Annotated in this window: 36 protein-coding genes and 1 pseudogene; 20 read left to right on the top strand and 17 right to left on the bottom strand. The window is 47.8% G+C overall.

Annotation, left to right across the window (positions count from 1 at the left end; translation table 11 throughout):
* Positions 1-614 precede the first annotated feature (614 nt).
* The 9 genes from RDP42_RS08285 (at position 615) to rpiB (ending at position 12293) form a co-directional block, all read left to right on the top strand.
* A complete protein-coding gene (locus tag RDP42_RS08285) occupies positions 615-1457 on the top strand; it encodes an OmpA family protein (RefSeq protein ID WP_308763300.1) in 843 nt (280 codons plus the stop codon).
* Positions 1458-1923: 466 nt separating this feature from the next.
* Positions 1924-3669: a sodium:solute symporter gene (locus RDP42_RS08280; protein WP_308763299.1), complete on the top strand. Its 1746-nt coding sequence runs from the start codon at positions 1924-1926 to the stop codon at positions 3667-3669.
* Positions 3670-3848: 179 nt separating this feature from the next.
* Positions 3849-5003, top strand: a complete 1155-nt coding sequence (locus RDP42_RS08275) for an aldose epimerase family protein (RefSeq protein WP_308763298.1) — start codon at positions 3849-3851, stop codon at positions 5001-5003.
* 50 nt (positions 5004-5053) lie between these two features.
* Positions 5054-5731 (top strand): NUDIX domain-containing protein, encoded by a 678-nt coding sequence (locus RDP42_RS08270; RefSeq protein ID WP_308763297.1) that lies wholly within the window; start codon positions 5054-5056, stop codon positions 5729-5731.
* Between the two features lie 4 nt (positions 5732-5735).
* On the top strand, positions 5736-6428 hold the full coding sequence (locus tag RDP42_RS08265; protein WP_204475865.1) for an L-ribulose-5-phosphate 4-epimerase: 693 nt from the start codon (positions 5736-5738) through the stop codon (positions 6426-6428).
* Between the two features lie 46 nt (positions 6429-6474).
* Positions 6475-8001, top strand: a complete 1527-nt coding sequence (gene araA, locus RDP42_RS08260; RefSeq protein WP_308763296.1) for an L-arabinose isomerase — start codon at positions 6475-6477, stop codon at positions 7999-8001.
* 107 nt (positions 8002-8108) lie between these two features.
* The gene (locus tag RDP42_RS08255) at positions 8109-9707 is read left to right on the top strand and encodes an FGGY-family carbohydrate kinase (RefSeq protein ID WP_308763295.1); all 1599 of its coding nucleotides are present in this window, start codon (positions 8109-8111) and stop codon (positions 9705-9707) included.
* A 136-nt stretch (positions 9708-9843) separates the two neighbouring features.
* A complete protein-coding gene (locus tag RDP42_RS08250) occupies positions 9844-11859 on the top strand; it encodes a transketolase (protein ID WP_308763294.1) in 2016 nt (671 codons plus the stop codon).
* The gene (gene rpiB / locus RDP42_RS08245; protein WP_204475869.1) at positions 11859-12293 is read left to right on the top strand and encodes a ribose 5-phosphate isomerase B; all 435 of its coding nucleotides are present in this window, start codon (positions 11859-11861) and stop codon (positions 12291-12293) included. The genes RDP42_RS08250 and rpiB overlap by 1 nt, the downstream gene beginning before the upstream one ends.
* Positions 12294-12361: 68 nt before the next feature.
* Here rpiB and RDP42_RS08240 read toward each other — a convergent pair whose 3' ends face one another.
* The gene (locus RDP42_RS08240; RefSeq protein ID WP_308763293.1) at positions 12362-13135 is read right to left on the bottom strand and encodes an arginase family protein; all 774 of its coding nucleotides are present in this window, start codon (positions 13133-13135) and stop codon (positions 12362-12364) included.
* Positions 13136-13363: 228 nt separating this feature from the next.
* Between RDP42_RS08240 and RDP42_RS08235 the strand changes: the two genes are divergently transcribed.
* Positions 13364-14404, top strand: coding sequence for a DUF4468 domain-containing protein (locus RDP42_RS08235; protein ID WP_308763292.1), 1041 nt, complete (start codon positions 13364-13366; stop codon positions 14402-14404).
* A gap of 162 nt (positions 14405-14566) precedes the next feature.
* On the opposite strand, the gene RDP42_RS08230 is transcribed toward RDP42_RS08235, so the two are convergent.
* Entirely contained in the window at positions 14567-16861 is a 2295-nt protein-coding gene (locus tag RDP42_RS08230) for a bifunctional dihydroorotate dehydrogenase B NAD binding subunit/NADPH-dependent glutamate synthase (RefSeq protein WP_308763291.1), read from the bottom strand.
* A 342-nt stretch (positions 16862-17203) separates the two neighbouring features.
* On the opposite strand from RDP42_RS08230, the gene RDP42_RS08225 reads away from it, so the two are divergent.
* The 10 genes from RDP42_RS08225 to RDP42_RS08180 all read left to right on the top strand — a co-directional run bounded on the left by RDP42_RS08225 (position 17204) and on the right by RDP42_RS08180 (position 25629).
* The gene (locus RDP42_RS08225) at positions 17204-17482 is read left to right on the top strand and encodes a tol-pal system YbgF family protein (protein ID WP_303914868.1); all 279 of its coding nucleotides are present in this window, start codon (positions 17204-17206) and stop codon (positions 17480-17482) included.
* Between the two features lie 13 nt (positions 17483-17495).
* Positions 17496-17726 carry a 4Fe-4S binding protein gene (locus tag RDP42_RS08220; protein WP_022354230.1) on the top strand — a complete coding sequence of 77 codons (231 nt, stop codon included), beginning with the start codon at positions 17496-17498 and terminating at the stop codon, positions 17724-17726.
* 32 nt (positions 17727-17758) lie between these two features.
* The gene (locus RDP42_RS08215; protein WP_204475874.1) at positions 17759-18841 is read left to right on the top strand and encodes a 3-methyl-2-oxobutanoate dehydrogenase subunit VorB; all 1083 of its coding nucleotides are present in this window, start codon (positions 17759-17761) and stop codon (positions 18839-18841) included.
* 45 nt (positions 18842-18886) lie between these two features.
* Entirely contained in the window at positions 18887-19015 is a 129-nt protein-coding gene (locus RDP42_RS08210) for a hypothetical protein (RefSeq protein WP_262483167.1), read from the top strand.
* Between the two features lie 21 nt (positions 19016-19036).
* Positions 19037-19810 carry a thiamine pyrophosphate-dependent enzyme gene (locus RDP42_RS08205; RefSeq protein ID WP_303914873.1) on the top strand — a complete coding sequence of 258 codons (774 nt, stop codon included), beginning with the start codon at positions 19037-19039 and terminating at the stop codon, positions 19808-19810.
* A gap of 14 nt (positions 19811-19824) precedes the next feature.
* Positions 19825-20367: a 2-oxoacid:acceptor oxidoreductase family protein gene (locus RDP42_RS08200; RefSeq protein ID WP_204475876.1), complete on the top strand. Its 543-nt coding sequence runs from the start codon at positions 19825-19827 to the stop codon at positions 20365-20367.
* 173 nt (positions 20368-20540) lie between these two features.
* On the top strand, positions 20541-22628 hold the full coding sequence (locus RDP42_RS08195) for a putative porin (RefSeq protein ID WP_308763290.1): 2088 nt from the start codon (positions 20541-20543) through the stop codon (positions 22626-22628).
* Positions 22629-22633: 5 nt separating this feature from the next.
* Positions 22634-23452 carry a transporter substrate-binding domain-containing protein gene (locus tag RDP42_RS08190; RefSeq protein WP_308763289.1) on the top strand — a complete coding sequence of 273 codons (819 nt, stop codon included), beginning with the start codon at positions 22634-22636 and terminating at the stop codon, positions 23450-23452.
* 12 nt (positions 23453-23464) lie between these two features.
* Positions 23465-24454, top strand: a complete 990-nt coding sequence (locus tag RDP42_RS08185; RefSeq protein ID WP_303914881.1) for a Gfo/Idh/MocA family protein — start codon at positions 23465-23467, stop codon at positions 24452-24454.
* Positions 24455-24483: 29 nt separating this feature from the next.
* The gene (locus RDP42_RS08180) at positions 24484-25629 is read left to right on the top strand and encodes a DUF4421 domain-containing protein (protein ID WP_308763288.1); all 1146 of its coding nucleotides are present in this window, start codon (positions 24484-24486) and stop codon (positions 25627-25629) included.
* A gap of 64 nt (positions 25630-25693) precedes the next feature.
* On the opposite strand, the gene RDP42_RS08175 is transcribed toward RDP42_RS08180, so the two are convergent.
* The 15 genes and pseudogenes from RDP42_RS08175 to RDP42_RS08105 form a co-directional block, all read right to left on the bottom strand.
* Entirely contained in the window at positions 25694-27307 is a 1614-nt protein-coding gene (locus tag RDP42_RS08175) for a hypothetical protein (protein WP_308763287.1), read from the bottom strand.
* A gap of 25 nt (positions 27308-27332) precedes the next feature.
* Positions 27333-28559 carry a hypothetical protein gene (locus RDP42_RS08170; RefSeq protein WP_308763286.1) on the bottom strand — a complete coding sequence of 409 codons (1227 nt, stop codon included), beginning with the start codon at positions 28557-28559 and terminating at the stop codon, positions 27333-27335.
* A 125-nt stretch (positions 28560-28684) separates the two neighbouring features.
* Entirely contained in the window at positions 28685-29560 is an 876-nt protein-coding gene (locus RDP42_RS08165) for a DMT family transporter (RefSeq protein ID WP_308763285.1), read from the bottom strand.
* 13 nt (positions 29561-29573) lie between these two features.
* Complete coding sequence (gene bioD / locus RDP42_RS08160; RefSeq protein WP_303914894.1) at positions 29574-30221, bottom strand: dethiobiotin synthase; 648 nt, start codon at positions 30219-30221, stop codon at positions 29574-29576.
* A 20-nt stretch (positions 30222-30241) separates the two neighbouring features.
* Positions 30242-30991 carry a malonyl-ACP O-methyltransferase BioC gene (bioC, locus tag RDP42_RS08155; protein WP_308763284.1) on the bottom strand — a complete coding sequence of 250 codons (750 nt, stop codon included), beginning with the start codon at positions 30989-30991 and terminating at the stop codon, positions 30242-30244.
* A complete protein-coding gene (locus tag RDP42_RS08150) occupies positions 30976-31644 on the bottom strand; it encodes a pimeloyl-ACP methyl esterase BioG family protein (protein ID WP_308763283.1) in 669 nt (222 codons plus the stop codon). The genes bioC and RDP42_RS08150 overlap by 16 nt, the downstream gene beginning before the upstream one ends.
* A gap of 19 nt (positions 31645-31663) precedes the next feature.
* Positions 31664-32839, bottom strand: coding sequence for an 8-amino-7-oxononanoate synthase (locus RDP42_RS08145; RefSeq protein ID WP_308763282.1), 1176 nt, complete (start codon positions 32837-32839; stop codon positions 31664-31666).
* An 18-nt stretch (positions 32840-32857) separates the two neighbouring features.
* Positions 32858-34147, bottom strand: a complete 1290-nt coding sequence (gene bioA / locus RDP42_RS08140; RefSeq protein WP_308763281.1) for an adenosylmethionine--8-amino-7-oxononanoate transaminase — start codon at positions 34145-34147, stop codon at positions 32858-32860.
* The gene (gene bioB, locus RDP42_RS08135) at positions 34137-35099 is read right to left on the bottom strand and encodes a biotin synthase BioB (RefSeq protein ID WP_308763280.1); all 963 of its coding nucleotides are present in this window, start codon (positions 35097-35099) and stop codon (positions 34137-34139) included. Before bioB ends, bioA begins: the two co-directional genes overlap by 11 nt.
* Positions 35100-35155: 56 nt before the next feature.
* A complete protein-coding gene (locus RDP42_RS08130) occupies positions 35156-35539 on the bottom strand; it encodes a hypothetical protein (RefSeq protein ID WP_303914911.1) in 384 nt (127 codons plus the stop codon).
* Between the two features lie 206 nt (positions 35540-35745).
* A pseudogene (locus RDP42_RS08125) lies at positions 35746-37637 on the bottom strand (prolyl oligopeptidase family serine peptidase).
* A gap of 96 nt (positions 37638-37733) precedes the next feature.
* The gene (locus RDP42_RS08120) at positions 37734-38942 is read right to left on the bottom strand and encodes a TlpA disulfide reductase family protein (RefSeq protein WP_308763279.1); all 1209 of its coding nucleotides are present in this window, start codon (positions 38940-38942) and stop codon (positions 37734-37736) included.
* A gap of 118 nt (positions 38943-39060) precedes the next feature.
* Entirely contained in the window at positions 39061-40329 is a 1269-nt protein-coding gene (locus RDP42_RS08115; protein ID WP_308763278.1) for a M56 family metallopeptidase, read from the bottom strand.
* Between the two features lie 39 nt (positions 40330-40368).
* The gene (locus RDP42_RS08110; protein ID WP_204475892.1) at positions 40369-40734 is read right to left on the bottom strand and encodes a BlaI/MecI/CopY family transcriptional regulator; all 366 of its coding nucleotides are present in this window, start codon (positions 40732-40734) and stop codon (positions 40369-40371) included.
* A 254-nt stretch (positions 40735-40988) separates the two neighbouring features.
* Positions 40989-42122 carry a hypothetical protein gene (locus RDP42_RS08105; RefSeq protein ID WP_308763277.1) on the bottom strand — a complete coding sequence of 378 codons (1134 nt, stop codon included), beginning with the start codon at positions 42120-42122 and terminating at the stop codon, positions 40989-40991.
* Positions 42123-42320 lie beyond the last annotated feature (198 nt).

Genomic DNA, 42320 nt, shown 5'->3' with positions numbered 1-42320 from the left:
CATTCTCAGCGGCTCTCCCTCTCGAAAGCGGTTGCAAAGGTACGCACTTTTTCCGCTTCTGCAACTTTTATGCAATACTTTTTTGCAGATTTTTTGAAGATTTTCTGTAAACAGCTGTGAACAAGACAGTTGCAGGTGAACATTTTTGACGTTCCAATAAACGGACGGAAACAGCATTACATTATGTATTTCGCGCGGGCGTGTGTACGCGCATGTATAAAACTCACACCGCAGGCACATTTTTTCCAGAGACTCCCGACATTTTCTATGTTTTCCTCTCGGGAAACGTATGTTTCCGCCCTGGAAAACGTACGTTTCCCGAGAGGAAAACATACGTCTCTCATATCGGAAACATAGAAAACTTAAAGGCAACAAAGGATTATCTCACCGACAAATCATTCATATCTTTATTCATCATAAAATGCCTCCAACACTTTTATTTCACAAATGACATGGAGGCACCAACAAATTAGATTTTTCTATTTTCCTCACTCAAATCTACAATAAAGAGAGAAACCACCTTCATATAAATATACATGTCCCCACAAATTTATACCTACCTCTCTCCCAACATAGCACAAAGTAACTTATCTTTGCAGAAAAAGACACAAGCCATGAAAAAATCTCTCTTACTTCCACTCGCAGGATTACTAATGATGAGCAGTACATCCTGCGTGACAAAGAAAAAATTTCTGATTGCTGAAAATGGTAGAATCGAAGCTCTTTCCAGAGGAGACAATCTTCAAGGACAGCTGAACGAATGCCATAACGAAATGGGAAAAATGCGCGAACAAATAAGCCAGCTGGAGCAAGATACAAACCGACAAGGAAATTCCATCCGACATTACCAGCAGCTATTGTCCAGCAACATGAGCGAACAGGAAAAACTGAACACGCTACTAGGAGAAAAACTGAAAGAACTAGACGAACGTGAGAAAACCATTCAGGAGCTTCAAGGAATGATTGACCAGCAGAATGCCAAAGTACAAAATCTGCTTAACAGCGTAAAGGATGCATTGCTCGGCTTTAGTAGCGACGAATTGACCGTACGCGAGCAAAACGGAAAAGTATATGTAGCTATGTCAGATAAGCTGCTGTTTCAATCCGGAAGCGCCAAACTTGACAAACGTGGCGAAGAAGCCTTGGGGAAACTGGCAGAGGTACTGAATAAACAAAACGAAATAGATGTATATATCGAGGGACATACAGACAACAAACCCATCCATACTGCACAATTCAAAGACAACTGGGATTTAAGTGTCATCAGAGCAACCTCCGTGGTCCGCATCCTGATTGAAAAATATCAAGTCAATCCCCTCCAGATACAGCCCTGCGGCCGTGGAGAATTTATGCCAGTTGCCGATAATGAAAGTGCTGAAGGACGGGCCAAAAACCGCCGGACTGAAATCATTATGGCACCGAAACTGGACAAGCTGTTTCAAATGTTACAAAAATAAAAACTAATCATCCTTTATATGGTAAGGATATGTAATAAGAAAGCCGACTTCTCTGTAGCATACAGGAAAACGGCTTTTTTATTACACATTTATATACCAACGCATAGGTCTGTCAACTTCCTTTCCCCCTCTATCAGTCCGACCACCTCCTACTCTCTCCTTTCCGCTCTGCCCAAACAGTCCATGACTACTATATCAAGTTCCACAGGCATCAGATTCCCTTTCTAACCCAATTCAAAACAACATATTTCTCATTTTTCCGATTTCTCAAATGTTAAAAGCAAAAGAAAGGCTAAAAAAACAGGAAAACATGCTCTAAAACATGGACTTTTATTAGTGTATTTTTACACTTATCCGTAATATTGCAGTCGAATTAGTGTTATTCATACACTTTGAAAAGAAAACACAGAAAAACATATTTTGATAACCATGAAATCAATACACAATAATTAAAGTACAAACAATTATGAATTGGAATTCAACTGAATTTATTTGGCTCGATTGGCTGGTCCTCGCCATCGGAGTCGTAGCGATTGTATGGGCTGTTTACCGTGCAATTAAAAAGGATAAAGAAAAAATGAAAGGTGCAGACAGTCAGGACTACCTTTTCGGTAAAGGGGAACCTTGGTACATCATCGGTGCTGCCATCTTTGCAGCCAATATTGGTTCTGAGCACCTTGTAGGATTGGCCGGTACAGGTGCCAAAGACGGTGTGGGTATGGCACACTGGGAAATGCAAGGCTGGATGATTCTTATTCTGGGATGGTTGTTCGTTCCGTTCTACCAGCTACTGAATAACAAGATGGGGAAAATCATCACCATGCCGGACTTCCTGAAATTCCGTTACACACAACGCACCGGCTCATGGCTGTCTATTATTACCCTGATTGCCTATGTGCTGACTAAAGTATCTGTAACCGCATTCACTGGTGGTATCTTCTTTGAATATCTACTTGGACTTCCTTTCTGGTGGGGAGCTCTTGGCCTTATTTTTATTACAGCTATTTTCACTGTTTTTGGTGGTATGAAAGGAGTCATGACACTCTCTGCCATCCAGACACCGATTCTTATTATCGGATCATTCCTTGTTCTGTTTCTTGGATTGAATATCCTGGGCGATGGCAGCATTTCGGAAGGATGGTCGCAGATGATGGCCGCATGTAATGCCGCACACGACGGTTTCGGTACGACCCACATGTTCCATACAGATCCTGCCGACCCGATGTATCCGCAATTCCCTGGTTATGTGGTATTCCTCGGAGCATCCATTATCGGTTTCTGGTACTGGTGTACTGACCAACACATCGTACAACGTGTACTTGGCCAGACCAAAGGAGAAGACAACCGTAAAGTCATGGCACGCGCACGCCGCGGTACAATTGCAGCCGGCTATTTCAAGTTGCTCCCCGTTTTCATGTTCCTGATTCCAGGTATGGTAGCTTTCGCTTTGTCACAGAAGACTGGCAGCAACATCGTGATGGACATCACTAACACACATGACACAGACGGTGCGTTCGCGATGATGGTAAAAGACATCCTGCCTGCAGGTGTGAAAGGTATTGTAACCGTAGGCTTTATCTGCGCCCTGGTAGCTTCCTTGGCTGCCTTCTTCAATAGTTGCGCGACATTGTTTACCGAAGACTTCTATAAACCGATGAAGAAAGGCATGAGCGAAAGCCATTATGTAATGGTAGGACGTATTGCCACTATCGTAGTCGTAATCTTGGGATTGGCTTGGATGCCTATCATGATGAACATGGGCAACCTGTATTCTTATCTCCAAGATATCCAGTCTCTGATTGCCCCTGCTATGGTAGCTGTATTTACCCTCGGTATCTTCTCCAAACGTATCACTCCGAAAGCTGGTGAATGGGGTCTGATTGGAGGATTCCTCATCGGTATGCTCAGATTGTTGACCAACGTACTCACCGAATCAGGTAAAGCCACTATGGAAGGTGCATTTTGGGAACATACCACTTGGTTCTGGCAGACCAACTGGCTGATTTTCGAAGTTTGGTTACTCGTCTTCATCATTATTATGATGTACGTGGTATCCATGTTCACGGCAAAACCGACAGCTGACCAAATTGCAGCCATCACCTTCACGAGTGACTACAAGAAAGCCATCCGTGAAAGCTGGAATGCATGGGATGTGGTTGCCACACTGGGCGTGGTGGTTCTGTGTGGATTGTTCTATGCATATTTCTGGTAATCCGTAAAAACAAACATCATATAAAGGAAGAGGATATACAGGAAATTTGTATATCCTCTTTTTTTAGAAAAACCATCGAAAAGCATCGATTCTATGTTGAAAAACATTGGAAAAAAATGAACAAGTAATCATTTTAAGTGTTACTTTTACACCACAAATAAAAACATCAATAATTTCATATGAAAAGCATGAATAAATCTATTTTAGGGGCAAGTATCATTCTTGCAGTATTGAGCGGTTGCGCTTCCAAGCAAGCCCAGCAACCTGAACTGACATTATCAGGCTTGAACCCTGCTAACTTTGAAACTACAGTGGGAGGGAAACCTGTCAAACTCTATACGTTGAAAAATCATCAAGGCATGGAAGTCTGCGTCACCAACTTTGGAGGACGTCTGGTCTCTATCATGGTCCCGGACAAAACCGGCAAGATGACAGATGTAGTCCTTGGCTTCGACAGCATTGCTGATTATCAGAACATCCCCAGTGATTTCGGCGCTGCCATCGGACGATATGCCAATCGAATCAACAAAGGGAAAATGACCATTGACGGACAGGAAATCCAACTTCCGACAAACAACTTCGGCCATTGCCTGCACGGAGGTCCTACCGGATGGCAATATCAGGTATATGATGCCAATCAAACCAATGACAGTACCATTGTGCTGACTATGAAATCACCGGATGGAGACAACAACTTTCCAGGTAACGTCACAGCGCATGTTACCTACTCTCTGACTGCTGACAATGCCATCGACATCCAGTATGATGCAACGACTGACAAAACAACCGTCATCAACATGACGAACCACTCTTACTTCAACCTGAGCGGCGATCCGTCAAAACCGGCCACCGACCATATTCTGTATGTCGCTTCCGACAGCATCACTCCGGTAGACAGCACCTTCATGACTACAGGCGAAATGATGGCTGTAAAAGATACTCCATTCGACTTCAACACGCCGAAAACTATCAGCCCATCAGTGACCGACTTCAGCAACGAACAAGTGAAATTCGGCAACGGATTCGACCACAACTGGGTATTGAAAACAAAAGGCGATATCAGCCAGGTGGCAGCCAAACTGACCTGCCCAACCAACGGTATCAGCCTGGAAGTATACACTAACGAACCGGGTATCCAAGTATATACCGGAAACTTCCTCGACGGCACAGTAAAAGGAAAGAAAGGCATTGCCTATCCGCAGCGGGCTTCTGTTTGTCTGGAAACACAGCACTATCCTGACAGCCCCAACAAACCCCAATGGCCTTCTGTTATCCTAACTCCGGGACAAACCTACCAGAGCCACTGTATCTTCAAGTTTACAGTGGAGAAATAACAGATACCTACAAGAAACCAAGTTGAAAAGAACAAAAAGTCAAAAATTGAATGACCACTTACTATAATCATAATCCCAAATTCTACGTCGGCATCGACTGCATCATCTTCGGATTCGAAAAAGGAGAACTCAACTTACTGCTGCTGAAACGCAATTTCGAACCGGCCATGGGGCAATGGTCGCTGATGGGAGGATTCATTCAGGAAAATGAAAGTGCAGACGATGCGGCCAAACGGGTACTAAGCGAACTGACAGGACTGGAAAATGTCTATATGGACCAGATTGGAGCCTTCGGTGCCGTTGACCGTGATCCCGGAGAACGGGTCATCTCACTGGCCTATTACGCGCTGATCAACATCAACGAGTATGACCGCGAGCTGGTACAACAGCACAATGCCCACTGGGTGAATATCAATGAGATTCCGGACCTGATTTTCGACCACAACGAAATGGTAGAAAAGGCCCGTGCCATCATGCGACAGAAGGCATCCAGGGCACCTATCGGCTTCAATTTACTGCCAGAGTTGTTTACCCTGACACAATTGCAGAACTTGTACGAAGCCATTTACGGAGAACCGATGGACAAGCGCAACTTCCGTAAACGCATTGCTGAAATGGGATTTATTGAAAAAACAGATAAAATAGATAAAACAGGATCCAGAAGAGGAGCTTCTCTTTACAAATTCAATGACAAGGCTTATCAGAAAGATCCGAAATTTAAACTTTAATCACATGTTAGAAGCACTAAAAGAAAAAGTATTCCATGCAAACCTGGATTTGGTGAAGCACGGATTGGTGATTTTTACGTGGGGAAACGTGTCGGCCATTGACCGTGAAAGTGGTCTGGTAGTCATTAAACCCAGTGGAGTATCTTACGATGAAATGAAAGCCGATGATATGGTAGTAGTAGACTTGGAAGGAAATGTGGTAGAAGGCGACTTGCGCCCTTCCAGCGACACTCCAACCCATCTGGTACTCTATAAAGCTTTTCCTGAAATTGGAGGAGTTGTACATACCCACTCTACATATGCCACCGCATGGGCCCAAGCCGGATGCGACATTCCGAACATCGGTACTACTCATGCAGACTATTTCCACGAAGCAATTCCCTGCACGGCCGACATGACAGAAGAAGAAGTGAAAGGAGCTTACGAACTGGAAACAGGAAATGTCATTGTGAAACGCTTCGAAGGTATGAATCCGGTACACACTCCAGGAGTGCTGGTAAAGAATCACGGACCTTTCGCATGGGGTAAAGATGCACACGATGCCGTACACAATGCCGTTGTCATGGAACAGGTCGCAAAAATGGCCAGCATTGCTTATGCCATCAATCCGCGCCTGACCATGAACCCGCTGCTGATTGAGAAACATTTCAGCCGCAAGCACGGCCCGAACGCTTACTACGGACAAAAGAAAAAATAAACCTAACTCTATAACGCCAACCAATTAATTATAAAATAAAATCACTATGAACACATTTGACCAATATGAAGTATGGTTCGTAACCGGAGCTCAGCTCCTTTACGGAGGCGATGCAGTCATCGCAGTAGACGCACACAGTAACGAAATGGTAGCAGGTTTGAATGCCAGCGGCAAACTGCCTGTGAAAGTGGTATATAAAGGTACAGCCAACTCTTCAAAAGAAGTAGAAGCCGTATTCAAAGCAGCCAATAATGACGAAAAATGTATCGGTATCATCACTTGGATGCACACCTTCTCTCCTGCCAAGATGTGGATTCATGGCTTGCAGCAACTGAAAAAACCGTTGCTCCATCTGCACACTCAGTTCAACAAGGAAATTCCATGGGACACAATGGACATGGACTTCATGAACCTGAACCAGTCTGCTCACGGCGACCGCGAATTCGGTCACATCTGCACTCGTATGCGTATCCGTCGTAAAGTAGTAGTAGGTTACTGGAAAGAAGAATCCACTCAGAAGAAGATTGCTGTTTGGATGCGTGTATGTGCTGCATGGGCTGACGCTCAGGATATGTTGATTATCCGTTTCGGCGACCAGATGAACAACGTAGCCGTTACCGACGGTGACAAAGTAGAAGCAGAACAGCGCATGGGATACCATGTAGACTACTGCCCGGTAAGCGAACTGATGGAATATCACAAAGCTGTAAAAGATGAAGATGTAGATGCATTGGTAAAAACTTACTTCAGCGAATACGACCACGATGCAGAACTGGAAAACAAATCTACTGAAGCATACCAGAAAGTATGGAACTCAGCCAAAGCTGAACTGGCTCTCCGCGCCATCCTGAAAGCAAAAGGTGCTAAAGGTTTCACTACCAACTTCGACGACCTGGGTCAGACAGACGGCAGCCACTTCGACCAGATTCCGGGTTTGGCATCTCAGCGCCTGATGGCAGAAGGATACGGCTTCGGAGCAGAAGGTGACTGGAAATCTGCTGCTTTGTACCGTACAGTATGGGTAATGAATCAGGGATTGCCTAACGGCTGCTCTTTCCTGGAAGACTACACATTGAACTTTGACGGTGAAAACAGCGCCATCCTGCAGGCCCACATGCTGGAAGTTTGCCCAATGATTGCTGCCAAGAAACCTCGCTTGGAAGTACACTTCCTGGGTATCGGCGTTCGCAAGAGCCAGACTGCACGTCTTGTCTTCACTTCTAAGGTAGGTACAGGATGTACAGCTACTGTAGTAGACCTGGGCAACCGTTTCCGCCTGATTGTAAACGATGTAGAATGCATCGAACCGAAACCGCTGCCTAAGTTGCCGGTTGCTTCTGCACTCTGGAAACCGATGCCTAACTTCGAAATCGGTGCTGGTGCATGGATTCTGGCTGGTGGTACACACCACTCTTGCTTCTCATACGACCTGACTGCAGAATACTGGGAAGACTATGCTGAAATCGCCGGTATCGAAATGGTACACATCAACAAAGACACTACCATCGGTGAATTCAAGAAAGAACTTCGCATGAACGAAGTTTACTATATGCTGAACAAAGCACTCTGCTAATACTTTGTCAGTTTTCATTAAAAGTGCTGGACAGAAGACTTCTTTCTGGCAGCACTTTTAATTTTTAATATTGCTTTATTTCTTAACTTTAAATTGTTGATTTTGATATGAAATCAGATGCTAAGTCAACCATTGAGGCAGGCAAGGCCATTCTGGGTATTGAGTTTGGCTCCACCCGAATCAAGGCTGTCTTGATTGACCAGGAAAACAAACCCATCGCACAAGGTAGCCACACATGGGAAAACCAGCTGGTAGACGGACTTTGGACCTACAGCATTGAAGCCATCTGGGCTGGGCTACAGGATTGCTATGCCGACCTTCGTACTAACGTAAAAAAACAATATGGCATAGAAATAGAAACACTGGCTGCCATCGGTATCAGCGCCATGATGCATGGATACATGCCTTTCAATGACAAGGGAGAAATTCTGGTGCCGTTCCGTACATGGAGAAACACCAACACCGGAAAAGCAGCTGCTGAATTATCTGAACTGTTTGTCTATAATATTCCGTTGAGATGGAGTATTTCTCATCTGTATCAAGCCATTCTGAACAAGGAAGAGCACGTAAAAGACACCACATTCCTGACCACCTTGGCAGGTTACGTACACTGGCAGATTACCGGTGAAAAGGTACTGGGTATCGGCGATGCTTCTGGTATGCTCCCTATCGACCCAGCTACAAAGAACTACTCTGCCGAAATGGTGGCTAAGTTCGACAAGCTGATCGCTCCTTATGGATTCAGTTGGAAACTGACTGACATCCTGCCTAAAGTATTGTTGGCTGGAGAAAATGCCGGTTGCCTGACTGAAGAAGGAGCCAAGAAACTGGATATATCAGGCCACTTGAAGGCAGGTATTCCTGTATGTCCTCCGGAAGGAGATGCAGGCACAGGTATGGTTGCTACCAATGCCGTAAAACAGCGGACTGGTAACGTTTCAGCCGGTACTTCTTCCTTCTCTATGATTGTACTGGAAAAAGACCTGTCAAAGCCTTATGAAATGATTGACATGGTCACCACTCCCGACGGCAGCCTGGTAGCCATGGTACACTGCAACAACTGTACTTCAGACTTGAACGCATGGGTCAACCTGTTCAAGGAATATCAGGAACTGATGGGCATGCCGGTCGACATGGACGAAATCTTCGGTAAGCTGTACAATAACGCTTTGACAGGCGATGCAGACTGCGGCGGACTGATTTCCTACAACTACTTCTCAGGTGAGCCTGTTACAGGACTGACAGAAGGACGTCCGTTGTTCGTACGTACAGCCAACGATAAATTCAATTTGGCTAACTTCATGCGCGCCCACTTGTATGCTTCTGTAGGCGTATTAAAAATTGGTAATGACATCCTCTTCAACGAAGAAAAGATTAAGGTAGACCGCATCACTGGTCACGGCGGATTGTTCCGTACCAAAGGTGTAGGCCAGCGCGTATTGGCTGCAGCCATCAATTCACCTATCTCCGTAATGGAAACAGCCGGTGAAGGTGGTGCATGGGGTATTGCCCTGCTGGGTTCTTATCTGGTAAATAATGACAAGAAGCAGTCTTTAGCCGACTTCCTCGACGAAAAAGTATTTGCAGGCAATGCAGGCGTAGAGGTATCACCTACGGCAGAAGACGTGGCCGGATTCAATGCCTACATTGAAAAATACAAGGCTTGTCTGCCCGTAGAAGAGGCTGCAGTAAAATACAAGAAGTAAAAAAGTGTGAAATAAATTAAGTTACTTCCACTTTGTAATTTACATATAAATGTCATACCTTTGCTCATAAATTCAAGAAGCAGGCAATGTTTCCATCATCTGCTTTATGTAGCATATAAATTAAAAAATTAATAATATGAACAGTAAACAAGTAATGAACCATGCTGCTGATAATATTCGTATTTTAGCTGCATCAATGGTTGAAAAAGCAAAATCCGGTCATCCCGGAGGCGCAATGGGTGGAGCCGATTTCATCAATGTACTGTACTCTGAGTTCCTGCAATATGATCCTCAGAACCCGAAATGGGAAGGACGTGACCGTTTCTTCCTCGACCCGGGACACATGTCTCCGATGTTGTACTCACAATTGGCACTCATTGGAAAATTCACATTGGAAGAATTGCAACAACTGCGCCAGTGGGGTTCTCCTACTCCGGGACATCCGGAAGTAGACGTAATGCGCGGCATTGAAAATACATCCGGTCCGCTCGGACAGGGACATACCTTTGCGGTAGGTGCTGCCATCGCTGCTAAATTCCTGGCTGCCCGCACAGGCAATCCTACTTTTGCAAAAGAAACAATCTATGCTTATATTTCAGATGGAGGTATTCAGGAAGAGATCTCTCAGGGCAGCGGACGTATTGCCGGATGCCTGGGACTGGACAACCTGATTATGTTCTATGACTCCAACGAAATTCAGTTGTCTACTGAAACAAAGGATGTAACAACGGAAGATACAGCCATGAAATACCGTGCATGGGGATGGAACGTCATCGAAATCAACGGTAACGACTGCGAAGAAATCCGTTCAGCCTTGAATACAGCAAAAGCTGAGAGCAAACGCCCGACTCTGATTATCGGTAAATGTATCATGGGTAAGGGTGCCCGCAAGGCAGACAACACTTCTTACGAGCACAACTGCAAGACTCACGGAGCTCCTCTGGGTGGCGACGCTTACAAAAATACCATCCTGAACTTAGGCGGTGATCCTGAAAATCCGTTCGTTATTTTCGACGACGTAAAAGAACTCTATGCCAAACGTGCAGAAGAACTGAAAGCCATCGCAGCTGCCCGTCATGAAGAAGAAGCTGCATGGGCTGCAGCCAACCCGGAAAAAGCCGTACAGCTGAAAGAATGGTTCAGTGGTGCCGCACCGAAAGTTGACTGGGCACACATCCAACAGAAAGCAAACGATGCAACCCGTAATGCTTCGGCTACCGTATTGGGCGCATTGGCACAGCAGGTTCCTAACATGATTTGTGCTTCTGCCGACTTGTCTAACTCAGATAAGACCGACGGCTTCCTGAAACAGACTCACGCCTTCACCAACGGAGATTTCAGCGGTGCCTTCTTCCAGGCCGGAGTAGCTGAACTGACCATGGCTTGCTGCTGCATCGGTATGGCCTTGCACGGTGGTGTCATCGCAGCTTGCGGTACTTTCTTCGTATTCTCAGACTACATGAAACCAGCTGTACGTATGGCTGCCCTCATGCAGTTGCCAGTGAAGTTCATCTGGACACACGATGCATTCCGTGTAGGTGAAGACGGACCTACTCACGAACCGGTAGAACAGGAAGCACAAATCCGTTTGATGGAAAAACTGAAAAACCACCACGGAAAGAACTCCATGCTGGTTCTCCGTCCGGCCGATGCAGAAGAAACAACTGTTTGCTGGAAACTGGCTATGGAAAATACCGACACTCCGTCGGCTTTGATTCTGTCTCGCCAGAACATCAACATGTTGCCGGAAGGAACAGACTATGCACAGGCTGCCAAGGGAGCTTACATCGTAGCAGGTTCTGACGAAAATCCGGATGTCATCATGGTAGCTTCTGGTTCTGAAGTTTCTACACTGGTAGCCGGAGCTGAATTGCTGCACAAAGACGGCATCAAGACACGCATCGTTTCTGTACCGTCAGAAGGCTTGTTCCGCAGTCAGAGCAAGGAATATCAGGAAAGCATCATTCCTACAGGAGCCAAAGTATTCGGTCTGACAGCTGGTCTGCCGGTAAACTTGCTCGGATTGGTAGGAGCTAACGGCAAAATCTGGGGTCTGGAATCATTCGGTTTCTCTGCTCCTTACAAAGTGCTGGATGAGAAGCTGGGATTCACTGCCGAAAATGTATATAAACAAGTAAAAGAAATGCTCTGATGAAAACGATAGGACTTGCATCCGACCATGCCGGATTTGAATTGAAACAATACGTCAAAAAATGGCTGGAAGCCAAAGGATGGGAATACAAGGACTTCGGTACCTACTCTACCGCGAGTTGTGACTATCCCGACTATGCACATCCATTGGCCTTGGCAGTAGAAAACGGAGAATGCTATCCGGGTATCGCCATCTGCGGAAGCGGAGAAGGCATCAGCATGACGCTGAACAAGCATCAGGGTATCCGTGCGGCACTTTGCTGGATTCCAGAAATTGCCCACTTGGCTCGACAGCACAACGACGCCAACGTATTGGTCATGCCGGGACGTTTCATCGACGAGAATATGGCCGACAAGATTATGACAGAATTCTTTACGACTGATTTTGAAGGCGGACGTCACCAGGCACGAATTGACAAGATGCCGGTTCGGTAAAAAGTCTTATGCATTGAGACGATATAGAAAATCCCGTTTCCATCCACGCGATTGGAAACGGGATTTTTTTATTCCTGAGGTCGGTTTCGCCGAAAGAAGTCCAACAACTCCTGATTCGCCCTACTGTCGAGTGCTACCTCCTGATTTTCCTTGAATATATCCAGTGTAGTGGAGCATTCTCCACAGATGTCAATGCCGATGACCTGTTCATGGTGCAACACCACAGACAACAGCTGTTCCAGTTCCGGAAGCGAAAGCAGTCCCTGATCCCAGTTGGTAGCAGCAGAATGGGCATCCAGCACATCCTTGTCAATCGACAGATAAACCGGACCTTCTACATGCTGGGCCGAGAAACGTTTCCAAGCCTCTTCATGCGAAAGTTCGTGCTCACCATAAAAAATCACCCGGTCACGATACGTCTCCGGAATAGCCTCTTTCAATTTCTCCGAAACCCCGACTAAAATAACCTTCCGCAAATAAGGATTGGTGTCCATCACATCCTTCACCCATCCTCCACACGAGATGACACCCTCGAATAGAGGAGGCTGCATATCCGGATGATGGTCAAATACCACCAAGGAAAAAGGTTTCCGGAGCTTATCGGTCCAAAATTTCGTCAGATAATGATAATTACCGGAGTCGATGAAATGGATAGCCTCCGCCGGATAATCTGCCATCAACCGCTTCAGGGCTTCAGCACTCTCCTTGTCACAATAACATTCCGTGCCCTCCAGATGCGTACAATCCAGCCATGTATAGTTCCGGTCATGGGAAAAACGCTCCCATTTGTACACATTCGTAAAATTCATAATTATCACTCGTCCGGTATTTGTCGTACTCATATTATTCTCCATTTTTACTCTATGGAAATTCCACAAATTTCATACCTTCACATGCATCCGAACTCAAGACTTCAGCTCACCAATCCATAAATGCCAGAATGACAGATGCCCGTAAAAAAATGATAAGAAACCTGATTCGTGCATGCAGGAGAAAAAAAATACCTATCTTTACGAGCAATATGCAGAAATAAGAAATAAAAAATAAAACTATAAACCATTATACCAATCATGAAAAAACTATTATTCATTCTATTGGCCTGTTTGCCTTTACTCGGAATGGCCAAAGATAAAAAAGACAATTCAGATCCCAAGTACTTGGCTGGAGCCATTACACTGGAAGACGGGAAAGTGACTTTCACCCATGACATCAAGGCCCCTTCCCTCTCCAAAGAACAACTCTACCAGCAAATGCTCGACTGGGCCAACGAGCGTTTCAAACCTGAAGACAAACTGCAAAGCCGGGTAGTCTACACCAACGAGCAAGAAGGTGACATTGCCGCCTCCGCTGAAGAATACATCGTATTCTCTTCTTCTGCCCTTTCGCTGGACCGCACACGTATTTATTACCAATATCTTATCCATGTGGACGATGGTATCTGCCACATGACAATGACCCGTATCCGTTACTGGTATGACGAAAACCGCGACGGAGGACAGAAATATACTGCCGAAGAGTGGATTACCGATGACATGGCACTGAACAAGAAGAAAACCAAACTGGCTCCCATCTGCGGAAAGTTCCGCCGCGAAACCATTGACCTGAAAGACCAGCTCTTCCAGTCGGCTACCGACGCACTGGGACAGAAAGTACTGGCCAACGAAACCGCCACACCCACTGTAGTACCAGCCACCCCATTGACTTCAGCCCAAAACGGTGAACTGAAAGAAGTGAGTGCAGCAGACCTTTCTGCCAACTGGAGCAGCCAGCTGCAGAACGGACGTATCACCTTGACCGCCAACGAAGAGGAAATCGAAATCAAACCGGAAAACTGGGGCGGATTCGGAAAACTGTTCAACAAGAACGTGGCCTACCTGCTGATTGCACAAGACCGTATTGCCCTCAGTGCCCTGATGGAACAGTGCACGGAATATAAGATTACCTTCTACGCACAGGGAAGCACCCAGCCGGCTGCGGTGATTGAATGCAAGAAGTCCATGAACCAGAAAATGACGGCCGACGACCTGAAATCACTGAATATTCAGGCAGACAGCAGTAAATCGTACACCATGTACACAGGCGAAATCACCCGTACTTTGCTGCGTCAGTAACCCCATCAAAAAACGCCCTTGCGTTTGACCCAAAACACAAGGACGTTTTACTTCAAACGCCTTGACGTTTTATCTAAAACGCAAGGGCGTTTAAAAGAAAACGCAAGGACATTTTTCCCCAAACGTCCTTGCGTTTTTTTATGAGCTATTTTTCATGAAATATCAAGCCTTCTGAAGCTGGCGATTCATGGCTGCCGCGGCACGCCGTCCGTCACCCATGGCCAGAATCACGGTAGCTCCTCCACGCACGATATCTCCTCCCGCATAAATAGTCGGGATAGACGACTGCATGTCTTCGTTCACGGCAATGGTTCCCTTGCGTCCCAACTCCAGCCCCGGAATAGAATGAGGCACAATCGGATTCGGCGATACGCCCACACTGACAATGGCCATATCAATGTCCAGTGTCACCGTAACCCCCGGAATAGGCACCGGACTGCGACGGCCGGATGCATCAGGTTCACCCAACTCCATTTTTTGCAATACCACCTGTTTCACACGACCTTTTTCGTCGGCAATGTATTCAATCGGATTGTGCAGGGTCAGGAATTCCACACCTTCTTCCTTGGCATGTTTCACTTCCTCCAGACGGGCCGGCATTTCTGCTTCCGAACGGCGATAGATAATCATTGCCTTTTCAGCTCCCAATCGGCGAGCAGTACGCACGGAGTCCATGGCAGTGTTTCCACCTCCAATCACGGCTACCCGCTTGCCGAAGGTCACCGGAGTATCGGAATCTTCACTGGCCGCATCCATCAGGTTCACACGGGTCAGATACTCGTTAGACGACATGATGTTGATAGAATTCTCGCCCGGAATGTTCATGAAATTCGGAAGTCCGGCACCCGAAGCCACAAAGATTCCCTTGAAGCCTTCGGCCTCCAGTTCCTCCACACTGAGGGTTTTCCCGATGATGCAGTCCTTCACAAAGGTCACGCCCATCTTCGAAAGATTTTCAATCTCCACATCTACAATCTTGTTAGGCAGACGGAACTCTGGAATACCGTATTTCAGCACCCCGCCAATCTCGTGCAGGGCCTCGAACACGGTCACGTCGTACCCCATCTTGGCCATGTCGCCCGCAAACGACAATCCCGCGGGTCCCGAACCGACCACCGCCACCTTGATACCATTCTTGGCCGCAATTTCCGGGACCGAAACCTGTCCGCTTTCCCGCTCGTAATCGGCAGCAAAACGTTCCAAGTAACCGATGGCCACTGCTTCGTGCCCCATCTTCAAGTGGATACACTTCGACTCACACTGCTTTTCCTGCGGGCAGACACGTCCGCACACAGCCGGAAGTGCACTGGTTTTCTTCAACGTACGCGCCGCCTCCAAAAATTCTCCACGCTCAATGTTCTTGATGAAGCCCGGAATATCAATACCCACCGGACAACCTTCCATACAGGAAGGATTGGCACAGTCCAGACATCGCTTGGCCTCCGTCAGCGCCTGTTCTTCGTTCAGCCCCAAGTTCACTTCCTCCTTGCGGCTGTGTGAACGGTATTCCGGGTCCAGTTCGTTCATCTTCACCCGCGGAATCAGGGTACGTTCTTTCGGCTTCATCCGCTTGCGCAACGCTTCGCGCCACTCCGCATTCCGGCCCGAAGCACTCTGTTCCGCTTCACATACCGCAGGATGCTCGTCCAGCTTATGGATTTCCTCCCGTTCGATGTCCTTGAAAGCACCCATACGCTTGAGCATCTCGTCAAAGTCCACCTGATGGCCGTCAAATTCCGGACCATCCACACACACGAACTTCGTCTTTCCTCCCACGGTGATACGGCAGGCACCACACATACCCGTTCCATCCACCATGATGGTGTTCAGAGACACATCGGTCGGGATGTCGTATTTCTTCGTCAGCAGGCAGACAAACTTCATCATAATGGCCGGACCGATGGCAAAGCATTTGTCCACCTTCTCGCGCTTGATGACCGCTTCCACTCCTTCCGTCACCAGTCCTTTCTGTCCGTAAGAACCGTCGTCGGTCATGATAATCACTTCGTCGGAGCTTTCCCGCATTTCCTTTTCCAGGATAATCAGTTCCTTGGTACGTCCGGCCAATACGGTAATCACCCGGTTGCCGGCAGCTTTCAATGCCTGTACGATGGGGAGCATCGGAGCCACTCCCACTCCTCCTCCGGCACAGACCACCGTACCGAAATTCTCAATATGAGTAGCTTTTCCCAACGGACCAACCACATCCGTAATATAGTCGCCTACATTCAGTTCGCATAAACGGGTGGACGAAAGCCCTACCTCCTGTACCACCAGTGTGATGGTTCCTTTCACCGGGTCGGCCGCAGCAATGGTCAGCGGCATGCGTTCTCCCTTTTCCCCTACACGGACAATCACAAAATGCCCGGCCTTGCGCGATTTCGCAATCAAGGGAGCCTCAATGACCAGCTTAAAAACTTTTTCGGAAAAATGTTCCTTCTGAAGAATTCTGTTCATGGTTTTATTGGATAAAGTTAATTATTAGTTGTTCCTTTTATAAATAAATTACCACAAAGTTAAAAGAAATAACAACACTTTCAAAGATTTTCCAAGCTTTCAATAAGATTCTGACAAGAAGTCAAAAGCACATCCTCAACTGCCCTCAGCCCACAGATAGTTAATTATGCATCTTTTTCAAATGGAACGAAAATAAGAAACAAATAAGACAATGATTATCAGCTAAATACAATTAATCAAAAAAATTTTTTTTCAGAAAAAAATGCTATTTATTCCGCAAAAATGACTCTTGTACAAAATTAAAGACTATCTTTGTAAGGTTACAATATGATATAAAAGCTCATGAATGAACGACTGAATCACATCAGACAACTGATAAATGAAGGAAATGTAGATACCGCTATATCCTGCCTGAATGATTTAATCCTCACCGCTTCCTCACCCATGCCGGAAGCTTATTATCTTCTGGGGAACGCCTTTCGAAAAAAAGGTGACTGGCAAGGTGCGTTGAACAATTACCAGGAAGCAATCTCTTTGGACCCGGACAGTCCGGCCACAGAAGCCCGAAGCATGATGATGGATATACTTAACTTTTATAACAAAGATATGTTTAATCAATAAGATATATAGAACTATGGCTAAAATGAAAGGAGTGGTTGTAGTAAACACGGAACGATGCAAGGGATGTAACCTATGCGTGGTAGCTTGCCCGTTGCACGTGCTGTCACTCACCCCAAAAGTAAATCAAAAAGGATATAATTTTGTACAGCAGGTAGTGGAAGATACCTGCAACGGATGCTCTTCGTGCGCCATCGTGTGCCCGGACGGATGTCTCACCGTATATAGAGCTAAATGTGAAGAATAAAAAAATGCCCAACAAGCAAAACCTAAGAAATTATGGCAGAAGAAGTTGTTCTTATGAAAGGTAACGAAGCTATAGCCCATGCCGCCATCCGTTTCGGCGTGGACGGTTACTTCGGTTACCCCATCACTCCCCAATCTGAAGTATTGGAAACGCTTGCCGAACAGAAACCATGGGAAACTACTGGAATGGTCGTACTCCAGGCAGAAAGTGAGGTGGCAGCAATTAATATGGTGTATGGAGGCGCCGGTAGCGGAAAAATGGTCATGACATCCTCCTCCAGCCCCGGTGTCAGTCTGAAACAGGAAGGTATCTCCTATATTGCAGGAGCAGAACTTCCGTGTCTGGTGGTTAACGTCATGCGTGGCGGCCCGGGTCTGGGTACCATCCAGCCAAGTCAGGCCGATTATTTCCAGACCACCAAAGGCGGCGGACACGGTGACTATCACCTCATCGCCCTAGCTCCAGCCTCCGTACAGGAAATGGCTGACTTTGTAGGACTAGCTTTCGAACTGGCTTTCAAATACCGCAATCCGGCCATGATTCTGGCCGACGGTGTCATCGGACAGATGATGGAGAAAGTGGTTCTCCCGGAATTCCGCCCCAGACGTACCGAAGAGGAAATCCTGGCACAATGCCCGTGGGCTACCACTGGCTGCAAAGGCCGCAAACCAAACATCATCACTTCACTGGAACTGGATCCGGCGGTAATGGAACAGCGCAACCTGCATCTGCAGGCCAAATACGCAGAAATCGAGGAGAAAGAAACCCGCTATGAAGAGCTGGATGCAGAAGATGCGGAATATTTGATTGTAGCCTTCGGTTCATGCGCCCGTATCGCACAGAAGGCAATGGAGCATGCCCGTGAAGAAGGCATCAAGGTTGGTTTGTTCCGCCCGATTACCCTGTGGCCGTTCCCGAGTAAAGCGTTGAAAGAAAGAGCCAAACAGGTGAAAGGTATCCTGACCGTGGAACTGAACAGCGGACAGATGATTGAAGATGTCCGCCTGGCCGTGGAATGCAAGGTACCGGTAGAACATTTCGGTCGTTTGGGAGGTATCGTTCCCGATCCGGACGAAGTAATCGAAGCCATTAAAGAAAAACTGATTCAGAAATAAATTATGGATACCGATAGAATAAGAGCCGTCTTAAACGTACTGTTTATGATTGGAGCGCTGATTTCCGTAATACTCTACTTCACCTTGGGAGACGACAAAACCGTATTCTTCTACGTATGCGGCGCTTCTCTCTTTCTGAAGATGATGGAGTTCGTGTTCCGTTTCTTTCTATGATAACCTACAGGAGAACCTATTATGACAAAAGAAGATATAATCAAACCTGAAAATCTGGTTTATCAGAAGCCTCGGTTGCTGAACGATAACCCGATGCACTACTGTCCGGGATGCAGCCACGGAGTAGTCCACAAACTGATTGCCGAAGTCATCGACGAAATGGGTATGGCCGAAAAAGCCGTCGGAGTAAGTCCGGTGGGATGTGCCGTATTCATGTATAACTACTTGGACATCGACTGCCAGGAAGCCGCACACGGACGTGCGCCTGCCTTGGCTACGGCCATCAAGCGCCTCTGGCCCGACCGTCTGGTATTCACCTATCAGGGAGACGGTGACCTGGCCTGCATTGGTACGGCAGAAACCATCCACGCCCTGAACCGTGGAGAAAATATCACCATCATTTTTATCAACAATGCCATTTACGGAATGACCGGCGGACAGATGGCCCCTACCACATTGTTGGGCATGAAAACTTCTACCTGCCCTTACGGCCGTATACCGGAAATCCACGGTTATCCGCTGAAAATGACTGAAATCGCGGCCACTTTGGAAGGAACAGCCTACGTGACCCGCCAGTCCGTACAGTCAGTGGCTGCCATCCGCAAGGCCAAGAAAGCCATCCGCAAAGCTTTTGAATGCTCCATGCAGAAAAAAGGCTCCAGCCTCGTAGAAATCGTATCTACCTGCAACTCCGGATGGAAAATGTCACCCGCCGATGCCAACAAATGGATGGAAGAACACATGTTCCCGTTCTACCCGCTGGGCGACCTGAAAGATACTACAGATATTAAATAATCACTCGCATACCTATGAAAGAAGAAATTATCATCGCAGGATTTGGAGGACAAGGGGTACTTTCCATGGGAAAAATCCTGGCATACTCCGGGTTGATGGAAAACAAGGAAGTGACCTGGATGCCTGCCTACGGTCCCGAACAGCGCGGAGGTACGGCCAACGTCACCGTCATCGTCAGCGACGAACGTATCTCTTCCCCGATTCTCAGCAAATACGATACGGCCATCATACTGAACCAGCCTTCACTTGCCAAGTTTGAAAACAAAGTAAAACCGGGCGGCGTACTGATTTACGACGGCTATGGTATCATCAATCCTCCGACTCGTAAGGACATCCACGTATACCGCATCGATGCCATGGATGAAGCCAACGAACGGAAAATGGCCAAGACCTTCAACATGATTGTGCTGGGCGGTCTGCTCAAGATACGCCCCATCGTATCTATCGACAGTGTGATCAAGGCACTCCGCAAGACCTTGCCCGAACGCCATCATCACCTCATTCCGATGAACGAAGAGGCTATCAAAATCGGTATGGAAATCATCAAGGAAGTCTGATTCCCATCAGGAACCGATATATCTTAAAAACAGAAAGGCTGCAAGGAAATTTATCAATCGAATTTCCATGCAGCCTTTTGTTTGCCATACACTTTCCGAATCCGCCTAACTTCCCTACTTTTTGAAAGACACAACCGCCCGTTTTCGCTTTTTTATTGTATCTTTGCCCCATTATGAAGAAAGTACTTTTTACAGCCATACTCCTGTTTCTGTGCCACACCTTGTATGCACAGGTTCCCCTCTCGCAATACGGACAAGGAATGTCTGCCACTGGAAGGGACAACAACAGATATGACCGCAACGGAAACCCCATAGATACAACTGCCGTCATCGATGCCAGCACCGTACCGGTAGGACTGAGTGCCTGGAAAATTGACACTCGCTTCGGCGAAATGACCCCGGTACCCATAGATACGCTGCAACACGGATTCCAGAACTCCAATGACACAGGAGGTCCTACGGGACACTATACATACTTAGGAAACCTCGGCGCACCGCGTATCTCGCATGTGTTTTTCGAACGGAAAGAAAGCAGCCAGTTCTTCTTTACCGATCCGTACGACTTCACCGTGAGAAAACCGGAGGACGTGATTTATACCAACACCAAATCACCGTTTACCAACCTGACTTATTTCAAACAAGGTGGCGGACGTAACGGAGAGGAACGCTTCAAAGCCTATTTCGCCGTCAACGTGAACAAACGGCTGGGATTCGGTTTCGATATCGACTATACCTACGGACGTGGTAAATACGACAGCCAGTCTACTGCCTTGTTCAACGGCAATCTTTTCGCTTATTACCATGGCGACAAGTACGACATGCACTTCAGCTTCATCAACGACAACCTGAAAGTAGCCGAGAACGGAGGTATCACGGACGACCGTTACATCACCAACCCGCTGGAAATGGCTGAAGGAAACCGTACGTATGAAACCTACTCCATTCCGACCAACTTATCGGACATCTGGAACCACAATACGGGGTATCACGCCTTCCTGACCCATCGCTACAACTTAGGATTCTATCGTGACGTGACGACCGAAAACGACACCATCACCAAAACAGAGTTTGTACCGGTCACCAGCTTTATCCATACCGTCAATATGGACATCAACCGGAGAAAATATATTTCTTACAACACAGCTCAAAACGAACAATATTTTGAGCACAACTATTTAGGAAAGGATTCATTGGATGTCACCAAGAACTTCTCCATCAAGAATACGGTGGGCATTGCACTTCGGGAAGGCTTCAACAAATGGGCCAAGGCCGGACTGACGGTATTTGCCAGCTTTGAGCACCGTAACTTCACCCTGACGGATACCATTACGGGGACAGCAGGCCGGCGTATTCCTACCAGCCACAAGGAAAACGTACTTTCCATTGGCGGTCAGCTCATCAAATCGCAGGGAAAGACCCTGCACTACAATGTGCTGGGTGAAATCGCCATGATTGGCGAAGATGCGGGACAATTCAGTGTAGAAGGACAAGGTGACCTGAACTTCCGCCTGTTCAATGATACGGTACGTCTGGAAGCCAATGCCTACATCAAAAACCTGAACCCGACTTTCTACTATCGACATTTCCATTCCAAGCACTATTGGTGGGACAATGACCTGAGTAAAATCATGCGCACCCGCATTGAAGGAAAACTGAGCATCGACCGCTGGCGGACCCAGCTGAAAGCCGGAGTGGAAAACATCACCAATTATACTTATCTGGACAATACGTCGGTGAAATACACGAACTCCAATGATGTAACCAGCTATAAGAATAACATGGCCGTAAGCCAGTATTCCGGAAGTATCCAGGTATTCAGTGCTACCTTACGGCAGGACTTCAAATTAGGTATCCTGCACTTGGACAATGAAATAACCTACCAGAAGACGAGCAACGAAACCGTGCTGCCCTTGCCGGAACTGGTACTTTACCATGACTTGTATCTCCAGTTCGGACTGGCCAAGAACGTGCTTCAAATTGAAATGGGAGCCGACATGCGTTACTTCACACAATATTATGCTCCCGACTATGCTCCGGCTATCGGACAGTTCTATCTGCAGAATCCGGATACTCGCTACAAGGTGGGAGGCTATCCGCTTATCAACGGATACATCAACCTGCACCTGAAACGTACCCGTATCTTCGTGCAGATGTACAACCTGCTGCAACGTACCGGCGAGAAGAGTTACTTCCTCGCTCCCCACTACCCGCTCAACCCGCGTATCTTGAAAATCGGTATTTCATGGAACTTCTTTGATTAACGGCCATGAAAAAGAACAAGACTTATTATCTGCTGGGCGGCTTTATCCTCCTGCTGGTAGTCATCCGCCTCTGCTCTCATTCAGAGCCTCGCCCGGAGTTCACTCCACGTGACTATCCCGACATCCTCCATTCAGGAGTCTTACGGGCAGTTACGGAGTATAACACCCTCAGTTACCATGCCGAAAAGGACAGCGTCTCCGGGTTTGATTATGAATTGCTGAGTGCCTTTGCCCAAGCCAAACACCTGCAGTTGGAAGTCACTCCCGAAATGAGCTTTGAAAAACGGCTGAAAGGTATTGCCGAAGGGAAATATGATTTAATTGCCACCGGAACTGTTATTACTACACGTTCCAAAGATACCCTGCTTTTCACACATCCGTTGTGGCTGAGCAAGCAAATCTTAGTACAGCGCAAACCGGAAAAGGGAAAAGACAGCCTTTATATCCACAATCAACTGGAGTTGGGAGGGAAGACCTTGCACGTGGTGAAAGGTTCACCGGCTCTGCTGCGCCTGCACAACCTTATCAATGAAATAGCCGATACCATCTATCTGCAGGAAGTAGACCAGTATGGCCCTGAACAGCTCATGGCCATGGTTTCCGGAGGTGACATCGACTATGCCGTCTGCGACGAAAACATCGCCAAAGGCAACATCGCATTGTATCCCAATCTGGACATTGATACCGATATCAGTTTCACTCAGTTTTATGCATGGGGAGTACCTAAACATGCCCCTATCCTGCTCGACAGCCTGAACAGCTGGCTCGACCAGTATATGAAGAGTGAAGACTATCGGAAATTATATAAAAAATACTTTCATTAAAACCACTCATCTATGATCAAACTAGATAAAGTAAACTGGGGATTCATCGGATGCGGTGAAGTCACCGAAAAGAAAAGCGGTCCGGCTTTCAACATGATTGAAGGCTCCAAAGTGGTAGCGGTCATGAGCCGTGAAGAAGAAAAAGTCAAATCCTACGCCATACGCCACCAGATTCCCCGGTGGTACACCGATGCGCAAGAACTGATTGGCGACGAAGATGTGAATGCCATCTACATTGCTACTCCTCCGTCCTCACATGCCACCTTTGCCATCATGGCCATGAAAGCCGGAAAACCGGTCTACATCGAAAAACCGATGGCTGCCAGCTATGAGGACTGCGCCCGTATCAACCGTATCTCCAAAGAAACGGGAGTACCTTGCTTTGTGGCTTACTACCGCCGCTACCTGCCCTATTTCCAAAAAGTACGTCAACTAGTCGACGAAGGAGAAATCGGTAACGTCATCAACGTACAAATCCGTTTCGCACAACCCCCTCGGGATCTGGACTACAACAGCAAGAATTTACCGTGGCGTGTGCAACCCGATATTGCCGGAGGAGGTTATTTCTACGACCTGGCTCCACACCAGCTGGACTTATTGCAGGACATGTTCGGCTGTATCCTCGAAGCAGAAGGATACAAGAGCAACCGTGGCGGACTCTATGAAGCAGAAGATACCATCAGTGCCTGCTTCAAGTTCGATTCCGGTCTGCCGGGTTCCGGTTCCTGGTGCTTCGTGGCACATGAATCGGCCAAGGAAGACCGTATCGAAATCATCGGTGATAAAGGCATGATCTGTTTCTCCGTCTTTACCTACGACCCGATAGCCCTGCACACCGAACGCGGACGCGAAGAGATTCTTCCGCCCAATCCGCCTCACGTACAGCTACCGCTGATTAAGGCCGTGGTAGAGCACCTGCAAGGTAAAGCAGTATGTACCTGCGACGGCATCAGTGCCACACCCACCAACTGGGTCATGGACCGTATTCTGAACAAACTATAAACTTCTTTCATAAGGTGAAATACCTTTCCTTGTTGACCATACTGCCGTCGTTTCTTCTCTATCCCGCCTATGGAAAGGCACAAATAGAGAAGCGAGACAGTGTGGCCAATACAGAACCTGCTCCCGTTCCATCTTCGCGTCCCTTATTGGGCAGTCTCACCAATGACATTGTACGCTCTATCAAATTCACCGGACAAGAAATCAAGAAAGTCGGCGTCAAGCTGAACACGGTAGATACCACTTACATCTCTCCCAACAAATATAACCTGGCTTTCATGTTGGAACAAAGTTCCTGGTATGAGCACTACCGCCTGGGAAGCAACGACGGACAAAGCCTGAGCTTTGCGCCCAACATCAATACCAAGTTAGGCGTGTATTTCGGATGGAGATGGATTTTCTTAGGAGTCTCTTTCGACATCAGAGACTTACTTGGAAAAGGGAAAAACAAGGCTCCCCGAAAAGAATTTGTGTTCAACCTGTACAGTGCCAAATTCGGTGTCGATCTCTATTATCGAAAAACAGGTAGTGACTTCAAGATTTCTTCCTACGAAAAGTTCAATCTGAGCAAGGACTACACGAACACCCCGTTCAACGGCTTCCAAAGTGATATCAAGGGACTGAATGCCTACTGGATTTTCAATCACAAGCGTTTCTCCTATCCAGCCGCTTACAGTCAGTCGACCAACCAACGGAAAAGCTGCGGTTCCCTACTGGCAGGATTTTCCTATTCACAGCACAACATTTCGTTCGACCATACCCAACTGCCCGATGAAATAAAACAGCAGTTGAATCCCTCCCTGCAATTCCACAGCCTGCGTTATACCGACTACAATCTTAGCGTGGGCTACGGCTACAACTGGGTATTCGCGAAAAACTGTCTGCTGAATGTATCCCTACTCCCGGCCATTGCCTATAAGAAATCACGTATCAACGACCAACCTACCCAAAGCGGTACCAGCTGGGCACAATGGATCAGAGACATCAATTTCGATCTGATTACGCGGGCCGGTATTACCTGGAACAACAGCAAATACTATGTGGGAGCTTCGCTGGTGCTCCACACCTACAACTACCGCAAGCCCACCTTCTCCATTACCAACTCCTTCGGAAGTCTTCGCGTTTACATGGGATTCAATTTCTGGAAAAAGAAAGAGTACCGTGAAAAAAAGGAATAAAAAAAGGAGCCGCCCCTCAATTTAAAGCAACTCCTCTATTAAATAAAACAAACACAATGAACGCTTAGAAATGAACGCCCAGTGTCAGCAACACCTGGTGACGTTCGTTGGTGACCTTAGTGGCTGGCAAAGCCTCATCACTGAACGCATAAAAATCAGACTTGTACACGTTGTATTTGTAAGCCAAGTCCGTATAAAACCATTTTCCTCTATAACCTAAACCTGCGGTCACCGTATTGCGTGACAAATCATTCATATATTCCGTATCTGTACGCATATCGTTTGCATTCAACGATTTATATGCTCCATCCTTGAAAGCCGATGTAGAATAATTGTAACCGGCCCGTACGCTGAAAGCTGAAGAAATGCGTGCCTCCAGTCCCACACGTACCGTGTGCTGTCCTTTCAGAATAGACTTGGTGTACTCATTCTGGTTCTCCATCGGAGTCCCGTCGTTATAATACATCCTGCAAGCGTTATAACCGGCATATTCATATTCTGCCCCCACAGCCAAGAAACTGCCTACCGTAGTTCCGGCACTTACATTGAATTTCCACGGGGTCATCAAACGATAATCCTGAACTGATTCTCCGGCATAATCTATCGTCCGCTCATCTGCCTTGAACTGCGTATTGTCTGCTTCATTGGCAAACTTGTAATTCAGTTCCGAATAAAGTTCAGCAGAATAGGTATCGGTCAGCGAGTACCAGGTGGGTGTATGAATGGCCAGACCAAAACGGAATGGAGAATCTTCTATCGGACGGAAAATGGCTCCAAACTTCAAATTCAGTCCGGTCCCTTCTGTACGATACGCATTCCGCAACTCATAATAGCCTGAATGATTACCATCATACACATCTTCCGTATAATACGTACTGCGCGTATAGTTCACATCGCTCACCCCCAAGGTGATGCCGAAATACATCCGGTCTTCCACATTAAAGGCCACATTGAAGTCGTACTGGTTGATACCACCTTCTTCCCTGCTACGGAAACCGTTGGCATTTCCATTCCATCCCATCGGCATTTGAAAAGTACCTCCTTTTCCATCCTCGAAGGTACCCACTCCAACCAGTTCCGACCGGACACCCATTACGCCCAAATACGGATAATTGGTATTATAATAAGGGTTCGAAAGACCGCTGTGTCCTTCTACTCCATAATTATAAATATCATCCATCTCACTGATGGAGTAAATAGAGCCTGCTACCATATTGGCCAGCTGCTGCGTCTGAGATAAACCATTCAATATACCTCCTGCCGCAAACTGACGGTTGAAGTTCTGACTCTTATGATAGTTGAATCCAAAGTTCAGGTAACGGAGCGTCGTGCGGTTGCCAATCTTTGTGGAGTACACAAAACCAATCTGGTCAAACGAAACCTTATTCCGTTTGTCATTCATCACACTTCCATTAAAGTCACTTTCTACCTTTGTGGCATTCATGCCAAATGACGTAGACACATCGTGTCCTCTGAACAAGCCGATACCCGCCGGGTTGGTACCGATAACCGAAATATCTGCACCCAAAGCACCCATGGCACCACCCATTCCGACAAAACGGGCCGTTCCGTTCAATTCATCTCCCGCATAGCGGGCCGCATCGTAAGCAGTTTGTGCCATGGCCTGTGCACCGCACAACAATGAACAGGCCACTGCATACATGTATTTCTTTTTCATCTTCAATCTCCTTTTAGTTACACATTTATCTTCTGCGTGCGCCGCCACCGCCGCCAGTACTTACTCCTCTGGAAGAACCGCCGCCACCCGTAGTAGAACGATAGCTACCGCCTCCAAAGTTACTATAACTTCTGACAGAAGAATTGGTACGTGAATTATTGAATCCATTATTCATCCGGTTGCTGTTGTTCTGGTTCATCCGGTTAAACACATCCGTATTACGATAGGAATTCGGGCGTGTACTGCTAGGACGAGAATAAGTAGATTCACCCAAACCTTGTGATGGACGGGTATATCTTGTGCCTGTACTGCGCACTCTGGAAGCACCATCCGGACGGATAGAACGTATTCCATCGGTACCAGTCACAACACGACCGCCCGTTCTACTATTACGGTCCAGTCCACCCATTACACGACCGCCCGTTCTGTCGTTACGGTCAAATACAGAACCCACGGTACCTCTCCGTACCACCTGCTCTGCACGACGGTTGTTGTAGGTATAGGAGTGCCCTTGATAAGCGCCTCCTCCCCATCCATAATACGGATAATGGTGATGCCATCCGGGGCCCCAATAACCACCCCAGTAACCTCCCCAATAGCCACCCCAGTAGCCACCGTACCAGTAAGGAGAATACCATGGAGAGTACCAACTATAATACCATGGAGAATGCCATCCCCAGCCCCAACTTGGTCCGGCAATGCTCCAGTTCCATCTCCAGTCCCACCACATCGGGTTGCTGTAAGTAGGGAACACGTATGCATACAGTCCGTCATCATATACATTCCAATCCCAAGATGGGAAAGCACCGTACACCACGTCCCAATATAACGGGCTGCTTACCGGAATGGCGTAGCGCGGGCTCCGGAAACGGACAATTCGCATGGCGTACTCATAATCATCCTGTGAACCTTCAAATCCGTTCACCCATTCTCCCCGCTCTCCATAGGGTTTTTCCTGTATGTAAAGTGTATCGTTCTGCATGGAGAACGTATTTTCCCGTGACGTATACCGACGATTGTACTCATCTACATCACGTGTATTTCCAGCTGCATCCTTCACTACCACCGGAGTGGAAGAAGACAATGTGGAATATGCCGTTGTCCCCTGATTCTGCTTCGGGGCCACTACGGTCTCCTTCTTCGTTTCTGCCTTTTTCTTAGGCACGAAGTAAAGGTCGTCGTTACTCTGGGCCGCCACAAAAAGCGGTAAACTTGCCCATATCAACGAAGCAAATACTTTCAACTTCCTCATAGTTCTATCTTTTAACGGTTTTACCTTTTTATTCTAGTACAAAAATAGGAAGATATTTCTCCCCATCAAGCAGGAAATCCCTATTTCAAGGTAGGGATTTCCCTAAACTTGCCATTCAGGGGACATCACACCCCACTTTTCTTTTCCGCCCAATACACTCCACCTAAAATACAAGCTGCCCCCACTGCCGAAGTGAGTGTCAACCCTTCCCCTAAAATCAGCATGGAAGCCCCCAGCGTGACCAGCGGACTCAAATAAATATAATTGGAGGTATGCATCACCCCAATCTTTTTCAGTGCGACGTTCCAAGCCACAAAACAGATCAGAGAGGCCACCAGTGCCAGAAACAGCAAATTCATCCACACAGCGGATTGCGACAATATACCCACATTGCTACGGAACGGGAAGATTGCAAACAAAGGCAAGATGGTGAGTAATCCGTAGAAAAACACTTTCCGAGTAATGAACGACACCGGATAATGCGACAGCCGGCGAATCACCAGACTGTAGCAAGCCCATGAAAAGGCTGCCGACAGTGTTAGCAAATCTCCCCATGGAGACACTTTCAATCCTTCTTTTCCTCCGAAAACAATCAGACCGACCCCACACAGGGCCAGCAACGAACCAGCCAACAGACGTATTCCCAAACGCACCTCTTTGTAACAGGCCGCCGAGAGAAAAGCCGTCAGCAAAGGAGCTGTACACAGCAGAAAAGCCACATTCGATGCCTGCGTCATACCCAATGCCGTATTCTCCGTATAAAAATAAAGCGACCCTCCAAAGAAGCCGGCCAATGCCAGCAATCCCTCCTCTTTCCAGCTGTTAGCCAGCAACCGACGAGGAGCAATCAGCCAGATACCTACATACGCCACCAGAAAACGGTAGAAAAAGATTTCATGCGGATGCAGCCCATGCTGAATCAAGACCTTGGTTGAGATATAGGTCAGCCCCCATACCACCACCACGGCAATAGCCAGTAAATGATAATACCCCTGTTTCACTTTCTCCTTATATTTATTTACCTAAAAACGGAATCACCACGAACTCTGCTTCCGGATATTCCCGCTTCAGCAAATCGCGCATGTATTCCTCCGTATCCCGACGGATAATCTCATCGTCTTCCTCCGGGAAGAGATTGTAGGCCAGCGTATGCAGACGGATGCCCCGACGACTCATCGCCTCCAGGCTCAGCAACGTATGGTTGATGCTTCCCAGCCGTCCGGAAGTCACGAACACCAGCGGATACTGTTTCTGCGCCACGTAGTCAATGGTCAGCAGGTCGCGCGTCAAAGGCACCATCAGTCCTCCGGCCCCTTCCAGCAGCACCGCATCGTAACGTTCGCTCAGGGTTTCCGTCGCCCGTTCAATCTTGTCGAAGTCAATCGGACGCTTGTCAATCTCTGCAGCCAGATGCGGAGAGCAGGGATAAGAAAAAATCTCCGGCATCGTCAGCCGTTCCTTATCCTCCGGCAACAAACCTGTACCCATAATCCGACGGTGCAGCTCGATGTCTTCCGACAGGTCCGTATTGCCCGTCTGAATCAGCTTCTCCGTAATGGTGCGGATACCCCGCTCGTTCCATGTCTTGGCCAGATAGGCCGTGGCATAACTTTTCCCGATGTTCGTGTCGATGCCACTCACAAAATATACATTTTTTTTCATTCCGTATCGTTTTTGGTATTTTATTTTCTACATATCATATAAATGGGATGAAAAGTCAGGTACACCCTGCCCCGCTCATCCGAAAACCGTTCCGTATAATTCCGGCAGAACTCCTGTAGCCTGCCCCGCGTCCAAGCCTGTGACGCCGTGCCCGTCACTCCCGTCTCTTTCAGGTGCCGCAACACCTCCAGCGGAGAAGCGAACGACAGGCGCAACTGTTCCTCATGAGCATACACCACCTCGTAACGGGCGGCCAGCATCTCCCGCAGTGCCTCCAGCGACGGATACGACAGCCCCGCCGAAGCCAGCGTAGCCACCTCCTCCGTGTTGTGCGGGCCGAAGGTGCTGAAAGCCAGGTAGCCCCCTTCGTGCAGCAGCTTCCGGCACCCTGAAAAAAAACGCGGCAAATCGTCGAACCATTGTACCGCCGAGCACGACACAATCAGGTCCTGTCCTGCCGGAAAAGCCAGTGTCTCCGCATCCTTCGCCACGAAATGCACCTTCCCGCCCAGCACATCGGCCAGGTAAGGCTCCACCTCCGGACAGAGGTCGTTCAGCCACATCTCTTCCGGAGCTGCCTGTTTCAGGTACATCCGCGTAAACATACCCGTGCCGCAACCAATCTCCAGCACCCGTTCCTGTACATCTGCCGGAATATAACGGCCCGTCAATTCCGCCATCCGCGACGCCACGTAACGCTGCACGTCGGCCTTATCCAGGTAAGTGCCCACGGCCTTCGCAAAACGCCGACTGATCAGGGTCTTGTCCATAAACTACTTTCTCCGCTCAGCAACTGCCGGAACAGCTCCTCGTCATAGTGTTCCACGTCTTTCTCTTCCACCGGCACGCCTTGCCACGCTTCCCGCTGATTCTGCGGCGGGAAAATCTTGTCCGAAGTCCCGACAATCGCCTTGTCCCAGTCCCACTTCCACGCCGGACGGGCCTTCACCATCGTCCATTCGTCGGCCAGTTCCTGATGCAAGTCGTCCAACGTCCGATAAGGGTGATGCGCCAGAAACCGTTTCACCTGCGCCGCCGACCCGCAAATCCGCCGACGGAAACGTACCAGCACCGGTTCCGAGAAATTCTCCAGCGTCCCCCGGAAAATGGCTTCCGGAATTCCTTTGGTATCATGGATGGGATAAGGTGTCCCGTTCACGGCCAGCCTCATCCCGTAGGGATAATCTTTCCCAGTCAACGTCTGGCAGGCCACCCATACACCCATAGACCAAGCCAGGACCCGTATCTCCCGATAGCCGTCCAGCAAGCTGTAGTCAAAGTCCATATTCTTGTAATCAAAACACAGCAAGTAGTCGCACCCTTCCGGGACCGGACTGCCAAACAGGTTTTCGTCCGAACCCCAGCCCGCAAAGAAAAGCAGCAACACCGGGTTTTCTTCTTTCTTGATAAACAGTTGTTTCATTCCTTCAATTCTTTCCGATTCATTCCTTCAATTCGTGACACAAACGCGCCACTTCGTCCTCTTCAATCAACGCGGTCAACGAGAAACGCAACCGTGCCGTCCCTTCAGGTACCGTAGGCGGACGCACGGGCAACACATAGAAGCCGTGTTCCTGCATTTGCATAGCCTTCCAGATGGCCTTCTCGTTAGCTCCTACCACCAAAGGGATGATGTGGCTTTCCGACGGGCAATCAGCCCCGCTTTCACGGATAGCCGCCCGCAGAAGCCCCGAAATCTGTGCCAGGTGCTCCCGCCGTGCCTTCATCTCCTCCAAGCGCGACAAGACAAAGTGCGTCCAAGCCACGTTGATGGGAGGCAATGCCGTGGTGAAAATCAACGTCCGCATCCGGTTCACCAGATAATCCCGAATCACCTTCCGGCACACCACATACGCTCCGACGGAAGCCATCGCCTTGCCGAAGGTGCCGCACAGGAAATCAATGTCCTTCAGGCAGCCTTGTTCCTCGGCCACCCCCAGTCCGTGCGCCCCCCGCACCGCAATGCCGTGCGCCTCGTCCACATACAGCATCACGTGGTCGTAACGATGCTTCAGTTCCACCAGACGGTTTAGCAAAGCCACGTCGCCGTCCATGCTGAACACACTTTCCGTCACGATGATAATCCGGTGATACGAACCGTGATACTTGGCCAGCAGATTCTCCAACTGTGCATAATCCTGATGGCGGTAGCGGATGCACTTGGCCGCTGACAGACGGATGCCGTCAATCAGGCTCGCATGCACCAGTTTATCGGCCAGAATCAGGGTATTCGCATCGGTCACCGCCGGCAGAATCCCCGTATTCATGTGATACCCGCTGCTGAACACCAGCGCACTCTCCGCCCCGAACAGCGAAGCCAGCAGCGTTTCCAATTCCCGATAAGCCGGGAAGTTACCCGTCAGCAACCGTGAGGACGAAGAGGAAAAACACAAGTCCCTCTCCTTCACCGTCCGCAGAAACTCCTCGCGCAACGCCTTGTCCGAAGCCAGTCCTAAGTAATCGTTCGACGACAGGTTCAGCATCCGCCGTCCGCCGGCTTCAATCCATTTCCCGTCACAGCAGGTTTCCGGCAACACGCGCAGGTTGCCGCACGCCTCCAGCTGATTCAGTTCCAACTGAAAATCCCTATCCGGTCCGGGTTGTATTTCATTTTCCATGATGTTCCTCCTTTGTCTTTATTCCGGCATTTCGCCCACAATCTTACACAAACCGCTCGTCAGCTTGGTCAGCTGTTCCGGACGGATGATGAAAGGCGGCATGATGTAGGCCAACCGTCCGAACGGACGTACCCAGATACCTTCTTCCACAAACCGCCGCTGCATCCAGCCCATGTCGACCGGCTTCTTGGTCTCAATCACCCCGATCGCCCCCAGTACCCGGAAATCGGCCACCTGCGGCAATGCAGCCGCCGGTGCCAGTTCCTCTTTCAACTGTGCCTCGATGCGATGTACCTTCTCCTGCCAGCCGGACGACAACAACAGCCGGACAGAAGCCAGTGCTACGGCACACGCCAGCGGATTGCCCATGAACGTAGGCCCATGCATGAAAGCGCGCGGTTCCTTGGAAGAAATGCAGTCGGCCACCTTTGCCGAAGCCAGCACCGCCGAGAAGGTCATGTACCCTCCGGTCAGTGCCTTACCGATACACATGATGTCCGGTTCCACCTGCGCATGTTCCCACGCAAACAATTTTCCCGTACGCCCGAAGCCCGTGGCAATTTCGTCAAAAATCAGGAGCATTCCGTGTTCCCGGCAGAGGCGTGCCGCCTCCCGTAAATACTGCGGATGATAGAAACGCATTCCGCCGGCCCCCTGCACGATTGGCTCTAAAATCAAAGCCGCCAGCTCGCCGTGGTGCTGCGTGATGACTTCCCGCAACGGCACGATGTCTTTTTCGTCCCATTCTGCACCGAAACGGCACTGCGGAGCAGGCACGAAATAGCGTACCGGAAGGGCCGAACCGAACAGGCTGTGCATGCCCGTCACCGGATCGCACACCGACATGGCGTTCCACGTGTCGCCGTGATACCCAGAGCGGATAGTCACAAAGTTGTTCTTCTCCGGATGACCGGCCGCAAACTGATACTGCACCGCCATCTTCAAGGCCACCTCCACGGCCACCGACCCACTGTCGGCATAAAAAATATACTCCATGCTGGGAGGTACGATTTTCAGCAGTTCCTTTCCCAGCTCGATAGCCGGTTCATGGGTCAGTCCCCCGAACATCACGTGCGACATCCGGTGGAGCTGTTCCTCCACCGCCCGGTTCAATACCGGATGATTGTATCCATGTACGGCACACCACCATGATGACATTCCGTCAATCAACTCCGTGCCATCGGCCAAGGTCAGCGTACAGCCCTCTGCCCGGTCCACTTTGTAAGTAGGCAACGGATTTGAGGTCGAAGTGTACGGGTGCCACAGGTGGTCCCGGTCAAATTCGTCAAACAGTTTCTCACAATTCATATCCTGCTCCTTTTATACGTTCTTTATCTTTTGATACTTTGGAACCGAGGGTAGTCAGCAAATCCCCCACAATGGCCGAATTGATTCCCACATACAGCGCACGGTCCACCGTCTCCTCGCTCAGCTGCGAACGTCCTCCGGCAAAACGGAGGAAAGCCGTCGGATTCACCATGCGGAACATGGCCACCGTGCGCAACACCTCTTCCGCCGTCAGTGGCTTTGCGTGTTCCAGCGGCGTTCCCTTGATGGGCTGCAACAGGTTCAGCGGGATGGACTGCACCTCCAGTTCCCGTAAAGTCAGCGCCAGTTCCACCCGCTGGGCAGGCGTTTCTCCCATGCCGATGATACCTCCGCTGCACACGTCCATGCCTGCCCGGCGAGCCGCCTGCAACGTCTCTATCTTTTGGGCTTGGGTATGCGTGGAGCACAGGTTCGGGAAAAACGACGGCGCCGTCTCCAAATTGCAGTGGTAACGGCTTACCCCCGCACGGTGCAAGGCCACGAGCTGTTCCTCCGTGGCCAATCCCAAAGATGCACATAATTCAATCTTACTATTCGCTCGAAGGTATTCAAAGTGCTGGCACAACTTCTCCACTTCTCCTGCCGAAGGCCGACGTCCGCTGGTCACCAGTGAGAAACGGGCCACGCCCTGGTTTTCGTTCATCTTTGCCTGACGCAGACATTCTTCCTCGCTCACCAGTCCGTATTCCTCCACACCCGTGTGATGATGTGCTGACTGAGCGCACCACTTGCAGTTTTCCGGGCAACGTCCCGACTTGGCATTGATGATGGAGCACATGTCAAACTTCCGCGAAGCGTATGCCTCCGTGATGCGATGGGCCGTTTCACACAATGCGTCAAAAGGTGCTTCCTCCAACAGCCACAAGGCCTCTTCCGCGGTCAGCACCTGTCCTTCTTTTATTTTCTCTTCTAATTTCTGTAATCTTTCCATACGTATTGTATTAAAAAAGAGAGGGATGTATCCGCTTCGGTTAAGTCTGTCAGACTTTACCTGAAACGGGTACACCCCTTCCGGTTATTTATTATCTTATTTATTTCATCTAAAAGCAGCGCAGGCACTTCTTCCTTTTGCGGCACCACCAGACACCACAATCCTTTCCGGTCTATCTCGAATAGATTTCCTCCAAGTCCCGGTCCTCCGCTTCCAAAGAGTACATCCTCCTCCGAGAGGATATTCCATGATGCAACCTCAGTCTTCTTCCCTTTGCACACCGCCGTTTTCTGCTTGCCCAATGAAGCATCTGCAATTCCCCGCCCCACCTGTCCGATGGTGACATGGCGATGCAGGCTCACGAACGCAGCATATTCCTTCCGGCTCCAACGACGGAACCGAAGCATGACTTTGCGCGAATAGGAAGCGATACGATGCATCTGTTTCTCTTTGTTTAAATGTACGGCTGCAAATGTATAGAAAAATCTACAGAAAATGCAAGGATTTTTCCTTTCTTGCGCAATATTCCACTCTGTCTTCTGCTTGGCTTGGATTTCCTGTATATGGGCCCAAGCGTCAGAAAACGGAAAAATCGGCATGGCTCCGGATGACTATAATCGACAAGTTGTCTGTAAGTCTGAAGTGTTTATTTCAGATGCTTGTCAAGGAATTTCTCCATGGCACGGTAGAAGTCGAACTTGTTCTCTTCATTATAGAATCCGTGTCCTTCATTTTCTTTTACCATGTATTCCACTTCCACCCCTCGTTTCTTCAAGGCTTCTACCATCTGGTCAGATTCGGCTTTGTTGACGCGCGGGTCGTTTGCCCCCTGGGCGATGAACAGCGGAGCTTTGATCTGGTCTACATGGAATACTGGCGAGTATTTTTCCATCATTTCTTTGTCGGTTGGGGGTCGCCCACCATTTCGTGCATCATGTCGAGCAACGGTTTCCAGTATGGAGGAATCGTATTCATGAACGAGAGCAGGTTGGACACTCCTACGTAATCGACGGCACAGGCATACAGGTCGGGAGTAAAGGTCACTCCTGCCAGGGTAGCGTAACCTCCATAGCTTGCTCCATAGATGGCCACCCGCTTCGGGTCGGCTATACCTTTCTTGATTAGCCATTCTACTCCGTCGGTAATGTCATTCTGCATGGTCTGTCCCCATTGTTTGTAGCCCAGTTCGGTAAACTTGCGTCCGTATCCGGTTGAGGCGCGGAAATTCATCTGCAGTACGGCATAGCCACGGCTGGCAAGGAACTGTACTTCCGGATTGTATCCCCAGGTGTCACGTGCCCACGGTCCTCCATGCGGATTGACCACAACCGGCAGGTTCTTTGCATTTTCCATGGTATAACCTTTCGGCAGGGTCAAGTAACCTTCTATGGTCAGTCCGTCACGGCTGGTATAGGTAATCGGGTTCATGGCGCACATTTCCTCTTCTTTGATCCAAGGCGCTATGTCGGCCACCTTGGTGAGCTTGTTTTCCTTTACATCATAGAGGTAGTAGGATCCGTATGTGCGGTCATTTCCGGCATGGATCAGGCGGATATTCTCGTCTCTGCTCTGGCTGGTGATACTGACGTTATAGCCCGGAAGCTGGGCTTCCAGTTTCTTACGTATCCCTTCTTCTTCTTTGTCGAAATAGTGGCGGATCATGTCCTTGTGCCCTTCACAGCCTACGACTATCAGCCGGTTCTTCTTTTCGGAGTAGCTGAGGTCCGAGATGTCGTACTTGTCATTCATGTACAGGACCTCCTTCTCTTCGCAGGTTTTCGGGTCCATCAAAACCAGTGCGGTCTTGTCGCGTCCGATGTTGGTCAGTGCGTAGACCATCTTGTTGTCGGGCGTAAAGACAGCAAAACCGACGGTTTCCTTGAAGTTGGTGGTCAATACCGGTTGGAACGGCTGGTCTTCCGTTTCACGGTATAGTATCTGCTTATTGACGCCGTCTACTATGGCACTGGCTACACGCAGCTTGCCGTCGTGATCGGTCATCCATCCCTGTATATTGCCCGGGTTCTCGGCCAGCAGGGTCAGTTCTCCTGTATTCAGGTTCAGGCGATACGGGTCGAATACCTGAGGGTTACGCTTGTTCATGCCGATGATGACCAGTGAATCGATTTTTTCCAGCGGGTCGATAATATTGGTTCTCACTTTCGGAAAATTGGTGTATGATTTCAGGTCAGAACCGTCTATGTTCACGCCATAGAGCTGGTAATTCTCATCGCCTCCCGTATCCTTGACGAAAAGGATGCGGTTATTGCCAGCCCACATGCTTGCGGCGATGTCACGTTCCGTTTCAGAGGTGATGCGGATGGTAGTATCCGATCCGATTTTCTGTACAAAAAGGTTCATGCGGTTCTCATAGGGAGCCATGAATGAGAAGTAGGTCCCGTCGGGCGATACCTGATAGTTGATCTTTTCCGGGTTCTTGAAAAAGTTTTCCAGCGGAATCTGTGTCTGTGCGCCGGCGGTAAAGCAAATTCCGGCCATGAACAGACCGGCTGCCAGCATGTTTCTTAAATTTTTCATTGTGTCTTATTTTTGTTTATATATAAATGTACGGCTGCAAATGTATAGAAAAATCTACAGAAAATGCAAGGTATTGGAAGAATACGTTTTTTCGGTCTACAGATTCGCTTTTATCTTCTTTTCTATCTCCGTGTCCGTTGTCTTCTCTGCATAGCCTTGAAACTTTGCAATTATCGTGCGGTCTTTACCTATCAGATAAAACTGAGGGACTCCACTACCAGCCTGATAATCATTTATAAGTTTAGCAATTGTATCTTTATCGGCAGTCAGAAAACCGTATTCTATTCCCTGGCTTTTTACATACGCTTCACAAGATGATTTCGACCGTCCCCACGTTTCTACAGCCAGCACTTCAAGTTCGTTCACCGCATATTCTTTTCTCAACCTGTTCAAGAAAGGAATCGAAATCTTGCATGGTCCACAGCCTATCCCCGTGAACTGCAACAAGATGACCTTCGACTTTATACTACTTAAAGAAACCTTCTGACCCTTCATATCAGTAAGCGTCCAGTCTGGAGCTTTTTTACCCGTCATATCCACAGTCGCCTTCTGAGACTTCTCTCCTTTTATACGCCGCACATAGTCTGCCGGATAATAATCTTCCGCTACAATTTTTCCCTTTCCTGCAGGATTATACACAAAATCGGAACAAATATTCTCACTGATGCTATGCTGCATCTCCCTGCGATAACGATAAGGCATGTCATTTTCTTTTGAAATCCAGATTTTGTAAATAGATGTCGGATCATATATATACGGATTCTGCGGCATGTAACAAGCCTTACCAAAGAACTCCACCTGATACGGTGTATGGATACTTAATTCCATCAGATAATCTTTCCCCTCATCCTTCAAGCTAAGAACTATGCTATCCTGAGTATTCAATGCATACTCAAGAATGGATTTCATGCAACCAAAAGCTTGCGGCATAATAACTCTGAACGGAAGGGGACTTTTCTGAGTGAAATCATCTATCCGTACTTCTTTTTCCTCTTTCTCTATATAAGCAAACACAGTTCCGTCATATACCCAAAGCGGTTGCCTGAATTCCTTATCCGAGGCACACAAGAAAGAATAACCCACAGCCGTATCCTGTGGATTCACATGCTCATAAATTTCTATTGGCACACTGTACCCCGGCTCTTTGTCTCCCGGTTCCCATGCCTTTATCACACAATGATAGGTCACCGATTCCACGGCATTCATTTTCTCCAGTACATGCGACAGATAGTCCGTCTCTCTATTTTGTCCGTAACTCGGCAGGGCCAATAAGATAAAGGGAAATAATATTGCAGTGATTTTCATGGCATTATATTTTATAAAAATGAGCCCGCTTTCAAATGCGGTTTCTTCCTTTCAACTTCTCTCAGAAGTACATAAAGCATACGTAAAACCCATTTGAAAGCGGACTTCAAAAAACAATTTACTGAAGCTTGAACGCAACAGGCACAGTGAATTTCACTCTCACGACCTCTCCCCTCTGCATGCCCGGTTTCCACTTAGGCATGGTCTTCAGCACGCGCAAAGCCTCTGCATCCAAATCCGGATTCACCGCACGAACCACATTGAACTCGGTAGGAGTTCCGTCTTTTTCTACTACAAACTGCACAATTACCCGTCCCTGCACATTTTTCTTCATGGCACTTTCCGGATATTTCACGTTGTCTTGAAGGAATTTGAACAACTCCTTCATCCCTCCTGGATATTCAGGCATCTGTTCCGCTACCATAAACACTTCGTCCTTTGCCACACTGTCAGTAGGAGCCGCTACTGAATCCGGTGCGACGGTTTCTTCTTTGGCATCCTGTTTTTCGGATGCTCCCTGCGAGCAGGAAGTGTTTCCGGCAACGAGTAGAGCAAAGGCCGGAACCATGAACAGTGCATATTTGATACGCCCTGTTCCGTTTGATTTTTTCTTGTTCATCATAATGATACGTTTTTTAAGATGAGAGAAATTGAAATTATTAGATAATCCATACTTGTGGCTGTAGGCCAACCCAATCAGGTGATATTGATAACTCTTGGTGGCGAATCCCGCTTCCACGACTCTCTTGTCGGCCAGGAACTCCAGATTGAGCCGGACTTCCCGTTTCAGCAGCCAGGCAAAAGGGTTCATCCAGCAGCAGATGCTGACCATCTCGGCAAGAAGCACATCGACGGAATGCCGTTGCTTTACGTGCGCCATCTCGTGTGTCAGGATTTCGTCCAGTTCGTCTTCCTTCACTGTCGCCGGATTCAGGAAAATCCACCCAAAGAAAGAGAAGGGTCCGGACGAGCCATTCAGGCATTTCACACGAATGCCGTTTATCGTATTCTCCGGCGTACGCAAGATCAGGTGCCACAAACTGCACGCTTGCACGAGGAACCGGACGGACAGCACCAGCATACCGGCAAGATACAGGTATTCCATCCAATCGGACAACACCCACACACCGTTTCCCGCTTCCGCCGTTTCACTTCCCACCACTATTTCCGGCAACACCACCGAATAGTCAAAATGCGTCAGCATGATCAGGCTGTCACGACTTTCCAGCCATTCCCGCACGTCGACCAGCGGCAACACGAAAGGCAGCACCAATGCCAGCAGCAGAATGAATCTTCTGGAACGGAAAAATGTGTCCCGCGTACATACCAGCTTGTACAAAGCGTAAAACAGGACCAGTCCGAGATTGACTTGAAGAAGATATAGCATAGTAAAAAACAATTTAAAAGGTAAGTAAATTAAAATGTTCTATTTGTCCTCCCGCTTCTCAATCAGGTCGATAATCTCGTTCAGTTCGTCCTTGGAGATTTTCTGCTCCTTGGCGAAGAACGACACCATCTCCTTGTAAGAGTTGGCGAAATAGTTGCGCACAAGGTTGCCCACCGAATTGCGGGTATATTCTTCCTGCGCCACCAGCGGCGTATAGCGGTAAGTGTTCCCAAACTTTTCGGCCTTCAGGTAGCCTTTCCGCTTCAGGTTGTTCACAATCGAGGCCACCGTGGTGTAAGGCGGCTTCGGCTCGTCATAACATGCCACGATTTCTTTCACGAAACACGGGCCCAAATGCCAGATGAAACGCATGGTCTCTTCTTCCTGATAAGTTAGCTTTTCCATATCGAATTAGGTTTTCTACGAACTTTTCGCAAATCTACGAAGTTATCGTAATTGTTATTCAAACAAACAGTTAATTAATTTAAAAGGAAAGATTATTTTTTCTTATCTCACCCATACACACCCAAAATCGCAGCGCGGATTCAGATTTTCCACAGACAATCACACCCTGTTTGATTCCAACAATGCACCCACATTTTTAAGCCTTGAATACTACAGGAATATGACAGTTTGGGAATCATCAAATTCATATAACATTATTTAGGAATCCCATATTTGAAGAATTCTTCTTCTTTGATTGCTTGCAGACGATTCTGAGCCTCTTTATATGAACGTTTTATAACTTCTGTCACACCATTATCTAAGAGGTCTACAGAATTCACAAAACGTTGGTAATATAGTTTTTCTTTTTTTGTATCCTTCAAAATGCCATATATGCGCGCTATTTTATAAATTGAAGAAAGAGAGGAAGGGACAATCTCAAGGCAGCGGTTCAAATAGCATATACTTTCTCGGTACTTGTGTCTACTAAAATATGCGTCGGAAACAGCTTCATTCAAGGCAAACATTAAAGTTGTGTCTGGTTGCAATAAGGTTATGGCTTTTTGTATGTATTTTATGCCCTCGTCCTTAAAACCTATTTTAATGCCTATTAATCCTAATTGTGAAAGGATATATGGATTTTCCCTTTTCTTTTGATTTGCTTTGACAAGGTTATCGTATGCCTGATTCAGACTATCTATTTTAGCATAACATACTCCCGTATAATAATATGTCTCACCGCTATTGTCTTGTGAAAATAATAGTTTCCTATATAAGGATAATGCCTTTTCATATTCATTTTTGAGGTAAAAAGAGAAAGCCCGCTGTCTGTTGATGAATACATTAGTTGAATCATTGGAAACATATTTTTCAGTTACAGACAGAGCTGAATCCGGTTGCTCCTGTATGTTGTATGCAGATGCAAGACTTGCTATAATTTCACTGTCAAATGGATATTCATCAATGATTCTTTTACCGACCAATAGCATGGAATCTCTTTCTGACATCTGCTTATGTAGGTTATATTTGAATCTCAAATCCATTTGAGTCAAACTGTCTGCTGGTATCTTATTCAAGAAAAGCTTAGAAAGACCATATTGCCCCCTTTTCATATAACATTGTGCTATTTTTCTGATATAAAGGAGTCTATAATCAGTTTCAAGGCTTTTTTTATACCAACGAAGCGCACCATAATAATCGAAATTTTTCTCCAGACTATCTCCTTTTTGATAATATTCAGCAGATAGTTTATAAGATTGAATTACATCTGTATCATTGTTTGTCGATTGGGCAGCAAGGGTATGAGAACATAGTAAAACAGTCATTAAAAACAAAATATTAGTTTTCATTATTTCTTGGATTAAAGGGTTATAACTGTCTAGGCCAGTTTGATGTGAAAGTACCGGCTGTTTATCTTGAAATCTTCGTCTAAATACCACGTGTTGAGTTTACACTTGCTTACAGTTTCTACTTTGTATAGAATTTCTGTTTTTCAAAATCAAACACAGATACAGCCCCTTCGAAGAATTTCAGCCCGACACTTCCTT

The organism is uncultured Bacteroides sp., assembly GCF_902472605.1.
Classification (GTDB): domain Bacteria; phylum Bacteroidota; class Bacteroidia; order Bacteroidales; family Bacteroidaceae; genus Phocaeicola.
This window is presented reverse-complemented; position numbering and strand designations above follow the sequence as displayed.

Bases quoted from the DNA above. Each gene is read 5' to 3' on its own strand.
- RDP42_RS08285 (WP_308763300.1), top strand. From the start codon at position 615: ATGAAAAAATCTCTCTTACTTCCACTCGCAGGATTACTAATGATGAGC.
- RDP42_RS08280 (WP_308763299.1), top strand. From the start codon at position 1,924: ATGAATTGGAATTCAACTGAATTTATTTGGCTCGATTGGCTGGTCCTC.
- RDP42_RS08275 (WP_308763298.1), top strand. From the start codon at position 3,849: ATGAAAAGCATGAATAAATCTATTTTAGGGGCAAGTATCATTCTTGCA.
- RDP42_RS08270 (WP_308763297.1), top strand. From the start codon at position 5,054: ATGACCACTTACTATAATCATAATCCCAAATTCTACGTCGGCATCGAC.
- RDP42_RS08265 (WP_204475865.1), top strand. From the start codon at position 5,736: ATGTTAGAAGCACTAAAAGAAAAAGTATTCCATGCAAACCTGGATTTG.
- araA (WP_308763296.1), top strand. From the start codon at position 6,475: ATGAACACATTTGACCAATATGAAGTATGGTTCGTAACCGGAGCTCAG.
- RDP42_RS08255 (WP_308763295.1), top strand. From the start codon at position 8,109: ATGAAATCAGATGCTAAGTCAACCATTGAGGCAGGCAAGGCCATTCTG.
- RDP42_RS08250 (WP_308763294.1), top strand. From the start codon at position 9,844: ATGAACAGTAAACAAGTAATGAACCATGCTGCTGATAATATTCGTATT.
- rpiB (WP_204475869.1), top strand. From the start codon at position 11,859: ATGAAAACGATAGGACTTGCATCCGACCATGCCGGATTTGAATTGAAA.
- RDP42_RS08240 (WP_308763293.1), bottom strand. From the start codon at position 13,135: ATGAGTACGACAAATACCGGACGAGTGATAATTATGAATTTTACGAAT.
- RDP42_RS08235 (WP_308763292.1), top strand. From the start codon at position 13,364: ATGAAAAAACTATTATTCATTCTATTGGCCTGTTTGCCTTTACTCGGA.
- RDP42_RS08230 (WP_308763291.1), bottom strand. From the start codon at position 16,861: ATGAACAGAATTCTTCAGAAGGAACATTTTTCCGAAAAAGTTTTTAAG.
- RDP42_RS08225 (WP_303914868.1), top strand. From the start codon at position 17,204: ATGAATGAACGACTGAATCACATCAGACAACTGATAAATGAAGGAAAT.
- RDP42_RS08220 (WP_022354230.1), top strand. From the start codon at position 17,496: ATGGCTAAAATGAAAGGAGTGGTTGTAGTAAACACGGAACGATGCAAG.
- RDP42_RS08215 (WP_204475874.1), top strand. From the start codon at position 17,759: ATGGCAGAAGAAGTTGTTCTTATGAAAGGTAACGAAGCTATAGCCCAT.
- RDP42_RS08210 (WP_262483167.1), top strand. From the start codon at position 18,887: ATGATTGGAGCGCTGATTTCCGTAATACTCTACTTCACCTTGGGAGAC.
- RDP42_RS08205 (WP_303914873.1), top strand. From the start codon at position 19,037: ATGACAAAAGAAGATATAATCAAACCTGAAAATCTGGTTTATCAGAAG.
- RDP42_RS08200 (WP_204475876.1), top strand. From the start codon at position 19,825: ATGAAAGAAGAAATTATCATCGCAGGATTTGGAGGACAAGGGGTACTT.
- RDP42_RS08195 (WP_308763290.1), top strand. From the start codon at position 20,541: ATGAAGAAAGTACTTTTTACAGCCATACTCCTGTTTCTGTGCCACACC.
- RDP42_RS08190 (WP_308763289.1), top strand. From the start codon at position 22,634: ATGAAAAAGAACAAGACTTATTATCTGCTGGGCGGCTTTATCCTCCTG.
- RDP42_RS08185 (WP_303914881.1), top strand. From the start codon at position 23,465: ATGATCAAACTAGATAAAGTAAACTGGGGATTCATCGGATGCGGTGAA.
- RDP42_RS08175 (WP_308763287.1), bottom strand. From the start codon at position 27,307: ATGAAAAAGAAATACATGTATGCAGTGGCCTGTTCATTGTTGTGCGGT.
- RDP42_RS08170 (WP_308763286.1), bottom strand. From the start codon at position 28,559: ATGAGGAAGTTGAAAGTATTTGCTTCGTTGATATGGGCAAGTTTACCG.
- bioD (WP_303914894.1), bottom strand. From the start codon at position 30,221: ATGAAAAAAAATGTATATTTTGTGAGTGGCATCGACACGAACATCGGG.
- bioC (WP_308763284.1), bottom strand. From the start codon at position 30,991: ATGGACAAGACCCTGATCAGTCGGCGTTTTGCGAAGGCCGTGGGCACT.
- RDP42_RS08150 (WP_308763283.1), bottom strand. From the start codon at position 31,644: ATGAAACAACTGTTTATCAAGAAAGAAGAAAACCCGGTGTTGCTGCTT.
- RDP42_RS08145 (WP_308763282.1), bottom strand. From the start codon at position 32,839: ATGGAAAATGAAATACAACCCGGACCGGATAGGGATTTTCAGTTGGAA.
- bioA (WP_308763281.1), bottom strand. From the start codon at position 34,147: ATGAATTGTGAGAAACTGTTTGACGAATTTGACCGGGACCACCTGTGG.
- bioB (WP_308763280.1), bottom strand. From the start codon at position 35,099: ATGGAAAGATTACAGAAATTAGAAGAGAAAATAAAAGAAGGACAGGTG.
- RDP42_RS08130 (WP_303914911.1), bottom strand. From the start codon at position 35,539: ATGCATCGTATCGCTTCCTATTCGCGCAAAGTCATGCTTCGGTTCCGT.
- RDP42_RS08120 (WP_308763279.1), bottom strand. From the start codon at position 38,942: ATGAAAATCACTGCAATATTATTTCCCTTTATCTTATTGGCCCTGCCG.
- RDP42_RS08115 (WP_308763278.1), bottom strand. From the start codon at position 40,329: ATGCTATATCTTCTTCAAGTCAATCTCGGACTGGTCCTGTTTTACGCT.
- RDP42_RS08110 (WP_204475892.1), bottom strand. From the start codon at position 40,734: ATGGAAAAGCTAACTTATCAGGAAGAAGAGACCATGCGTTTCATCTGG.
- RDP42_RS08105 (WP_308763277.1), bottom strand. From the start codon at position 42,122: ATGAAAACTAATATTTTGTTTTTAATGACTGTTTTACTATGTTCTCAT.